At 54.1% G+C, this 57,500-nt stretch carries 41 protein-coding genes and 2 rRNA genes (1 of these 43 running past the window's edge); 30 read left to right on the top strand and 13 right to left on the bottom strand.

Annotated features, from left to right (window positions below; translation table 11 throughout):
- The 4 genes from ABQ298_01170 to ABQ298_01155 form a co-directional block, all read left to right on the top strand.
- Positions 1-380 (top strand): 23S ribosomal RNA (locus ABQ298_01170) (it extends 2,411 nt beyond the left edge of the window).
- A 244-nt stretch (positions 381-624) separates the two neighbouring features.
- A 5S ribosomal RNA gene (gene rrf, locus ABQ298_01165) occupies positions 625-740 on the top strand.
- A gap of 210 nt (positions 741-950) precedes the next feature.
- Positions 951-2,111, top strand: a complete 1,161-nt coding sequence (rlmN, locus tag ABQ298_01160) for a 23S rRNA (adenine(2503)-C(2))-methyltransferase RlmN (GenBank protein MEQ9822977.1) — start codon at positions 951-953, stop codon at positions 2,109-2,111.
- An 18-nt stretch (positions 2,112-2,129) separates the two neighbouring features.
- Entirely contained in the window at positions 2,130-2,996 is an 867-nt protein-coding gene (locus ABQ298_01155) for a YitT family protein (protein MEQ9822976.1), read from the top strand.
- Positions 2,997-2,998: 2 nt separating this feature from the next.
- Here ABQ298_01155 and ABQ298_01150 read toward each other — a convergent pair whose 3' ends face one another.
- Complete coding sequence (locus tag ABQ298_01150) at positions 2,999-5,713, bottom strand: phosphoenolpyruvate carboxylase (GenBank protein ID MEQ9822975.1); 2,715 nt, start codon at positions 5,711-5,713, stop codon at positions 2,999-3,001.
- 281 nt (positions 5,714-5,994) lie between these two features.
- On the opposite strand from ABQ298_01150, the gene ABQ298_01145 reads away from it, so the two are divergent.
- The 8 genes from ABQ298_01145 to ABQ298_01110 all read left to right on the top strand — a co-directional run bounded on the left by ABQ298_01145 (position 5,995) and on the right by ABQ298_01110 (position 12,864).
- Positions 5,995-6,279, top strand: coding sequence for a DUF4212 domain-containing protein (locus ABQ298_01145; protein ID MEQ9822974.1), 285 nt, complete (start codon positions 5,995-5,997; stop codon positions 6,277-6,279).
- A gap of 94 nt (positions 6,280-6,373) precedes the next feature.
- Positions 6,374-8,170, top strand: a complete 1,797-nt coding sequence (locus ABQ298_01140; protein ID MEQ9822973.1) for a sodium:solute symporter family protein — start codon at positions 6,374-6,376, stop codon at positions 8,168-8,170.
- A gap of 117 nt (positions 8,171-8,287) precedes the next feature.
- Entirely contained in the window at positions 8,288-9,790 is a 1,503-nt protein-coding gene (locus ABQ298_01135) for an IMP dehydrogenase (protein ID MEQ9822972.1), read from the top strand.
- 120 nt (positions 9,791-9,910) lie between these two features.
- Entirely contained in the window at positions 9,911-10,507 is a 597-nt protein-coding gene (locus ABQ298_01130) for a Spy/CpxP family protein refolding chaperone (GenBank protein MEQ9822971.1), read from the top strand.
- Positions 10,508-10,669: 162 nt separating this feature from the next.
- A complete protein-coding gene (locus ABQ298_01125) occupies positions 10,670-11,290 on the top strand; it encodes an RNA polymerase sigma factor (GenBank protein ID MEQ9822970.1) in 621 nt (206 codons plus the stop codon).
- Positions 11,253-11,591, top strand: coding sequence for a hypothetical protein (locus ABQ298_01120; protein ID MEQ9822969.1), 339 nt, complete (start codon positions 11,253-11,255; stop codon positions 11,589-11,591). Before ABQ298_01125 ends, ABQ298_01120 begins: the two co-directional genes overlap by 38 nt.
- Positions 11,588-12,145, top strand: a complete 558-nt coding sequence (locus ABQ298_01115) for a hypothetical protein (GenBank protein MEQ9822968.1) — start codon at positions 11,588-11,590, stop codon at positions 12,143-12,145. Before ABQ298_01120 ends, ABQ298_01115 begins: the two co-directional genes overlap by 4 nt.
- Before the next feature lie 89 nt (positions 12,146-12,234).
- A complete protein-coding gene (locus tag ABQ298_01110) occupies positions 12,235-12,864 on the top strand; it encodes a hemolysin III family protein (GenBank protein ID MEQ9822967.1) in 630 nt (209 codons plus the stop codon).
- 43 nt (positions 12,865-12,907) lie between these two features.
- Here the strand turns inward: ABQ298_01110 and ABQ298_01105 are convergent, their stop codons facing one another.
- Positions 12,908-13,102: a hypothetical protein gene (locus ABQ298_01105; protein ID MEQ9822966.1), complete on the bottom strand. Its 195-nt coding sequence runs from the start codon at positions 13,100-13,102 to the stop codon at positions 12,908-12,910.
- A 299-nt stretch (positions 13,103-13,401) separates the two neighbouring features.
- On the opposite strand from ABQ298_01105, the gene ABQ298_01100 reads away from it, so the two are divergent.
- The 3 genes from ABQ298_01100 to ABQ298_01090 all read left to right on the top strand — a co-directional run bounded on the left by ABQ298_01100 (position 13,402) and on the right by ABQ298_01090 (position 24,335).
- Positions 13,402-15,819 carry a hypothetical protein gene (locus ABQ298_01100; GenBank protein ID MEQ9822965.1) on the top strand — a complete coding sequence of 806 codons (2,418 nt, stop codon included), beginning with the start codon at positions 13,402-13,404 and terminating at the stop codon, positions 15,817-15,819.
- 146 nt (positions 15,820-15,965) lie between these two features.
- A complete protein-coding gene (locus ABQ298_01095) occupies positions 15,966-22,178 on the top strand; it encodes a VWA domain-containing protein (protein MEQ9822964.1) in 6,213 nt (2,070 codons plus the stop codon).
- 498 nt (positions 22,179-22,676) lie between these two features.
- Positions 22,677-24,335, top strand: a complete 1,659-nt coding sequence (locus ABQ298_01090) for a tetratricopeptide repeat protein (protein MEQ9822963.1) — start codon at positions 22,677-22,679, stop codon at positions 24,333-24,335.
- Here the strand turns inward: ABQ298_01090 and ABQ298_01085 are convergent.
- The 3 genes from ABQ298_01085 to ABQ298_01075 all read right to left on the bottom strand — a co-directional run bounded on the left by ABQ298_01085 (position 24,305) and on the right by ABQ298_01075 (position 27,752).
- On the bottom strand, positions 24,305-25,669 hold the full coding sequence (locus ABQ298_01085) for a VCBS repeat-containing protein (protein MEQ9822962.1): 1,365 nt from the start codon (positions 25,667-25,669) through the stop codon (positions 24,305-24,307). The two genes, ABQ298_01090 and ABQ298_01085, sit on opposite strands and share 31 nt — an antisense overlap.
- 184 nt (positions 25,670-25,853) lie before the next feature.
- A complete protein-coding gene (locus ABQ298_01080) occupies positions 25,854-27,164 on the bottom strand; it encodes an ankyrin repeat domain-containing protein (protein ID MEQ9822961.1) in 1,311 nt (436 codons plus the stop codon).
- 36 nt (positions 27,165-27,200) lie between these two features.
- Positions 27,201-27,752, bottom strand: coding sequence for a L,D-transpeptidase (locus ABQ298_01075; protein ID MEQ9822960.1), 552 nt, complete (start codon positions 27,750-27,752; stop codon positions 27,201-27,203).
- A 6-nt stretch (positions 27,753-27,758) separates the two neighbouring features.
- On the opposite strand from ABQ298_01075, the gene ABQ298_01070 reads away from it, so the two are divergent.
- The gene (locus tag ABQ298_01070) at positions 27,759-28,778 is read left to right on the top strand and encodes an aspartate-semialdehyde dehydrogenase (GenBank protein ID MEQ9822959.1); all 1,020 of its coding nucleotides are present in this window, start codon (positions 27,759-27,761) and stop codon (positions 28,776-28,778) included.
- A gap of 16 nt (positions 28,779-28,794) precedes the next feature.
- Positions 28,795-29,832 (top strand): glycosyltransferase, encoded by a 1,038-nt coding sequence (locus ABQ298_01065; GenBank protein ID MEQ9822958.1) that lies wholly within the window; start codon positions 28,795-28,797, stop codon positions 29,830-29,832.
- On the opposite strand, the gene ABQ298_01060 is transcribed toward ABQ298_01065, so the two are convergent.
- The 5 genes from ABQ298_01060 to ABQ298_01040 form a co-directional block, all read right to left on the bottom strand.
- On the bottom strand, positions 29,818-31,848 hold the full coding sequence (locus ABQ298_01060) for a hypothetical protein (protein ID MEQ9822957.1): 2,031 nt from the start codon (positions 31,846-31,848) through the stop codon (positions 29,818-29,820). The two genes, ABQ298_01065 and ABQ298_01060, sit on opposite strands and share 15 nt — an antisense overlap.
- 71 nt (positions 31,849-31,919) lie before the next feature.
- Complete coding sequence (locus tag ABQ298_01055; GenBank protein ID MEQ9822956.1) at positions 31,920-32,306, bottom strand: GtrA family protein; 387 nt, start codon at positions 32,304-32,306, stop codon at positions 31,920-31,922.
- Positions 32,307-32,319: 13 nt separating this feature from the next.
- Positions 32,320-33,192, bottom strand: a complete 873-nt coding sequence (locus ABQ298_01050) for a glycosyltransferase family 2 protein (GenBank protein ID MEQ9822955.1) — start codon at positions 33,190-33,192, stop codon at positions 32,320-32,322.
- Positions 33,193-33,599: 407 nt separating this feature from the next.
- Complete coding sequence (gene recR / locus ABQ298_01045) at positions 33,600-34,196, bottom strand: recombination mediator RecR (GenBank protein MEQ9822954.1); 597 nt, start codon at positions 34,194-34,196, stop codon at positions 33,600-33,602.
- A 35-nt stretch (positions 34,197-34,231) separates the two neighbouring features.
- Entirely contained in the window at positions 34,232-34,540 is a 309-nt protein-coding gene (locus tag ABQ298_01040) for a YbaB/EbfC family nucleoid-associated protein (GenBank protein ID MEQ9822953.1), read from the bottom strand.
- A 193-nt stretch (positions 34,541-34,733) separates the two neighbouring features.
- Between ABQ298_01040 and amt the strand changes: the two genes are divergently transcribed.
- Both amt and ABQ298_01030 read left to right on the top strand, forming a co-directional pair.
- Positions 34,734-36,833, top strand: coding sequence for an ammonium transporter (gene amt, locus ABQ298_01035; protein ID MEQ9822952.1), 2,100 nt, complete (start codon positions 34,734-34,736; stop codon positions 36,831-36,833).
- Between the two features lie 103 nt (positions 36,834-36,936).
- Positions 36,937-38,754, top strand: coding sequence for an ATP-binding protein (locus ABQ298_01030; protein ID MEQ9822951.1), 1,818 nt, complete (start codon positions 36,937-36,939; stop codon positions 38,752-38,754).
- A 114-nt stretch (positions 38,755-38,868) separates the two neighbouring features.
- Here ABQ298_01030 and ABQ298_01025 read toward each other — a convergent pair whose 3' ends face one another.
- Positions 38,869-39,114 (bottom strand): flagellar basal body rod C-terminal domain-containing protein, encoded by a 246-nt coding sequence (locus tag ABQ298_01025; GenBank protein ID MEQ9822950.1) that lies wholly within the window; start codon positions 39,112-39,114, stop codon positions 38,869-38,871.
- Between the two features lie 164 nt (positions 39,115-39,278).
- Between ABQ298_01025 and speA the strand changes: the two genes are divergently transcribed.
- Positions 39,279-41,213, top strand: a complete 1,935-nt coding sequence (gene speA / locus ABQ298_01020; protein MEQ9822949.1) for a biosynthetic arginine decarboxylase — start codon at positions 39,279-39,281, stop codon at positions 41,211-41,213.
- A 46-nt stretch (positions 41,214-41,259) separates the two neighbouring features.
- Here speA and ABQ298_01015 read toward each other — a convergent pair whose 3' ends face one another.
- Positions 41,260-42,318 carry a M20/M25/M40 family metallo-hydrolase gene (locus ABQ298_01015; GenBank protein MEQ9822948.1) on the bottom strand — a complete coding sequence of 353 codons (1,059 nt, stop codon included), beginning with the start codon at positions 42,316-42,318 and terminating at the stop codon, positions 41,260-41,262.
- Between ABQ298_01015 and ABQ298_01010 the strand changes: the two genes are divergently transcribed.
- The 6 genes from ABQ298_01010 to ABQ298_00985 all read left to right on the top strand — a co-directional run bounded on the left by ABQ298_01010 (position 42,317) and on the right by ABQ298_00985 (position 50,907).
- Entirely contained in the window at positions 42,317-42,484 is a 168-nt protein-coding gene (locus ABQ298_01010) for a hypothetical protein (protein ID MEQ9822947.1), read from the top strand. The genes ABQ298_01015 and ABQ298_01010 overlap by 2 nt on opposite strands.
- Positions 42,477-43,667: a hybrid sensor histidine kinase/response regulator gene (locus tag ABQ298_01005; GenBank protein MEQ9822946.1), complete on the top strand. Its 1,191-nt coding sequence runs from the start codon at positions 42,477-42,479 to the stop codon at positions 43,665-43,667. Before ABQ298_01010 ends, ABQ298_01005 begins: the two co-directional genes overlap by 8 nt.
- A 318-nt stretch (positions 43,668-43,985) precedes the next feature.
- Positions 43,986-45,011, top strand: a complete 1,026-nt coding sequence (locus ABQ298_01000; protein ID MEQ9822945.1) for a rod shape-determining protein — start codon at positions 43,986-43,988, stop codon at positions 45,009-45,011.
- Positions 45,012-45,078: 67 nt separating this feature from the next.
- Entirely contained in the window at positions 45,079-45,915 is an 837-nt protein-coding gene (gene mreC / locus ABQ298_00995) for a rod shape-determining protein MreC (GenBank protein MEQ9822944.1), read from the top strand.
- 72 nt (positions 45,916-45,987) lie between these two features.
- Positions 45,988-50,289 carry a hypothetical protein gene (locus ABQ298_00990; GenBank protein ID MEQ9822943.1) on the top strand — a complete coding sequence of 1,434 codons (4,302 nt, stop codon included), beginning with the start codon at positions 45,988-45,990 and terminating at the stop codon, positions 50,287-50,289.
- An 87-nt stretch (positions 50,290-50,376) separates the two neighbouring features.
- Entirely contained in the window at positions 50,377-50,907 is a 531-nt protein-coding gene (locus ABQ298_00985) for a hypothetical protein (GenBank protein ID MEQ9822942.1), read from the top strand.
- A gap of 201 nt (positions 50,908-51,108) precedes the next feature.
- Here the strand turns inward: ABQ298_00985 and acs are convergent, their stop codons facing one another.
- Positions 51,109-53,073 carry an acetate--CoA ligase gene (acs, locus tag ABQ298_00980; GenBank protein MEQ9822941.1) on the bottom strand — a complete coding sequence of 655 codons (1,965 nt, stop codon included), beginning with the start codon at positions 53,071-53,073 and terminating at the stop codon, positions 51,109-51,111.
- A gap of 192 nt (positions 53,074-53,265) precedes the next feature.
- Here acs and ABQ298_00975 point away from each other — a divergent pair, with 192 nt between their 5' ends.
- From ABQ298_00975 to ABQ298_00960, 4 genes are all read left to right on the top strand, one after another.
- A complete protein-coding gene (locus ABQ298_00975) occupies positions 53,266-54,174 on the top strand; it encodes a LysM peptidoglycan-binding domain-containing protein (GenBank protein MEQ9822940.1) in 909 nt (302 codons plus the stop codon).
- Positions 54,174-55,349 (top strand): aminotransferase class V-fold PLP-dependent enzyme, encoded by a 1,176-nt coding sequence (locus ABQ298_00970; GenBank protein ID MEQ9822939.1) that lies wholly within the window; start codon positions 54,174-54,176, stop codon positions 55,347-55,349. The genes ABQ298_00975 and ABQ298_00970 overlap by 1 nt, the downstream gene beginning before the upstream one ends.
- A gap of 10 nt (positions 55,350-55,359) precedes the next feature.
- Complete coding sequence (gene recF / locus ABQ298_00965; GenBank protein MEQ9822938.1) at positions 55,360-56,442, top strand: DNA replication and repair protein RecF; 1,083 nt, start codon at positions 55,360-55,362, stop codon at positions 56,440-56,442.
- Between the two features lie 68 nt (positions 56,443-56,510).
- Positions 56,511-56,990: a DUF5069 domain-containing protein gene (locus ABQ298_00960; GenBank protein ID MEQ9822937.1), complete on the top strand. Its 480-nt coding sequence runs from the start codon at positions 56,511-56,513 to the stop codon at positions 56,988-56,990.
- The last annotated feature ends 510 nt before the right edge of the window (positions 56,991-57,500 follow it).

Genomic DNA, 57,500 nt, shown 5'->3' with positions numbered 1-57,500 from the left:
CTCATCACATCCTGGGGCTGGAGAAGGTCCCAAGGGTTCGGCTGTTCGCCGATTAAAGTGGTACGCGAGCTGGGTTCAGAACGTCGTGAGACAGTTCGGTCCTCTATCCTCTGTGGGCGCAAGAGATTTGAGGGGTTCATTTTCTAGTACGAGAGGACCGAAAATGACGAGCCTCTGGTGTTCCGGTTATCACGTCAGTGGTAGCGCCGGGTAGCTAAGCTCGGACTAGATAAGCGCTGAAAGCATCTAAGCGCCAAGCTATTCCCAAGATAAGATCTCTATTAAGGATCCTGGTAGACTACCAGGTTGATAGGCTGGATGTGTAAGGGTAGCAATGCCCTATAGCTAACCAGTACTAATGATCCGTTAGGTTTGATCATTTATGTTTCCATTTTTCCAACTGCCGATAAGATCATCTCTGATGGCTTATCTGCCATTTTTTGACGTTAAACTGGATTTTGCGTAAATCAACGATACGACAAAACCCAGGCAATAACCAGATGCAAGCCAAGGCTTGCAGTTGAAGCCCACCCTTAAGCCCACGCAGTTCACACTGCTTAAACTTAAACTTGTCGCTTCAACTCATAACTCTCCAACCACAAGTCGTATCGGTTGCAGAAATACTCTGGTGAAGATAGACGAGGGGAAACACCCGTTCCCATACCGAACACGCCGGTTAAGCCCTCAGTCGCCAATGGTAGTGCGGTCTGATTCCGTGTGAGAGTAGGTTATTGCCAGTCTTATAAAGCCCTTAGTCGCCTAAAGCACTAAGGGCTTTTTTTGTGCACAATCAAAAACAACTCCTCATTGAGAACAAGAGCACCTTGCTCAACAAGGAAAGCACCAAGCCTAGAGGTTGATAATCAGTTGGAACCACAAAGAGCACAGAGAACCGCGTTGCTTTTTGCCGCAAGCTCGCATTGCATCAACGACGAGAGGAATCGCTGAACATGAAACCCTACGCACTGGATCAGACAGAGGCCGATTGGAAACAATGGGCGACGCAACACGGGCATGCACCCTTTGTTGCACGGCAAATTCGGGAATGGATTTTTGCGAAAGGGGAGTTGCAGCCAGAAGGCTTTACCAACATCTCAAAGGCGATTCGAGAATCATTGCAGGAACAGTTTGACTGGTCACTTCCGACGGTGGATACGGTTTTGAGTTCTGCCGATGGGAGTGAAAAGATCCTGTTTCGTGTGAGGGATGGTCTGTTTGCCGAATGTGTGCTAATGCCTTCCGATAAGCGAATTACCCTGTGTATCAGCAGTCAGGTGGGCTGCCGATGGGGATGCACTTTTTGTCAAACCGGGCGCATGGGACTGACGCGCAGCCTGAGCAGCGGGGAAATACTATCGCAAGTGATCCTTGCAAATCATCGGCTCGAAGAAAAAAAGGTGAGCAACGTTGTTTTCATGGGAATGGGCGAGCCGCTCGACAACTTTGAGGCGGTGGTTGAAGTTTGTCGTACCCTTACCGATGCAAAACTCTTTGCACTTTCGAAACACAGGGTGACGGTATCGACGGTGGGATTGGTCCCGGAGATCGAGCGTTTGGGGAAGGAAGTGGCGGTGAGTCTGGCGATTTCATTGCACAGTGCAGACAATGCACACCGTGCATCCATGATGCCCGTTGCACGACAATACCCACTCGATGTGCTGAAGCAGACCCTTTTGAATTACCCAATACAGACCCGGCACGGAATCACCTTTGAATACGTGATGATTCAGGGTGAAAATGATTCGATTCAGCATGCGAAGCAACTGGTGAAGTTTGTGCATGGATTGAAGGCAAAGGTGAATCTTATCCCGATGAATGCCCATCCGGGAAATCCGATGCAGGCCAGTGAAGAAATTCGCTTGAGGGAATTCCAGAAATACCTGAGTGATCGATCAATCCCTGCGCCAGTACGTTACAGCCGCGGCCAGGATGTCAGTGCTGCCTGTGGACAGCTTGCCATGAAGCGCCAGGAGGAACTGCATCTGGAACCGCATAAAGTTGCGCGCAGCCGGAAACGGGAAATCCGAGACAACCGGGAATCCGTATCGGCTGATGTAAACGTGTCATCCGACAGAACTGAATGCGATTCAGAAGAGCATTCCGTAAGTTGAGAGGAGAAAAAGCTCTGCATGAAACGTTCGCGTGCTGAGAAACCCGGAGTTCGGACCTGGAGCTATCTTCAGGTTGCTTTCGGGGTGTTTGTCATGGCGATTGCCTTTAACGGATTTTTCCGGCCCAACGCGCTGGCTCCGGGAGGTATTGCAGGTTTGGCAATCATTGTGGAGCACATCGGAGGGATCGCCCCCTATTGGGTCATTTGGACGTTTAATGCGATCGTTCTCACAATCAGTGGGTTGATACTGGGCCGCTCCGTCATTCAGCGCAGCTTGCTGGGTGCGTTTCTCCTACCCTTGTTTATCTATCTGACGAGTGCATGGATTCCTATGCTGACCGACGACCTCATCCTTGCATCGGTGTTTGGGGGAGTGATCACTGGGCTGGGTATCGGGATCGTCTTTCGGGGCAATGGAGCTTCGGGGGGATTTGGGTCGCTCGCTCTTCTGTTGAACCAGACGAGCGGGGTACCCATTGGGCGAGCCTTGTTGAGTCTGGATGCGAGCATATTGCTGCTGGGTTGCCTGGTGTTTCCTCTGGAAAAAGTCATGGGTGCCATGATTGCCGCATTTATCATCTCTCGGACCTCTCAGGCTCTCTTGTCGGGTCTCGACTCCTCCAAGTTTGTATTCATTATTTCATCACAGGCGGAGCAAATTCAGTCGGCGGTACTCACCGAACTCGACCTTGGTCTGACAAAACTTCAGGGCGAAGGTGGCTACACGCATGAACCCCGCACCATTCTCATGGTCGTGGCCCGTCCAGGAGACATGTTTCGACTGAAAAAACTGGTTGCCAGCTACGATGCAGATGCCTTTCTGATCTTGTCCAATGCGTCAGAAGTGCTGGGGCATGGATTCAAGCAGCACCTGCTACGCTGAGATCATCCGGTTGTTTTGAGTCCGCTCGCGACGGCGTTGATGTTTTGCAGCAATTGGGTCAGTATCGGGGATTCCGTTCGTTGCTTGGGTGGAAGTTTCCTCCATTGCCGCAACAACTCGATTTGTTGCATGTGCAGCGCATGCAGGCGATGGTCGCGTGCTTTGAGAGTGTAGTAGAGTCGAGGACGTCCCTGTGAAAATGGGCGAGACAGCAACTCGGTCAACATGGATTCGGACAAGCGGAGTTCATCCAGTATCTGTTGCATGAAGCGGTCACGAACCGACGCGTCTGTGACAAGATCGGCATAGTTTGACATCAGTGTTTCCGAACAGCTTGCGACTGTGGATTCCGCATTGTAGAGCAGGTATCTCAGGAATGGCCAATCCCTCCAGATTTGCCGCAGGTAATCAAACCCCTGTTCATTTTCCTGTTTCAGTGCGAGCAGTCCCGATCCGACTCCAAACCATCCGGGTAGGTAGAAGCGCGACTGATTCCAGCTGAAAACCCAGGGGATTGCCCGCAAGTCTTCGAGCGTGGCCATTCCGGTTCGACGGGCTGGGCGGGAACCGATTTTGCTCAATTCGATCACATCAATGGGAGTTGCTTCTCGATAAAAGGGCAGAAACGCTTCCCCTTCGATTAATGCGCGGTACTTCGCGAGACTGGCATCCCGTATCTGCATCATCGCAGGCGTGGCACGTTCAATGATGGCATCATGGGTTGCAAGCAGCTTTGCGCAGGAAACTCCTGCGACGAGCTGCTCAAAACTTTCGATGGCATGCTCGGTGGAATTGTACTTCTGAGCGATCACCTCTCCCTGTTCCGTGATGCGAAATCCGTGCTCAAGTCCCGGTTGGGGAAGCGCTTCAATGAAGCGGTGCATGGGACCCGACCCCCGACCGACAGTACCTCCTCGTCCATGGAAAAACCGAACGGGAATCCCAGACTGTGACGAGAGTTCGATCAGACGTTTCTGGGTATTATAGACAGTCCACTGGCTGGCCCAGATACCGCAATCCTTGTTGCTGTCACTGTAGCCGAGCATGATGGTTTGGGCGTGTGAGGAGGGGGCTGTTCGCTCAGGGGAAAGAGCGGAACCCAGGTAGGCAAGGGTGTTGCGGACAATGGGACTCTCCAGATAGGTCTGCATGATGGAAACACTCGCCTCGAGGTCAGCCATGGTTTCAAAAAGAGGAACAACCTCAATCTGATTGACATAATTGCCGTCGACGCGTTTGAGCAATCCAACCTCCTTGCAGAACAGAAACAGAGCCAGCAGGTCTGAGGCACTGCGAGTCATGCTGACGATAAAACTGCCGATTCCCCCCCTTCCAAAGCGGTCCAAGTGATCTTTGACGACCCGGAATGTATCGAGCACTTCGCAGGTGCTGTCACTGAGTTCTGCGGAAGGAAGCAGGAAGGGGCGGTTGTGAGAAAGTTCCTTCTGGATGAAATCGAGCTTTCGCGACTCAGGCCATTGTGCATAGTTTTCGGCCTCAGGAATACCCGCTTGAACCATTAGCTCGATGAGGGCTTTTTGGTAGGCCTGACTGTTCTGACGAATGTCGAGGTTTGCCGTGTGGAAACCATAGAAGGTGAGCTGACCGTAGATTGGATCGAGGAAACGTTGAATGAGGCGTTCCGCCCGAATCTCGCACCACGCTGATTCAATCATGCTGAGATCGCTACGGAAGTCATCCGGATTGTGGTAGCAGGGGTCACATTGCTGATCGATGGAATGTTGCAGTGCGCGTTCGATGTGTTCAAACGCGACACTCCAGGGTTCTTCGCTGTCGACGGGAAGGTTATTCTGACGGAGCCACTGTTCCAAGGCCTCCGGCACGGCTTGACGCTGGCGATGGAAGCGAACCTCGTGCCTTACGACTTGGACCTGCTGAATCAGCTCAATCACGGCGAGTTTGCGGAGCTCATGAAGGGTTTCACGGGTTACCTCTGCAGTGACCAGCGGGTGTCCGTCCCGGTCGCCACCGACCCAGGTGGCGATACGCAGACAGGGAGCTTTGGGAACTTCGGCTTCGGGAAAGACCTGATGCCATGCGTTTCGGAAGCTGAGGTCGAGTGCCTTTCGTGCCTTTGGGAAAATTTCGGTGAGGTAGTAGTCCAGATTGCGACGCTCCTGCTTCACCGTGGGTTTGGTGGTGAACAATTCGCCGCTGCGCCAGAGTAGCTCCAATACCTCAAGCACTTCACCATAGACGTCATGGCCTTCCGTCAGACGCATAATAAGGGAAGAAAGTTGACGGTGCAGGTGCAGGATGATCCATCGCTTTGCTTCAGTGGGGTGCTTGGTATAGACCACTTCCACAAAGCTGGATTGCACACGCGCAGCGATGTCAGCAGGTCGACACCCCTGTTGACGCAAGCGGTGCAGGTAGTTGAGCCAGAATCCGGATTCACCCAGACTGTCACTCTCCGTGTTGATCCGGCGTGCAACCTTGAGCGAAATTGCGTTTTCAACCAGATTCTGAATTTGAAAGCAGATGGACTGGACCTGTGCAAAAACGCCAGGGTCAACATCGTTTGGAACACAAAGATCCCCGGTGGCTTGTACGAGAGATGCGGCTTTTGCATCCCCCATTTGCAGAAGAACCTCGCTGAATGCGTTGAGTATGAGGTCGCGGATACGGTCAATTTCGGGTAGATTTTCCCGCATGCGAACGGAGAAACTGATTTCCTGGGATTTGTCGAATGCCATGATTGAATGCCGATGAGATCGATGAATGCTGATGCAGTCTGCCAAATTGGGCAACTTTCAACAAGTGCAGGCTCTTAGGCGATGCAAGTGGATTGTGATGTTTGTGGGCTGAAGAAATCAACCTGCAATTTGGGTGGTTCGCTTTGGGGGAAGGATTGGTGGTGTATTAAATTTTGGAATGGGAGAAATGATAAAATCTAATGAAACGGTTGACAAAGGTGGGGAATCTGCGCCTTTAGAAAGTCTGTTTCAAGCTTTACCCCAACAACAATTCATTCCCCATGGACCCTTTTCACTACTGGAGGGCAAACCTCAAGCTGGTCGGCATTCTACTGACCATCTGGTTTGCCGCATCATTTCTCGCGAGCATTGTGTTTTCTGACTGGCTGGACCAGTTTAAAATCGGTGGTTTTGGCCTCGGTTTTTTCATGGCTCAGCAAGGCTCGATCTATGTTTTTGTGATCCTCATTTTTGTGTATGCCGTTCTCATGAACCGGCTGGATCGACGCTATCACGTGGATCGGCTCGAAAATGAAATGACCGAAACAGATCGGGATGAAGGCTAAGCTCTTGCTCCGACTTCCTGTTTTTTACCTGCAGCAATGCATTCGGAATGATGTGTTCCGAAACTCCTATTTTCTCATTCCCCGATAATTCCCTATGGATAGCATTCAGACCTGGACCTTCGCCATTGTGGGCGTCACTTTTTTGATTTACATGGGCATCGCCTTCTGGACCCGTGTGCGCACTACCCACGAATTTTACGTGGCAGGAGGGAGCGTTTCCCCTTTGGCGAATGGGATGGCCACTGCAGCGGACTGGATGTCTGCCGCATCGTTTATCTCGATGGCGGGCATCATCTCGTTTGTGGGGAGAGATGGATCGGTGTATTTGATGGGATGGACCGGAGGTTATGTATTGCTCGCATTGTTGCTGGCTCCCTATTTGCGAAAGTTTGGACAGTTCACGGTTCCAGATTTTGTAGGAGAACGCTACTACTCCCGAACCGCACGATTGGTTGCCGTCATTTGTGCGATTTTTGTGTCTTTTACTTATGTGGCGGGGCAGATGCGCGGTGTGGGGGTTGTTTTTTCACGCTTCCTCAATGTGCCCATTGATACGGGCGTGCTCATCGGCATGGGTATTGTGTTTTCCTATGCGGTGATGGGAGGAATGAAGGGTATCACCTACACGCAGGTCGCACAGTACTGCATCCTCATCTTTGCCTACATGATCCCCGCGATTTTCATCTCGATCATGCTGACGGGGCATTGGATTCCCCAGCTCGGCTTTGGGGCGCAGCTCAGTGATGGCTCGGGATATCTGTTGGACCGACTCGACAATCTGCATCGTGAGCTTGGGTTTGCCGCTTATACCGAGGGTTCCAAATCCAATCTTGATGTGGCCTTCATCACGGGAGCGCTGATGGTGGGAACAGCGGGCTTACCTCATGTCATCATTCGGTTTTTTACGGTACCCAAGGTTGCGGATGCGCGCTGGTCTGCAGGGTATGCGCTCCTGTTTATCGCGATTCTTTACACAACAGCTCCGACGATTGCCGCTTTTGCAAGAACCAATCTGATTGGATCGATACATGAAACATCCTATAAGGAAGCACCGGCCTGGTTTCACAACTGGGAGACGACGGGCTTGGTTGCCTGGATGGACAAAAACGGAGATGGCCGAATCCAGTATGGCCCTGGGCAACCGTTTGTGGGCACTCCGGATTTCATTCGAAATGAGAATGCAGTGCTTCAAACTGGCAAATCGGGTGAGCGTGCTCTCAGTAATGCTCCCACCGAAAATGGAAACGAACTTTTTGTGGATCGGGACATCATGGTGCTGGCAAATCCCGAGATCGCGAGACTACCGGATTGGGTAGTCGCACTCGTCGCTGCGGGAGCGCTGGCCGCCGCGCTATCCACTGCAGCAGGTTTGTTACTGGTCATTTCAACTGCCATCTCCCACGATCTTCTCAAAAAATCCTTCAAGCCTGACATCTCGGAAAAAATGGAACTCACCTGTGCGCGCATTGCCGCAGGGGTGGCAGTCGTCATCGCAGGGTATTTTGGAATCAACCCTCCCGGGTTCGTGGCAGAAGTGGTTGCATTTGCCTTTGGACTGGCGGCTTCATCCTTTTTCCCCGTGATTCTGCTGGGTATTTTCACCAAACGCATGAATCGAGAGGGTGCGATTGCGGGCATGCTCAGCGGCATTGTGTTTACGAGCAGTTACATTCTCTATTTCAAATTCTTTCACCCCGAACTCAACAATGCAGCTCACTGGTTGTGGGGTATTTCCCCGGAAGGCATTGGATTTCTTGGAATGTTTGTAAACTTTGCGGTGGCAATTCCTGTTTGCCTGCTCACTGCCAAACCTCCGCAGGAGGTCATCGAACTGGTGGATAACATTCGCATTCCGGCTGGTGCGGAGCCAGGCAAGGAAATCGAGCTTTAAAAATGGAGAATATCATCTGGAAGCTGCAAAAGGTAATCCCGTGCAGGCTCAGGAAGCCCTTGTGATCGGATCTCATTTTTGAATTGCATCGATTTTGGAAAGTGCGAATGGTTTTCTATGGCAACCATTCTTCCTGACGAATCCCGTACGTTCTCCGAATACCTGTTGATTCCGCGATTGACTGGCAGGAATCATCTTCCGTCTGCAGTGTCACTTCAGGCACCTATCAGCCGCCGTCCCGATGGCCTCAAACTGAACATCCCCTTTGTTTCGGCAGCCATGCAGGCGGTGAGTGGGCCCGATATGGCTATCGCACTGGCACGGCGTGGCGGACTCGCTTTCATCTACTGCTCGCAACCTATTGAGTCCCAGGTGGAAATGGTTCGCAAGGCAAAGCTCCACAAGGCGGGTTTTGTGGAGAGCGATTCCAATCTCCAACCATGCAACACACTGCAGGATGCGTTAAACCTTCGAAAGAAAACCGGACACTCCACCATGCCGGTGACGGAAGACGGCAGCAGCAAGGGAAAGTTGCTGGGCATCCTCACCGAAAATGATTTCTGGGAATTCGAAGATGACCTGTCTGCGCCTGTGCGTGATTTCATGACTCCGCTGGAAGATTTGGTCTACGGCGAGGTGGGCATCTCTCTGCACGAGGCAAACCGATTGCTGCGCAAGAACAAGAAGGAGTGCCTTCCAGTCGTCGATGCACAGGGAAAACTGGTTTCGGTGGTTTTCAAGAAGGACTATGTGGCACACAAGAACTACCCGGACGAATTGCTCGATGCGGACAAGCGCCTTGTGGTGGGGGCTGCAGTCAACACACATGACTACCGCGAACGCATTCCAGCGCTCGTGCAGGCTGGAGTCGATGTGATCTGCTTTGATTCTTCGGATGGCTATACGGAATTTCAGTGTGAGGCGGCGCGATGGGCGCGTGAGCAGTATGGAGACCGCCTCATCATTGGAGGCGGCAATATTGTTTCAGCCGATGCGTTCGATTATCTGGTGACGGAAGCGCAGCTCGACTTCGTCAAGGTTGGCATTGGAGGTGGCTCCATCTGCATCACACGTGAACAGAAGGGAATTGGTCGTGGCCAGGCCTCAGCGCTCATGGAAGTGGTGGCCCGCCGGGATGCCTATTTCAAGGAGTCTGGCACCTACATTCCGGTTTGCTCCGATGGAGGGCTGGCACACGATACCCAGATCATCATCGCACTGGCAATGGGTGCGGATTTTGTCATGATGGGCCGGTATTTTGCGCGAACTGACGAGAGTCCGACTCCGCGCGTGTCGATGAATGGGCGCATGTTCAAGCCCTACTGGGGCGAAGGTTCCGCCCGCGCGGCGAGCTGGCAACGCTACAGTGAAGAAGGAGGCAATCGCATGAAATTTGAAGAGGGGGTCGATGCCTATGTTCCGATTGTGGGCTCTGTACATGAGGTGCTTGAGGTGACCCTTGCGAAGCTGCGATCCACCATGTGCAACTGCGGTTCACTAAGCATCCGTGAGTTCTGCGAAAAATCCATTCTCACCCGCGTTTCTGAGCAGAGTTTTCAGGAAGGGTCGGCTCACAACTTGACCATGGTTGACAGCAAGTACGACCAGAAAGATTCGTGAGTCCGTGCAGAATCGGCAGATTCATGTAACCCAGGGTGGGTAAACATGCGTTTCCATTGCAGAACACACGACTCCGACGCTGTGTCGCGAGTCTGAGAACTTCGCAATCAAGGAAACGACATGAAATACAAAACGATTCAATGGCTGCCCATCAGCCTCTGTGTTGTCGCAATGACAGCCACTCAACTGACTGCGCAACCCTTTGGAATGGGAGGAGGACGGGGAGATCGTCCCGCAAACTGTGCTTTCAGCCCAGACCGTGGACCGCGCTTTGGAGAACCCGGTGAGCGTGGGTTGAGGGAGCCTGGCATGGGTTTGCTGCGCATGTCCGCATGGCTGGAGCTTACGGATGCACAGGAGAGCAAAATCCTGGAACTCTCACAGCAGTTTCGCAGTGATCTCGAGCAACACCGAAGTTTGGCAGAAGCTGCCTGGGAAAAGATTGATGCCGTGCGCAGTGCTGAATCGTTTGATGAAGTTGCGCTGCGTGAGGCGCTTGAGTCACTTCAACCTATCCAGTTGGAAGGCATGGTGTTGCGGGAATCATACCGGCATGCCATCGAGGCGGTGTTGACCGATGATCAGAAAGCAAAACTGCAGGCTGCTGACTGGAGGCGTGGCAAGCGGGATGACTGGCGTTCGCAGGGTCGCGGTCCCCGTGCGGACAGTGCCGTTGGGCAACGACCGGATCGGCGCGGGTTTGGCCCATGGCTCTGAGTGCTCTGTTTCGACACCACGGTTCGTGGGGACGAGCGCAGACAGACCTTGTTTCAAAAACTGGAACATGGGTTTGATCCGAATGCAAATACTGGTTTGAATGCTTGCTGCATTCCTACCCAAAAAGCTTCAAGCTTCAGTCCCCACGCCTGTGATTGAGTCATGGCTTCCTGCTACTCAGAACTTTCAGAATCCAGTGATGAAGACCTGGTCAACCAGACGTTGGAGGGGTCGATGGCGGCATTTGATGAGATCGTGCGCAGATATCAGCAGACGCTTGCAGCCAGCCTGCATCACCTTTGCAGCAATCCGAGCGACCTTGAAGAATTGGTGCAGGAGACCTTTGTGCGCAGCTTCCGAAAGCTTCGGCTATGGAAGCCACAGGCTCCGCTTTTTGCATGGATTCGCCGCATCGGCTACAACCTTTGTTACGACTACCTTCGTCGTCAGAAACGCAATCCTCTCGCGATGCAGCGATTGGAAAGCACTGTGCCAAGTGCCGATCCTGCGGGCATGGATCGCCTCGTGGATGAGAGCATTCCGGCAGATGATGCAAACTGTCGCAACGACTTGATCCACTGGTTACTGCGTCAACTCAAACCCGACGAAGCGATGGTGGTCACGCTCTTGCATGTGCAACAGTGTAGTGTCACGGAGATTGTCGAACGTACCGGCTGGAGTCCGTCGAAGGTCAAGGTAAAGGCCCATCGTGCACGCAGGAAACTTCAACAGATATTTGAATCCCATGAAGAACTCAGACTACAGTACACCGCCCCGCTTTGAACAGTGGGTGCAGCAGGAGCGAAACCGGGCGGTTCCGCAGGTAAACGTGCGCGTGACGGTGCGCAGCGCATTGGAGGCTCAAACGAGCAACGCTGTCGCACAAGATGCGCTGGATGATCTCGTATCCTGGTTTTCCGGAGCGCGCGCATGGGTTGCAGGCACATTGACGGGTGCTTTGATTGTGGCAATGGGTCTGGTGATCTTCCAACAGATCGACTCCCTCCAAGAAGAGACCCGTGAACTGGAAACGGACCAAGTGAGTGCTTTTATCGAGAGCGGAGATTGGAGCGAACTGTTATGAGCAGCAAACGAATCTGGATCCTCGCCGCCATCCTTGGCGGCACCTTGTTGACAGGAGTGGGCATTGGCAGTGTCACGACACTGGTGCTGCTCAAACCGATGCGGCTTGTTGATCCCCCTCCGCCCCCGCCCCCGCCACCCGATCTGGCATCCGTGCAGATGCGCAAACCACCTGTTGCAGACTTCATGCTCGAGCGCATGGATCGGGAGCTTTCGCTTAATGCGGAACAGCGCACCGCAATTGCGGAAGAACTCTACCAGACCTCACGGATGTTCGACGAACTGCATTCTGCCACGGGCAACGAGATTCAGGAAATTCTCCAGCGTGCAGATCTTGCCATCAAGTCTCATCTGACAGAAGCACAGCGTGCCATCTTCGATGAAACCTTTACCAAGCGGCGTTTTGGAAATCGATTTCAGGGCGAACGTGGTCCGGGATGGCGGCACCGTGATGAGCGAAAAAAGGGTACCGTTCAGGAGCGTTGGCAGCGAGATCGTGATGAGGGTACTGAAGCACAGGAGTTGGAACCCACCGCCCCACCACCCCAGTCCTGAGCTTGGTTTCGCAGAGGTGCGTTCAACATTGCCTTCGGAGGCAGGAAGGTTATGCTATATGGGATATGACTTCCGGTGAAAAACAACCGATGGCGTATTCCCTTAACGAAGATGTGCTCAGTGCCGTCAGCCATGGCATCGGAGCAGTGTTGTCGGTTGTGGGATTGGTCATGCTGGTAACTCGGGGTGTTGCCAATTCGAATGAGTATCAAGTGATCTCAGGCAGTATTTTTGGAGCTTCCCTGATCTTTGCCTATCTGGCATCCACGCTCTACCACAGCCTGCGCTTGCAACGCGTCCGCTTGCTCTTCCGCAAGCTGGATCACAGTGCAATCTATGTGCTGATTGCGGGCAGCTACACAGGGCTGATGCTTGGCGTGGTTCGGGGAGGTTGGGGTTGGAGTTTTTTGGGGGTGGTTTGGGGAATTGCCGTAATCGGCGTTTTGCTCAAGGTGCTGCGCATGGGCAAATATCCCAAACTCTCGCTGGCGACCTACTTGATCATGGGTTGGTTGGCAGTGATTGGGATTTACCCGCTCTGGAAAGACTTGCCGTCCCAATCCTTTGTGCTGCTGATTGTTGGAGGAGTGATCTACAGCCTGGGTGCGATCCTTTACGCCATGAAACGCATTCCCTATACCCATGCGGTCTGGCACTTGTTTGTGCTCGGAGGCAGCATGGCGCACTTTGCCTGCATCTACACGGCCTATGGTGCCTGAGAGAACCGGACGGCTGGTTGCATGGAGGCAGTGTCGATGGATTCTACCAGGTGTAGTGCTTTCCGGTCAGTGTCGGTTGTTGCTGGGTCGTAACCCATTCGCCAAGCTGACGAACTCGCTTTGCTGCGAGCTTGAACGGCCTTCGTGATACTTCAGGCAAGGTGTAGTGTCGTATCGCACTGGAAGCCTGGGGTTTTGGCAGATAGCTCTGCCAGTCGATTGGGTGTGTAGATTCCATGGCGGGGTATTTCTGTGGTGTACGAAAAAATTTCTGCCTCGAACATCGGAATGTCTTCATCACACCTGAGCGACGGAAGAGGATTAACAGCATTTTGATTGTGGGAAAACCAATGAGCCGGAAAACAGGCTGCATCACTGATGCAATGCGCGAATCGATCTCAGCGATCCAGTTTAAGGAAGAAATCCAGATAGGTTCAATTGAATCCGACATTTGACAGTGAGTGAAAGCAGGAGATTTTGAATAAATCTGCCCAGATGGCGTCGTAAGAAATTCCATCAAAACAACAGTTATCTCCCATGTTCTCACAAAATCTGTTCAATAATCGCGTTATCAGAAGATTTTCGGCTTTCTTTAGCTTGTTCCTTCTTCCAGTCATGTGGGGGAATTGGGGCGTTTTGAATGCCCAGTCTCAACCCAACACCCGTCTAAATCTGGATTTGCAAAAGGTCCGGTCCATGTTTGAAGCAGTTCAGTCGACGTTAGATGGCATGGATACGACAATATTCGATGTTGAGGCCTATGCTTCGTCCCTGCCGGACAATCCTGTTGAAATTGCCTTATCCATCCAGGCATTAACCGACTGGGAACCCTATTCTGGCTTGCTCAAAGGGGCGGAAGGCACCCTTATCTCCAAAGCAGGCAACAGCTTGGATCGAGCGCTACTGTTGATGTACGTGCTGCGTTACAAAGGTTATCAAGCAAATCTTGCATATCAGGATGCCATTGACGGGGAGACGCAAAGCCTTTTGAAAGAAGCACTTACAGCAGAATTGCGCAGTGCAAAGCCCGATATTCCGTTGTTTGATGCAGAAGCAAATTTAAAACGGGTGATGGAGGCAGGTGCAAAGGAGCAACAAGCTTTTGAGGAATTTGCCACTCAAGTTGAGGCCATGTCAGTTTATTACGACGAGTTAAACCAGCTCGCCGACGAGAGTGCTGATCAGTTGAAAACTATCATTGGAAACGAAATGAATGCTGTTGCTCCGTCATTGATGGATGACTCAACGGCTGTCCATTTTTGGGTGCAATACACTGATGGACAAACTGAAAAGGATGTTTGCGTCGTGTTTGGGGATACCTTGCCACAGGCATTGCTTGCCGAAAATCCAAACCTATGCAAATCGGCTGCAGATCTTCCGCAGGAGTGGATTCACCAGGTAACGTTTCGCGTGGCTTTAGAGCAATCAAAGGAAGCAGTGTTGAAAACCGTTTCGGTGCTTGACCATACTCTGCCCGTATATCAAGTGACGAATCGGAAAATTGATTTTAGATTCAATCCGACTGACGGAGAGGATATGAGTGCTTTGATGCAAATGCCGGAATCCGTAGAGGCAGGGACGGATCTACTAAAATCAGTGATCGAATCTCCAGAAGGATGGATACCGTCCCTTAAAATTGCAGGCAACGATGAAACGATTTATCTCAATGGATTTGATCGCACTGGAGAAACATTTGATCCCGAAGATGGCAATCAATCGCCCACAGGAAAGAAGCTGAATGATGCTACAAGTTTGCTGGGTCAGTTAAGTTTTGGGGGAGCAGCTACAGCATCCGACCCGTCCATAATACGTTCCTTGTGGTATGAGATTGAGATTTCTGCTCCCGGGAAAGCAGTGACGGTTGAACGGCGCGCATTGTTCGATAACCCAGAACTCAAACCAACCGAAGACCCATCCAGTGCGATTTCCAAGCAACTTGCGTATGCCCTTACCCGTAGCGCAGAATTCCTTGTTCAAAGCGGAACGGTTTCCGGTGAATACGTGTTGTATAAACAGCTGGATTCGATGATGCAGCTCAAGTTGCCGATGGAATATGCCGTTGCCACGTATCAACGCAATCCTGAGGAGTTCTCTCCTGAAATCCTGCAGAAAATTGCTGAAAAAGTTCCTGAGTTCAGTGCGACCCTTTATGCGTATTTGGCACAACGTAGCCAAAATCTGGTCAGAGTCGGTGGTATGCTGTCTCACGCGAATGTGATTTCATTTGTAACGGATTTTCGTGAACAGCCTGAGAGTGTTGCGAAATATGCTGGTTTTGACGTGATCACCAATCGCGTCGAGATGTTGCCCGATGTTGATGATCATGTTGCAAGACAGCTTGAAGCAGGCGTGTTTGATACCTGTCTTGAGTATGCATTGATGCGGCAATTGGCAAAAGAAGAAAGCAGTGAGCAATTTGGAGCCATAAGCTCGTTCAGAAAGGCCATGGAACAAGGGTCGGATTGGGAGTATGTATCCTCTGTGGATCAATTAGAGCAAGTTGCAGAATCTCTTAGTGCTGAGACTCGACAAGCCTTAAAAGAACACCTCGATGCAGGCTATTCACTCGTGCTGAATCCGATTCAAACTGATGAGGTTGCTTCTTGGTGGCGGGTCGACCCCGATTCCGGTGAAACTCTTGGCATGGCCTACGGCCCTGTGGGACTCGGAGGGAGTGAATTCATGCAATACCTCCTCTTGATCAAGTTTGTCGGAGGAACTTTGATTAATGTCTTTTCCCTTGGTAAGTGCTTACTTGCGGCAGAAGCTGCTGGGAAAAGTGGAGTTGGCTGCACGATATGTGCGATATTTACGCAAGCTGCCATCTTTCTTAGTCTCGCTATTGGAGTTGGAAGTGAAGGACTCACGGGTGCCGCAGCTATAAGTGCAGCCAAAGCAGCGGGGCTTGCCGACCTGGCTGGATTGGGAGTTGCTGGGGGTTGTTTATTGACCTAGGGGAAGCTACCCATCGACCGTTCTCTTGGAACTCAGAAAATGGCTTCGTTCTTCGAATGGGTTGAGACTGCATCTGGCATGAATGCTGATCGAATCTCCTGCCTGCGTGAGTTCGTCCGTTTCAGATCACAAATCTCTCGAATTATATGAAAACGTTAACCTTTCGCCTGCACTATCTCTGCCTTGTATTGTCGCTGTTTTCCAATCTCTCGGTCGCAGCCCAATCCTCCCAAAACCGAGGCTACAAGGTGGAATTGCTTTCCACGCAGCAGCTTGAAGAGTATGCAGGTATTGCGGCCAAAGCAGAGCATCAATGGCTCGTGCTCGATTTTAGATTTACCAATGAAATGGATCCTTTCCTGGTGTTCGACTATGAGGTTGATGAAACGATTAACATTCTGAAACTTCAGGACCGCATGTTCCTCGTTTCTGGAACGGGTCGAATCTATCGACTGAACCCAAGTGTATTTGGCACGGATGGGCATTTTCTATCCAATCTTCAATTAGCAAATTCGGGTACGAGAGTGTCCGGAAGGCTTGCTTTTGAAATACTGGAAGAAGGCAATGATGCGCTGGAGTTGCACATCTACGATGAGAATTTTGCACCGTTGGTAATCCCATTGCAGGGTACCCTGCCAGATTCGCTGTTGCCGTCAGGCTCAGTGGTGCAGGAAAACTCGGCTGTGGCGCTTGCGGTGGGAGAACACGGACCCGTGTCGTTGCCCGGTGTGCAGCCACGACCGGGTATGCAGCATTATGCGGTGGATCTGTGGGGGCAATCCCGTTGGACCCGGAGCGTACCGGCCTATTATCTGACAGAGGGTGCTGCAGCTGATGCGATGGCACCCAATGATTTTTTCTTCGAGTATTTGCTCTCGACTAACCTGATCACCCTGATCGCGGAGGGAGGGTATGCCTATCCCCTGATTCCGGAGTGGAGTCTCGGCGTTGACACTCATCCTGCCTTCATCTCACGTCGATGGACGCGCAGTCGCCTCGTGTTTGAGATTCCGGAAAATGTGGGACATCTGGAACTGCATTGCCTGTTTGGAAAGATGGGCATTTCCAAGGATGCGAAACCCCGGAAAGGACTGCGGTTTTCTCTCAAGGAGTCCAGTCCCTTGCTTTCTGCTCCTGATGGTGTTCTGCAAATTCGTGACCCCAAGGGAACCAATGAACTCACGGTGGATTTGGCGCTGCTGCAAGACGCCTCACCTTGGGGCGTCGACACTGATGCCTGGCTTCCGCTTTGGGTCCAGTTTGAGAATACAGGTGCAGAGGCAGGCATGCTCAGCCCGGCTGGCCGGTTTTGGTTTGATGTAGAGGGCACCGAGTTCAATGGGGCTTCGCAACCAGAGAATAATGCCTACGCACCTCCCGAGAACCTGTTTCTCGACATTGGGTTTCCCCGGTCCATGCTGTTGCTCTTCCCCCGGGATTCACTCAAATCCGCATCCAAGCTGACGCTTGCGTATTCCGGGATCGGAATCTACCGCGAGTTTGCGGTGGATCTGGAAACGCTGACACTCGAAGTGCTCGAGGAGTCCGTGGGCGATGCTCCGGAAACAGCTGCGCAAATGCAGCCATTGAACACGGAGTCGACGAGTGCTGAGCCTTCCCTTCCATCTGCAACGCAGTCCGATGCTTCCACTGTGCCAGAGAGCGCACCAGTATCTTCACCAGTTTCCAACGAAACGGAGATGGCTCCCCCTCCACCCCCTGAGGTCCGTGTGACTCCACGTGTGGTCGAGCTGCCACCCGCTCCCTATCACGATCCGGCTACGCAGCAGGCGGCCGAGGTGTTGGCACAGTTGCGAACCGAAGCATTTCCGATCCCCGAGAAAGCAGAATATGCAACGTTCGAAGCGGATTTTGGTGCTGTGGCTTCAGAAGAATCCGAACCCAACGACAAATGGGAAACCGCCAGTGCGTTGCAACTGAACCAGACCGTTTCCGGCGTGATCGAATCGGAAGGTCATGACTACTGGCAGCTCACCATCCCTGATTCGATGGCGGAACCGTCCGTACGGATGGATCTGCTTGCCGCATTTGCCGCACCCGATGACAATTTTGGTGGAGCCTATGTGGCCATTCACGATGCGGATCGAAGGCAGATAGTGAGCTTGTGGGTGGAGGATCCATACCAGAGTGCATTGCGCAACCTTCGCCTTGAACCTGGAACTTACACCGTTTCGGTTCGCAACTATTCCAGTCAACCTGCTGCACCGTATCTCCTTCACATGCGGGAGGTCAGGAAAGCACAGCTTTGGGAAATGGAACCCAATGCAAGGAACGAGCGTGAGCTACGGGTGAGGTCCGGCACAGTCGTACATGGGATGCTGGGCAACCGGGATGAAGCCGATACTGTCATCTGGGAGCTGCTTCCCGAACAGGAGGGATCTCGATACGACATCCTGGTTGTTACCGACCAACCCGAGTTGCAGGTGTCCGTCAGTGTGTATGACGCAGATCGCAATCGTCTCTACGCCAAGGACGGCGCAGGTGAACTGGTGCTGGGAGATTTCAGTCCCAATGCAGGGGATCTGTTTCTCGTGCTCGAAAGCCGACACAGTGAACCCATTCACTACCGCTTGTTGATTCAGGAGCGGGATCGATTGCCTGAGCGATGGGAGCGTGAACCCAATGATGTGTTGGAGTCTGGCAACCTCGTGGTGGTTGAAACATTTGATGATCAGCAACCCGAACTGCTCGGTCGGCTTGAAGGCAGGTACGGCGATGCCTTTGCGATTCGGGTCACAGACCGCAATTCAGTGTATCATGTCACGCTTGCGGGTGCTGGAGACCTCAAGTTCTCGTATGTGGACAAGCGTCGAGGCACGCTTGCGTCGGCGTGGGGTTCGGATGGCGAAGCGGCCAGTCTTGTGGATTTGCGCCTTCCGTTGGGGTTGAACTATTTCATGATCGAACGTGTGGATGGAGACTATGCTGTGAATGTGCAACAGGTTCCGATTCCATCAGAGCATTACGAATGGGAACCCAACGATTCGGAATCCCAGGCGCAATGGATGCTGCCCGGCGTTCGCTACTCTGGCCGATTGCTGAGCAATCATGATCGCGATCATTTCCGAGTCGTTGTGCAACAGGCAATGCACTATCAGTTTTCCCTTCACGCTCCCGAGGACGGCAAGTTGAGTTTGCAGGTTTCGGGCAACGGAATCCCGGTGCAGTCCGTCGTGCAAAAGGATGGAGAAGTGACGCTCGAACAACGGATCTTTTTGTTGCCCGGGAGTTATGCGGTTCGCCTGGATGCGCGCGTGCCGTCTACCGGGTTCTATGAACTCATGGTGGAGGCTGATCCCGTTCCGGAAGGCTTGGAAAAAGCAAGAATCGATGGATTGCGTTTGCAAAATGAAACTCCCGAACTTCTGGCAGCTGCGTTTTCGGATCACTTTCAGGAGGTTCGGCAGCGTGTTTCTGTCAGCAATGAAGGCCCGGAACCCCTCGAACTCCATGTGCATGCCGTCAGTTCGAACTATCGCATCACCTCGGATGCTTCTCACCCAGAGCCATTGAATCTGAGTCCAGGGGAATCCCGGTTGATCGAAGTTCCCTGGGTTCTGGAACCGGATCTTCCCGGAAGCGAGCGCACCGAAGTGCAACTTGGGTTCTCCGCTGCGGGCCGCTACATGTCGACCTCGTCGGTGATTCAACCGTCGACCGAAACCCTGGCTACGGGAATTCTTCCAGAACGTCAAATGCTCCTGGACCGTCTCGCTGGCGGAATGAATCTCAATGCGCTGGATCTGGGGGCGCGATCTGTGCTCGAACCGGAATCTCTCTACCTTGGCACAACACTCCCTTCCGAATCCTATCTGAAATACCTGACCGATGGTGTGCTGGCCAACCGCAGTTTCTGGGGAGAGGTTGCTGTCATCGAAATGGCGGGAAATGGGCAGGTCGAGCTGGTTGGAACTTCGATTGACTTGCATGGCAGAGGGGACCTCTGGCAATCGGCGAAGGATTTCTCCATCGAGACGTCAATGGATGGGACGACCTTTACAGAGGTTTTCCGGGGCACCCTGGCCCCGCAGACTGGAGAGCAGGCGTTTTTGTTCGATCAACCCGTCAAGGCGCGATATTCGCGCTTGCGCTTGCATAGCACGCATTCCGGAAAATCGGGGGAGACGCCCCATGTCGGAGAGTGGCGCATGATTGCCGATCCAAAGGCAACGCTACCCGAATGGGAGTCGATCAACTTGCTCGATCCGTCGGTCGGAGGACATCGCATCCGCTCGGCCGAACGGGAATGGGTTTTCGGATTTCAGCACAATCGTGCGGCTCGCATTGACGCTCTGGTTTGGGAAAACAAGCAAGCCAGTTCGGGGACTTATGGCAATCCGCAGTCAGTCACCCTGGAAGTCAGTGAGGCTTCACCAGTTGGTCCATGGACGACGGTGGGCACCTTTGATCTGAGTGAGGCCGACCAAGCGGATTCGCTTCGGCTGCGCATCCCGCTGGATGGATCGCCATGGGTGCGATTTGCAAAAATTTCCTGGGAAAAAGCGGATGGAGCACGCTACACCAATGAGCCACACCAGCTTGAACTCATTGAAAAACCAGTGAGCGAGGAATATCGCAGTATTCTAGGTGAGTGGCAGGGACCCACGGATTTTGCATGGCGGGAGTACCGTGAAAAACAGCAAGGCCAGTCCACAGCAGTTAACTTGGAGCGCATCAAATCCAGCAGGGAATCCCCTTACGCACTGTCCCCCGATATCTGGGTGGACAGTGTTGCATGGATCAACCGTGGCTGGGAAGATTGGTATGAAATCGACCCGGTGAAGGTGAAAAAACAGCTCCAGTTCACCGTGGAGTCACGTCCCTTTCTCAAGATAGCAGTTGAGGTTCAGGATGCGCAGGGCAATGCGGTTGAGGTGGCTGAGCGCACGATTGGTGCGCATCGCAAGGAGTTTACCTTCCTCGCCGATCCAGGCATTCGCTATCGTGTGCATGTCTTTGAACCCAAGCGTTCGATTGTCTACCTCTGGGATGTGAGCGGCAGCATGGGTCGGTTTGTGCACAGCATCGAAAACGCAGTTCTCAAGTTCGCCGATGAGATCGACCCGGAAACGGAACAAGTGCAGCTGCTGCCCTTTGACGATCCCGCCAGGTTTCTCACCGACGGTTGGGTGAGTGATCGCTACGAACTGCAGATGCTCATTCGCAACTATGATCCACCGAGTTCCAGCTATGCGCACCTCAACTTGCTCGAGGCCACCAAGGCCATGAAAGATCAGATTGGTACGAAGGCTGCGATTGTGATCACGGACTGCGAATCTTCTCGCAATGTGAATAACGAGCTTTGGCGAGCGCTCGAAGAGGTCAAACCCGCAGTTTTTACCTTTCAAACCTCGGATCAAACATCGGGTTACCGGATTGAACAGGATGACATGCAGGACTGGGCATCGGTTGCAGGTGGGTTTTACCACAATACCCGGGCGACGCATGAGTTGGACAGTGCCTTTGAAAAAGTACAGGCATATCTGCGCAGACCAGCACCTTACCGCATCCAGTTGACGGCACCGGAGTTGAAACCTTCGACCATTCGGATTGAGGATGCGCGTGATCCAGATTCCATCCGCGACCCACAGAAGGATGGAGTGCTGCTGATCATTGATGCATCGGCGAGCATGCGTGAAAATCTTCCGGATGGACAGATGAAGGTGAATGCAGCGAAGACGGTCATCGAAAATCTGACTCAACACTATCTGCCGGATGGGATCCATTTTGGACTCCGCGTCTTTGGCCATCGAGGCGGAACGGACTGTGAGAGCGAGCTGATGATTCCTGTGACTCCACTGGATCGTGCGGCAACCAAGCAGAAACTGATGTTTGTGCGTTCCAGTTCGCTCGGCAATACTTCACTTGGCGAAGCCTTGGGCAAGGCTGCTGAGGATTTGGGGGAATTACCCGGACTCAAGCGTGTCGTGGTGCTCACAGACGGTGAGGAAACTTGTCATGGTGATCCCGCAGGGGAGATCGCCAAGCTTGCGGAGGCCGGACTCGATGTCACCGTAAACATCGTTGGATTTACCCTCGGGGATGAGGCGGTGAAGCAGAATTATGGGAACTGGGTGAAGGCAACGGGAGGCAAATATTACGATGCGCAAGATGCCACCGCGCTCGGAAAGGCACTTCAGGAGGCCATGACTCCCGTGGAGCTGCCAGAGTTTGAAATTTACGATGTGCATGGAGCAAAGGTTGCAGTCGGCAAGGTGGGTGATGGACCGATAGAGGTGGAATCGGGAGTGTACACCGTGAAAATTCTCGACCCGGATGCACCCCGAACCGAAACCGTAGAGGCCTTCGAAACAAACATCCGGTTGGATTACCGCTGAGTGCACCGCGACAGTCATCGCCAGGAAAAACCTGCGCGGTGGGCGCAAAACGTAGAGGGAGCTTCCAGCTCCCTTCCCTCGTGAATCGGAGGGTGTCCCTCCTGCATGCTTTCCCCTTCGCCACGAGGGAAAGGGAAAGTAACGCTGAACGCACGTTGCAATGCTGACGGTGCACGTGGCCGAAGGTGTCTGTACAGCCAGTAGCTTGGCTTTGCCGTTGACTCGATTTCGAGCCAAATCATCATGATGCTTTCGGTGTGTGCGCCGCGCAAGTTTGCGCACAGGCTGCTGATACCTGAACTTGCTCCCCATCCCATCGTTGCTGTGACCCCCCAGAAGGCTTCTTCCAAAACATCTCCAAACGCACCAACGACCTCTCCATCGTTCCCATGGAGATGGATGGGCATTGCCCTGGCGGTGACTGTGCTTCTAATGGTGGGATTGTGGGTATGGATCCGCTGGCAGAAGGTGAACATTCTGCACGATTCGATTCCCCCCATGCCTGAGATTTCAATGTACCCGCAGGCATTTGCGCAGGCACTGGAGAAAGCTCACGCGCTGGCCATATCGACGAACCCACAGACTGCTGCGAGTGGATTGGAAGAGCTGGGCCGACTGTTTCATGCCAATGCCTTTCTGCCGCAGGCGCGATCCTGCTGGATGGGGCTGATGGCTGTTCATGCGGACGATGCGCGCTGGCCGTATTTCATTGCGGACCTCAGCCGACTTGAGGGAGATGAGTCGGAGATGGTGCCGTGGGTCGAGCGCAGTTTGCAGCTTGATCCGGAATATGGACCCGCATGGCTGAAGCTGGGAAATCTGTATTTTGCGGCGGGGGAGCTGGACCGCGCACGGGAATGCTACGAGAGGCGGCTGGAATGGCTTCCTGACGATCCCTATGCGCAAGTCGCTCTCGCGCGCATTGCGATGCAGCAGGGGGATTCCCACGCGGCGATGCGGCGTTTGCAGCAACTCACATCGAACACATCGACCCTGCCAACTGCTCACTACCTGCTCGAGCGATTGCTGCGGGAACAGGGGGATGCTGAAGGCGCAGACCGCCAACAATGGCTGGGAACTGCAGCTGGCCGATTTCGGGAGGCACCGGACCCGCGGACTGATGCCCTGAGCAAATGGTGTTATGACGTCGAGCACCTGTTGATGCTCGGATCCATCGACTACCAGACTCACCATGGGGACAAGGGCAGGGCATTGTTTGAGCGGGCAATGCAGTTGAATCCTCAGCATCCTGAGCCATACGAGTCGCTCGGTCGCCTCTATTTGGATGAAGGCAAGCCGGAGCAAGCTCTGAAAATTCTCTCAAAAGGTGCTTCTCTGCCGCAGGCCCCTGCGAGTTTGTATTTCCGTTTGAGTGAGGCCTACCGACAGTTGAATCGGGCAAATGAAGCCCTGGAAGCTGCGAGAAACGGTCTGTTGCAGGAACCCAATGATCCCGATCTCCTGAAATCGGTGGGGTCTTCACTGGATGCTTTGGGGCGGTATGATGAAGCGATTGCAGCATTTGAGAGTGTGCTGTCGGATGGTATTCATGCAGCAGAGGCGCACCTGAATATCGGATTGGTTCACATCCATGCCGGACGGAAGAATGAGGCGTTGGAGCATCTAAAAAAGGCACTGGAACTGAGGCCCCAGTATCCGCTGGCACTTGCAGAATTGGGGGTATTGGAACTCGATGTGTGGAATCTGGACCAGGCGGAGGCATACATCCGTGCGTTTTATGACAACTACCCCGGGTCTGCCCGTGCTCGGGAGTTGATGGCGCAACTCGGCGTGCGCAAATCCATGCAGGCTGCTCGCACGGGCGACCTCGATGCGGCAGAGCAGTTTTGTCTGGAGGGCCTCGAAATTCACCCGGATTCGCCGGACCTGAACTCGGTGCTGGGGTTGCTCTATGCGCAACAGGAGCGTTTTGAGCAAGCAGTGATACGACTGGAGTCCGCGCGTCGGGTTCGCCCATCCGACTCTCGTATCGTGGTGAACCTGGCTCAGATCCACGCCAGATTGGGTCGATTTGATCAAGCCCGATGGGTACTCACCGAGGGCGAGCGGGTATTGATGGAACAGGGCAAGGTTAACGAGGCGCGTCAGGTGCAGCGGTTGCGGGATCAGCTGCCTGCAGCGGGCAGTCGCCGTTGAACGCGGGAATCAGGGAGTCCCTGTAGCCCCTTCTGTCGCCAGATCATGACCCGGCTCAGGTTGCCATAAGGTGGATAGGCGTGCAGTCCGCCCGTGACGATTTCGGGGATTCCATCCTGATCCAGATCAGCCGCTTTTGCAACAATGAGGTGCGTCGGAGTTGTGGCGAGCGGAACCGCAGTGAAATGCTGGTTGCCATCATTGATCCACGCCATCATGGAGACGGTTTTGGGGTCATGCCAATTGTTCACACTTGCCACCGCGATCAGGTCGAGAAAGGAGTCCCCGTTGAGGTCGACCGCCACCGGACTGTAGGCACCCGGGTAGTCCGAAACGCGGTGAAATTTGAAAAATCCCTGCCCCCGGTTTTCCAGCCATTGAATGCCATGCCACGGTCGTGGTCCCGGTTTGGCGTAGTCAAACCCATCACCGTTGGTGTAAATGATATCCAGATCCCCATCGCGGTCGAGGTCGACGAGTTGCAGCCCGCTACTGCCGTAGTCTTCGTTTGTGGAAGCCCAGATGATGCGGTTGTTGAAATTACCGGTACCATCATTCTCAAACAGGTGAATTTCTTCCCACTCCTGGGAAACCAGCGCGATGATGTCGAGATCGCCATCCTGATCGATGTCGGCGACTGGGGTGTGAACGGTTCCGGAGAGTGCGAGCAGTCCGTGACTCTTGAACTCCCAATTTCCCAGATTCTCCATCCAGCGAATTTCACCCTGGGAATAACCAAATTGTCCCACCACCAGATCGATGTCGCCATCGCCGTCAAAATCGCCTCCACGGATGTCGGTGACACGTGCGACGTTGGTGATCAAATCGTGTCGTCGAAATGTCTGATCTCCCAAATTCTCGAGAACCACCACAGTTCCGATTTTGTCGTTGTTGGGGCGGATCATGCCCATGCTGGCAACAAGCAGATCATCGTCTCCGTCGAGATCAATATCACAGGCCTCAATGTGAGCGGGTCCCTTGATGTCTTTGGCGAGGATGTACTCGGTGAACTGATTCCTGGGAAACTGGCGAATCCAGCTGACAGTGTCTGTTACCCCATCGCAGACCAGGATGTCGAGCAGCCCATCCTGATCAAGATCGTGGATTTGCAGATCGGGAATCCAGGGACGCCCAGTGACGGGAAATCCAACCGGTTCCCCATGGTAAGCGATGTCGAGGGAAAGAGTACTGCGAGGTGAGGGTACCGAAGCAGGCTCAACCTCGGTCGGGCTTTGTTTCAGCCTCAACAGGATAAAGAACAAATACAATACTGGGATTGCGAGAATCAGGATGAGCACGGAGAATGCCGCTACATGTCTGCGCGTTGGGGTCATGCCAGGGAGGGGTTATCGGAATGTCTTTTCTGTAAATGTGCAGGATTTGTTCTAAGCTGGAACGATCGGGATGTAAAGGATGAGCCACAAGCACAGTTCCAGTGGCCGAAGCACAGGTATCAGAGGTTTGCACGCGTGAGCGAATAGCCATCATCAAAACGCCGCTCACGCAAGGACCTGAGATTCATTCTGCACGGTTCCACTCGTCGAGCACCTTGAGGGCTTCGTGATTCCCGAATTCGATCGCAATATCCCGAGCACTTTTCCCGTTGGTCGAGCGATGGGACAAATTGACCCCGCTTTCCAGCAACAGCTGCACGGTGGTGGCATCGCCAGTCGCTGCAGCTTCGTGCAGGGCCGTGCCACCTGCAGCACTGAGTGCGGTCACGGTCGCGGGTTGTTCAAGCAGGATTTTCAGACACTCGACTTTGCGGTCGGCTGCGGCGTGGTGAAGAGGAGTCCATCCTACGCGGTCGCGCAGGGTAGCATCTGCGCCAGCATGCATCAGGAGAGTCACAATATGGGTGGAATTCCTGCGCACGGCCAGGTGCAGGGCACTTTCGTTGGAAGTGGTGAGGGCGTCAACGGAACAACCTGCTTGGATCAACACATCAACGATCTTCGGCTGTAGGCGGAGCACGGCCAGGTGCAGGGGGGTGTATCCTCCTCTGCCGGGGCGGTCGATCTGCAGTGGATCAACCTGGAGGTGCAGTTGCACGTCTTCGATGTCCCCCCGGGCAATGGCTTCTTCGATGGTAGCATAGCGCACGGTGGGGGAGGGTTCGCTTGGGGCATGGTTTGCGGATTTGTCGATCCCTGCCGTCCAGAGCAGAGCATTGAGCAGGAGGTCGCAAATTGCATCTTCATTCCAGCGCAAGGGTAGTGGCGCACCTATCAAGGCGAATGTGCGATCTCCCGAAGCGGAGCGGTAATACCAGCTTTCCATCTGATTCGAAAGAGTCTTGTCGGTGCTCAGGGGGTGCAGGGTTTTGTGCGAATCGGATGTTGCGATTCGCTTGCTCAACGCCTCGCTCAGTGAGGGGTCCGACTCGATTTCTGAAAGTGCATTGCCAAGCAGAGCGATGGAGATGCTGGAGTTTAACCATTGCTGAAGAATGGAAATCTGCTCTGGAGCAAGGGGTTGGTCCGGGTCGCTCCCGAAAAAAATGATGCTATTCCAGGATGCCCCTGCGATCTCCTGCTCGGCAGTTGGAATGACCGGGGACGTATGGATCTCAAACTGGGGGATGTGATCCTGCAGGCGTTGGATGAGCGATGGGACAAGGGCTGGAGATGAGTCTCCACTGGGTTGTTGCATCGCTTCGGGAAAAATCATGAGCATCATTTGGCCCGGAGGAGCGGGTGATGGTGCGGTTGGTTTTGAGTCCAGGAGGGGTGTGGACAACAGAAAAAGTGCCACCAGGGGCCATTTTGAAAATGAGGTTTGGGGGATGATGCGAACAAGGATGTTGCAGATGAGCAGGGGGGTGTTCATAGGGTCAAAAACAGAAATGGAGTAATGGGGGACTGGTCAGATTGCTTCGCGGTCGATGTAGACATTGGTTCCGACCGGAACCTGGTCATAAAATCGAATGATGTCTTCATTGCCCATCACAACACAACCACCGGAGGCAGGGCTTCCCAGGCGATCTTCGTGATTGGTGCCATGGATGTAGACGTAGCGGCGAAATGTATCAACGCCCTGTCCTGCGTTTTTGCCAGGCTCGAGTCCGCGCAACCAAAGGATGCGACTGGTGATCAGATTGCGCTCCTGGATCTCCTTGTCGAACTCCCAAAAGAATTTTCCGGTGGACACACGTGAGAAGAAGACAGTGCCAGCTTTGGCCTCGCTGCCGATTTTCTGTTCGATGCGGTGAAACCCATCTGGAGTGCCTGCAGAATCTTCAATACAGGACGGTGGCTGAATGGAGGTTGAAACCGGAAATTCCCGGCGAACCTGTTCGGAGTTACACAGAAAAAGCCGTTGCAGCGGGATGCTGACATAGACAAAGACCGGCGATGGCGGTATTGACAGTAGCTCGCGAATTCGGCTTAGTTCTTGGACTTTGGTCTCGACGTCCATATCATCATGAATAAGAAACGCTACAACATTGGGATTGTGGGTGCGACTGGCGCAGTCGGTCAAGAACTCATTCACCTCCTGCACGAGCGCGATTTCCCGTTTGGGGAAATCCGGCTGTACGCTTCGGCCCGCTCGAAAGGCAAAACCATCGCTTATGAGGGCAAGACATGGACGGTTGAAGATGCGGAGGAAAAACAGTTTGATGGGGTGGATATCTTCCTCTTCAGTGCGGGAGGAAGCATCACCAAGGCACTCGCTCCTGAGGCAGTGAAGGCGGGCGGCGTAGTCATCGACAACAGCTCGGCCTTTCGCATGGACCCCAACGTCCCGTTGGTGATCCCAGAAATCAATCCGGAAGCGGCTCGCCAGCATAATGGCATTATTGCAAATCCGAATTGTTCGACCGCTGTTGCCCTGATGGGACTGTGGCCGCTGCACCGGGAGTTTGGACTCAAGCGTGTGTTTGCAAGCACCTATCAGGCAGTTTCGGGAACGGGAGCCGCCGCAATTGTGGAATTGGAAACTCAGTTGCGCGCCTGGGCGAAGGGCGAAGCCCTCACGCACGAGGTGTACCCGCACCAGATCGCGTTCAATGCGATTCCGCACGTGGATGCCTTTCTGGAATCGGGCTACACGAAGGAAGAGATGAAGATGCTGTACGAATCGCGCAAGATCATGGGCATCGACAACCTGCGTGTCAGCTGCACCTGTGTGCGCATCCCGGTGATTCGTGCACACAGCATTGCCTTGCAGGCGGAGTTTGAACGACCCGTTGATGTCGAACGCGCCCGCCAAGTGGTGGCTGGATTTGAAGGTGCCGAACTTTGTGACGATCCGGCAGCTTTCCAATATCCGATGCCGTTGGACTATGCCGGCAAGGTGAAGTGCGGGGTCGGACGCATTCGCAAAGACAGTGCGCTGGACAACGGACTTGCGCTTTGGGTTTCGGGAGACCAACTCTGGAAGGGAGCTGCCCTGAACGCGGTCCAGATCGCGGAGTTGATTGTGAAGCAAAACGAGTCCTGAGTGGAGCTGCCACGGAGTGCGCCGATCCCTTCCGGTTCCCAAGGTTTCCATCATCCTGCCTGCCTACAACGCGGGCAAGTATATTGGAGAAGCGTTGGACTCGATCCGGGGGCAGAGCCTTCGGGAGTGGGAGTTGATTGTTGTCGACGATGGATCGACGGATGACACCGCGTCCATCGTGCAGGCGCATGCAGCTGAGGACGGGCGCATCCGCTTGATCCGTTCGGCGCATGCAGGCATCGTGGCGGCACTGAACCGCGGTGTTGCATTGGCGCGGGCAGCGATCATCGCGCGAATGGACAGTGATGACCGTAGCCTGCCCCGGCGATTGGAGTTGCAGGTGCAGCTTCTTGAGCAAGCGCCGGAGTTGGGTGTAGTGAGCTGCAAGGCCCACCTGTTTGGGGAGACTCAACAGTCTGGTGGTTTGCAGCGATACCTGGATTGGGTGAATGACATGGAAGGACCGGAGCAGATCGCATCGGGTCGCTTTGTGGATGCCCCTGTTCTTCATCCTGCGGTTTGTTTTCGCAGGGATTTGCTCAAGCGTCATGGCGCTTATCGTGAGGGTGATTTCCCTGAAGATTATGAACTATGGCTGCGCTGGTTGGAGGCTGGTGTGCGATTTTCCCAGGTGCCGGAATTCCTGTTCGAGTGGAGGGATCATGCTCACAAGCTCACGCGCACGCATGAGCGATACCGGGAACAGACACTCTGGCAACTGAAAGGCCAACATCTGCACCAGTGGTGTTGCACGCATCTGGAGCATGGCAGGGAACTGTGGATTTGGGGAGCTGGAAGGCGGACGCGCTCACGGTTGCAGTATTTGAGTTCGCTGCAACAGGTGTTTCCGCTTTGCGCCTACATCGATGTGGATCCGCGCAAGATCGGTCAGCGGATTGAAGGTATTCCGGTATTGGCACCGGATGCACTGGCTGCGAATCCCAGTGCCTTTGTGCTGGGCATGGTGGGTTCGGTCGGAGCGCGCGACCTGATCCGCTCGATGCTCGAATCGACAGGCAGGCGCGAAGGGGAAGATTTTTTATTCCTTGCGTGAAGTGCTCCGGGTCGATCCGGATCGCAATGTATTTCGACAGGTGTGAATTCCCCAGCTCAAGCCAGCAGACAGGAGAGTGACTTGAATCAAAAGGGTTCCTGGATAGATGTAGCGAAACGCGATCCAAGGGCAGGCCAGCAGGTAGGAGGCGGTATAGGCAAGGGGTATGAGCGAAAGCACCAGAAAAAGATTGGTTAATGCAATAGCATTGCCCTTCATCCGCGCTTTCAGCAGAACTATAAAACCCGCGAAAGCCAGACCCTGCCAGAGTAGATGAACCCCCGAAATCCATCGCAGAACTGGGTGCGAGATCACTTCCCACGACAGTTTTCGAAAAGAGAGATGCAGGTGAGCTGCGTAGCGGTTTCGTTTGAGGCCAAAATCGTTTTGAGCGATTTCGAACGGGAACCATTCAGTACTATTTAGCGGATTGATGAGTTCACAAAAATTGCGAAGCTTGACGTAGCTCAGTAGCAATGGGTGTGATCGCATAGCGCGAAAGTATGCTCGGTTGAGTTTGGGATTGGGTGCGGCTTTTACCAAATCTGATTTGGCATAGGCGTTGTCTCCAAAGCGCATATAACGGTAGGCAGCCCAATGAAAGTGTTTTTGCCAACCTGGCTTGAGGTGTTGAGCCACATAGGGAAACTCGCTTTCCAATTCAGGTCGAAGATAGAGTATGCCAGCCAGTTCAAGTGCCATGACCGACCCTTTTGGGTTCGCATCGCGAATGACAAAGTGCCGGGACAGCATGGATTGGGTAATAGTGGGTGCCAGGAGAACGAAGACGATGCACCCCAGTCGAATCCATAGCTTACAGGGGTTGCTTACGATCCAGATCAGGCCCAGATAGAGCGGCAGCATCACGATGGCGTTGCCGCGCACCAGTAAACTGAACATCAACAGCAGGGTGAGGATCAGAAGGAGTATGAACTGAAGCACTGGCGATTGATGACGGACTCGCAGGCGCAACAAAGCGATGGAAAGAGATGTGATCCAGAGAAGGCAGATACTGAACGTAACGTCCTTCCATAGTGTGGTGAGGAATCCGGTAAAGGGTGTAAAGGGGGAAAACAGAAATACAAAAATCAGGAGGGAAATCGAAAGCAAGCTGAGGTCATATCTACAAATTATAGTTTTTTTCCTGATGACAGCATAAACCTCCCGGACCAACGAAAATACTCCCAACATACCCAGAAGGGTTTGCGCGAGAATTACTAGTGCGGGGGTGATTCCTATTGCGGAGAAAGCGCGCAGAAGGATGGCAAGGATCGCTGGATGCCAGTTGTAGTAATGGTTGACGGATGCTTCGTAGAGATGACTGATCGAATCGGGGCTGAAACTCCCGGGGTAAACGATACCCCAGAGGGCAAGGGAAAGCAGGATAGGGAGCATCCAATTCCCCAGTAATACAAATCCGAGCATTGAGATTCCAAAGACCGCAATCGAAAGCGAAAGGATGCGGGTTGGATGAAATCGCATCTCAGAAGTGAGCAGTGAGTTCAGGAGATTGAGATCCAACTGGAGTAGAGCGTGAGGATCGTCCGAAACGGATTTGATTCGGATGCCTGAGAGATTCTCTTCAATGGAAGCAATGCCGTGCAGGGGGTTAAGTTGCCATCCTTTTGTTGTTGTGGTGGAGAGCGATTCTCCCAGACCGTTCGTGATCCGAATGGAGTAGATTGTTCCGATGCCGGGTCGATCAAGCGGATCGAGCCGAAGTTGGCGAATTTCCTGATTGGGCAGCCTGAAGCTACCGGTTGAGCGCAGATTGGGAATGCGAACATCAAAGGAATCCGACTCGGATGCGGAAAAACCTGTTCCCGTGTCCCAGAATAGCTCCCACCGACCCGGCTCACTTGCTTCCATGTCGATTTCAAGGGTAATGCAGGTGAGCAGTTTTTCGTATCGATTCAGGAGGTGGTGCGTGAGAGTGGCTGCTGCGAGTGAGACCAATGCGGTAAGCAAAAAAAAGCAAAGCAAGGTAGAAGAACAGTTCTTTGGTGAGGCGGTCATGAAGGCAGGATGCGTGATGTCAGCGAGTAACGGTTCAAGTCAGTGCTGTCGGCCAAATGGTCATAGAACGATCAGTCTGTCGTATGACGTTTAAAAACCCCTTTGTGATAGACGATGTATTTGATGAAAAAAACCAGAATCGTTGCGATGGAGATGGAGATGAAATAGGCTTCATGGAAGAAGCGAGTGAACAGGAGGACAAGAAGGTAATCGATTAGCAGAAAAAGTGAGATCGCAACACAGTAGCGCATTGCGGAGTTCAGTAAATGACTGTTGTTCTCTCTAAAAACGAACGTATAGTTGATGAAGAAGTTGAATGCGGAGACCAGAATGAGGGTCAACGGGTAGGAATATTGGATCGGAATATCGCTCAGCAGGTTCGTGATCAGCAATTTCAATGCGAGGGAAACTAACCCTCCGATACCAAAGAGGAAAACTCGTTTGAGCAGTGCCAGCATTGTGTTGAGATCCCTATCGTCTTCGCGAGTAGCTGATCATTGCATCAGCTATGAATCCGTTAAGCATCAATTGAAAAGATGCTAGAAAGATCAGTCCTGCCCCAATGCCCAAATGCCCCTGTTGAGTGTAGTCGATACCGAGCTTGATCCCAGATAGAAGCATCAGGAACAGACTGATTGGCAGGAATACATGCAAGGGTTTAAAGTAGGTGAGCATCCGTGCGATTAATACCAGAAAGCTGATGAAATCCAATACACTGATCTTACTCTTGCCCATGCGCTTCGCGTAGGGAATCGGAATGAATTCGACATCCCGGTCATCATTCATCGCTGCTACGGTGATTGTGGTTGTGAGGGAAAATCCGTTGGGATAAAGATGATAGTACTCCATGCCCAGCTCTTTCTTAAACAGACGCATTCCTGAGTTGAGATCAGGGATGGATTTTCCAGTAACACGGCTTGCGAGAAACTTGAGGATACCTTTGGCGATGCGTTTAGTCAGTGGTACCGCTCCTTGTTCGGGAATGCGAAGGCCAATCAGCATTTCGTTTTCATCCGCTCGACTCAGGAATTGACCCACGTCGCGATTCGGATACGTGCCATCTGCATCCGTGATCAAGATCCAATCTCCCTGTGCATGCAACATCCCTTCCTTGATCGCTCCGCCATACCCCCGATTGGTTCGGTAGCGAATGAGACAGCAGCGATCTTGCGTCGCAATGGATTGGTAGTCGAATGCAGGATCACTCCCATCGTTCACAACGATGATTTCAAATGCGTCGTGGTTTGCAGCGGCGAAGCCTTGCTTTAACTCGCGGATGGTGTTGTGCACCACTTCGAGTGGTTCGTTGTAGACGGGAATGATACAGCTGACTTGGGAGTTCATGCATACTCGGAGGGTTTCGGGAGTATTCTGACCGAAAGTGAAACATGGCAAACTCAAAAAACGAGTCGTTGGAAAATCGGAGCTTTGCTATAAGTGTGTAGCATCTGCAACCAATGGTGTTGGTCGGTCAGTACGCGCCCTGTGGGAGTGGTGCACCAGATGTTCAGAGATACTTCAAGTCAGATCACATTGGCGACGGTCAGCATGGTCAGGGTGACTTTGATGAGACCAAAAACAACGACAATGAGGATGATCCAGAAAAGGGGTTTTTGAGTCAGGTTTTTCATGATGGGGAATGATGTTGGGGTTAACCTAACTGCATTCCGGTTTGCCTCAAGTCGACAGGGAAAAGAATGGGTGCAGGAACATCGGAGCAAGGATGTTGTCACGGAAGAGTTTGGCAGAGATCATTGGAATCCCTTGCGGGACTCCAGTGCATTGCGCAGGGTCGTGACATCTGCATAGGGAATATCCCCTCCACTGGGCAGACCGAAACCAATGCGCGAGACGGTCAGGTCCGAGTCCTGCAGCCATTGCTCCTGGATATAGTGACAGGTCGCCTCGCCTTCGATGTCGTTGGGCAGGGCAAAGAGCACCTCCCGAATGGTGCCTTCGGCAAAGCGTGGTTCGAGGCTTGCGAGGTTGAGGTGTTCGGGACCGATGCCCTTGATGGGGGACAGTTTACCGTTGAGCACGTGGTAGCGACCGCGCCAGGCACCGGATTTTTCAAGTGCGAGCAGATCCGAAACGGACTCCACGATGCAGAGTTGGCCGGATTCCCGAGCGGGGTCACTGCAAATGTCGCAGATGTTGTGTTCTGACAAATTGCCGCAGATGTCGCAGCGCCGGATCTTCTGTTCTGCCAACTTGAGAGATTCCACCAACATGGGGATTTTCTCCCGGCGCTCTGCAAGCAAGTGAATGGCGATGCGCTCAGCCGAGCGATTTCCCAGTCCGGGCAGTTTTTTGATGGCCTGAATCAGGCTCTCAAGCGCGCTTGCCACGGGTGTTATGCGATGTGACAGAAAGTCATTTGGGATCAGAACAGCCCCGGCATGGACATGCCGCCGGAGAGTTCGCTCATGGCTTCCTCATAGGTTGCCTTGGCCTTCTGGTTTGCCTCCTGCAGTGCTGCCAGTAGGGTTTCTTCGACAAACTCCGCATCCTCCTTGAGGAATTCGGGGTCGAGCTTGAGGCTTTTGAGTTCACTCTGTCCGGTGATGACGATTTTGATCGCACCACCACCGCTGGTGACCTCCAGTTCCTTCTGCGCAAGTTCTTCCTGCAGTGCTTCCATCTTCTTCTGCATCTTCTGCGCTTGTTTAAGCAATTTTCCAACTCCTGCCATAATGGGCAAGGTTTGCGAATTTCATGCGGAGAATCGAGCAAAATCCCATGCAAAAAGAACGGAAATGAGCAATGCTGCAACGTGTTGGAACGAGTGCCCGAGTCCACTGGCTCGAAAATTTGTATGAGAAGAATTCCGCACCGCAGTGCTGGGGCGAATGAAATCCATCCTGTAATCCTGTTCGCTCGCCCGCATGCAAGAGGGGGTAAAACATACGGCACCAAGCAGTTTGCCTGTGGGGAAGGACGCGACGAATCTAGAGAAGATCAACGGGTTTCCGGTGTCGCGATCCTGCATTTGTGAACAAAGATGTCATCAATTTCGGAGATTTGCAGGAAACCTGCTTATGCTCGGGAGTCTCTTTCGAAAATTGCTGACCATGTCTTTTGAATTTTCTCCCATTGATCACGTTTGGGTTCTTTTGTGTGCGGGGTTGGTCTTCTTGATGCAAGCTGGGTTTTTGTGTCTGGAGACGGGCGTCACTCGCACCAAGAACAGCATCAACGTTGCGGTTAAAAATATCTCGGATTTTGGGGTCTCGGTTTTTGTGTTCTGGATGCTCGGTTTTGGGTTGATGTTTGGACCTACCCTGGGCGGTGGAATCGGTGGATCTCTGTTTTTCCCTGATTTTACTCAGAGCGATCCGTGGTTGGGGACCTTTTTTATTTTTCAGGCAACATTCTGTGGTACGGCTGTCACGATTGTTTCGGGTGCGGTTGCCGAACGCATGCGGTTTTCCGTTTACCTGTGGTTGACTCTTTTTGTGGCGCTAGTGATTTACCCGATGTTTGGCCATTGGGCGTGGGGAGGTGCCTTGGTTGGAGAACCCGGCTGGCTGGCAAAGCTGGGGTTCATTGATTTTGCGGGGTCGACAGTGGTCCACAGTGTCGGGGGATGGGTTGCCTTGGTCGCAATTGCCATGATCGGCCCTCGTCAGGGGCGATTTCTTGAAGATGGCAAACCCCGAGCGATTCATGGACAAAACCTTCCGTTGGCGATTCTGGGGAGCCTACTGCTGTGTTTTGGATGGATCGGGTTCAACGGAGGTAGCGCACTGGAGATGAATGGCAGCGTCCCCCACATCTTGGCCAATACTTTTCTTGGAGGGATTACCGGTTTACTGAGCATGATGTTTGTGGGTTGGAAATGGGATGGATATACCAACCCGACCTATCCGATGAACGGATTGATCGCAGGCCTGGTTTCGATCACGGCAAGCTGCCACATGATTGCCAGTTGGCAGGCCGTTGTCATCGGAGGCGTTGCGGGCTTGATTGCGTTTGCCTTGGAAAAGGCGCTGTTACGGGTCAAATTTGACGACGTTGTCGGTGCTTTTCCGGTTCATGCGGGCGCAGGTGTTTGGGGAACCCTGGCGGTTGGATTTTTTGGGGATTTGTCACTGGTGGAGAATGCAAACACACGCTTGGAACAAATTGGGATTCAGGGCTTGGGAGTTGTGGTTTGTTTTCTGGTTGTAGTCATCCCGACTTTTCTTTTTCTCAAGTTCCTCAGCCTGTGGGGCGGGCTTCGCGTGGATTTCAAATCGGAACATGACGGTTTGAACGTCAGCGAACACAACGCGACAACCGAATACCTTGATCTGCTCAGGGACATGGAGGAACAAGCCACTTCTTCGGACCTTAACAAGCGTGTAAGGGTTGAGCCATTTACAGAAGTGGGGCAAATCGCATCGAAGTACAATGAGGTTCTGCAAAGTCTTCAGGTGACGATTGCCCGGGATGAGATGATTGTTAGAGATACACGGGACGCAATCGTGAGCTGCCGGGAGGACGGACGAATCTTGAGCGTGAATCCGGGGGCGGAGATGATGTTTGAACTTACTGAAGCAGAGTTGCTTCGCAGGAATGTGCTGGAATTCCTCGAATGCCCCTCGCAGAGCGAATTATTGAAAAGGCTGGCTATGGATTCCGGAATCACCCTTTCCGCGCATCTGGTGAGTCACCGAAAAAATCGTTTGTATGTTGAGATTGAGGGTAGCACCCGCCTTGTCTCGCACCATGTGGTGATCACGCTGCATATCCGAAACGTGACTGAGACGCTGAATTACCGCAAGGAGCTGACTGCCGCCAAAGAAAAGGCTGAGGCTGCCCGGGATGAGTTGCAGCTAAAAGTAAATGAAGTCGAAGCTTTTAATAAGATCGCTGTGGACCGCGAACTCAGGATGATCGAATTGAAGAAAAAGATCAACCAGCTCTGTGCTGAACTCGGACGAGAGCCTCCCTATTTGAATGGTCAGCATGGGGAAGTTGCGAAGCAAGGGTCTGAGAAGTGAAATGCCTGCTGGAGTGACAGTGCTTGCTTCCATGCTTCGGCGATTGCGATCAAAATGCTTTTCTCCCAAAGGTTTTCGTCGTCGAAAACGGGAGCGAAACGATTTGAATCCAGAACTGGAATACCTGAATGCGGTGCTTCGAAATGAACTTGAAGCTTCGCAGCGTGAAAATGCATTGCTCAGAACTCAGCTGCTGGACTCTCGTGTGAAATGCAGTGCGGCAGAAGACCAGGCGCAGGAATATTTGAGTCGCCTGGGGCAACAATCGGAGATGCGACAGGCGATGTTCAATATTCTCGATGATGCACACTTTGCGAGAAAACAGGCTGAAAACATGAGCCGGGTGAAGGGGGAGTTCCTCGCAAACATGAGTCACGAGATTCGAACTCCCCTGAACGGTATTTTGGGAATGATTGAATTGCTGCTGGGGACCGATCTCGACATCGAGCAACGGGAACTGGCGGGCACTGCGTTTGCGTCCTCCGAAGCCCTTTTGGGGATCGTCAACGATATTCTCGATTTTTCAAAGCTCGAGGCGGGCGCAGTCGAACTGGATCTCCACGATTTTGATTTATTGAAGTTGCTGGATCAGGTCGTCGCAACTTTTTCACCCAAAGCGGTTGAAAAATCGCTTGGCTTGCACTGCAGCGTTGGGCTGGATGTTCCAACCCTGTTGATTGGCGATTCTTTCCGCATTCGCCAGGTGATTTCCAACCTGCTGAACAACTCGATTCGGTTCACCGAATCCGGCTCCATCGATATTGATGTGAGTTTGATCGCCAAGGATGATGAGAATGTGGTCATTAAGTTTGCGATCACTGACAGTGGAATCGGGATCCCCAAAGACAAACAGCCACAGCTTTTTAAGGCATTTTCCCAGGTCGATGGCTCCACTACCCGAAAATTTGGTGGAACTGGTTTGGGTCTGGCAATCAGCAAAAATCTGGTGGGTGCGATGTCGGGTGAGATCGGTTTTGAGAGTGAAGTGGGTCAAGGCTCAACCTTCAGTTTTGAACTCCCGCTTCGCAAGCAGGAGAAGGGCAGCTTTATGGCATTCAGCATGCCCCGGGAACTGATGGATCTGGATATCTGGGTGGTTGAGGATGATGAAAAACTGCGTGAGAACCTTGGACAACACTTGAAAAGCTGGGGCTGTATTCATGTCAGGTCGATGAGTTCTCTTGCGTTCAGAACCCTGTGTGACGCTCAGACTGAGCAGCAACCACCTGAGATCATTTTAGCGGATTCCGGCATTAAGGGAGAACACAAGCGCTACTTCATTGAAGAAATTCCCGATCATTTTTCCAAATGGAAGGGCCGGTTGCTGGGCATGTGCAACTATGGTGAAGAAAGTGAATGGAAAAAGAGACTCGGATCATCGGTAGACGGCATGATATCCGTTCCCATTCGACAGGAGGTATTGCTCAACCGGCTCAAGGAAGTGCGCGATTCGATGTCTTGTGCGAAGGGACTCGAACTCCCTGCCGCTCAAAAAACTCCTCACATTGAGGGACAAACGGGTGGGGCACGGATCAAGGTGCTGGTCGCTGAAGACAATCGCGTGAATCAAAAAGTGGTGACGCGCATACTCCAAAAAATTGGCTGTGAAGTCCTATGCGTTGAGAATGGATTGCTCGCGGTTGAAGCGCTGTGTGGAGATAATCCCCATGGGTTTGATCTTGTGATCATGGATTATCAAATGCCAGTGATGAATGGTTTTGCGGCTGCCCAACAGATCCGCAAGCTCCAGGGGGAGGTTTCCCAAATCCCGATCATCGCCTTGACCGCCAATGCGGTGCAGTTCAACCGTGAACAAGCTGCCGCATGCGGGATGCAGGATTGTTTATTCAAACCTGTGAAATTCGATGTGCTTCGAGAGGTCGTTCTGCGCGCATTCAATTCATCTATGATGGACTCCTGATCCCTGTGAAAAGAGCAAATGGAAGTTGAAGGCGGGTGCTTGAACCCATACACGTCACAACCCTACAGGGTGGCAAACACCCATGTGGTCTTGGGATGGCCCCACACGATTCGCCTACGCGACCGTGTTCAGCAGGGTTCCGACAGTTTCGTCCATGACCTTGAGCACCTTGGCATTGGCTTCGAACGAGTATTGTGCACCCATCAATTCGACAAAAGAACGTGGATCGAGTTCGCCGTCGGCGATGCGAATTGAAGCATCATTGGCTTTCCCAAGGGCGCGTTTCATCCCGTTCAGCGGGATTTCCATGCGCTGCTGGTAGGTTTGGGCATTGCCAGTGTAGGTCGAAATCGGACTCATGTGCTGGTTCAAATATCGGCCCGTTGCAGGCACGGTTGAATCGCTTTTACCTGCTTCTTACAGCAATTTTCTGAATTCAGGACGCTCTGTTCGGGTGAAGCTTGCGAAAACACTTTACGTGAAGAGGTGGAAATTCATCATGAGCGGTTTATATTGCATCCCACATGAGCACCTACGAACGCATCGAATCTTCCGAAGAATCCTGGATGGACAACGTTGACAGTTGGACCATCCGCGATTCCGAATCGCTCTACGGCATCAAGCGATGGGGACAGGGCCTTTTTTCTGTCGATGAAGATGGATACCTGCTTGCGCATCCGGCGGGCGATGATCGTTCCATCCGTATCAGTGATCTGATCGGTGAAACGAAGGCCCCAGTGCTCATCCGTTTTCACGATACCCTGCGTCGCCAGGCCCATCGGCTCAAGCGAGCCTTCGCCAAGGCGATTCGGGAAGAGGAATACCGCGGCTCCTATTTTGCCGCTTTTCCACTCAAGGTGAACCCCTACAAGGAAGTGCTGCGCACGCTGTTCAGCGATTGGGATGAACACGATCACCCGATGAGTTTTGAGGTGGGCAGCAAGCCGGAGTTGCTGATTGCGCTGAGCCTGCACCGGGGCAAGCGATTCATTCTTTGCAACGGGTTCAAGGACAGGGGTTACATCGATCTTGCCATTCGTGCATCCAAGCTCGGCAAGCCGGTCTTCCTGATTGTTGAGCGCCTGTCTGAGATGAAATACATCGTCGAGCAGTCCAAGGTGCATGGACACATGCCGATGCTGGGGGTTCGTGTGAAACTCTACAGTTATGGCGAGGGAAAGTGGGCGTCCTCGTCCGGTGAGAACTCCAAGTTTGGCCTCAATACCATGGAGGTGATGAAGCTCTGTACTCTGCTCAAGAAGGAGGGCATGAGCGAACAGCTCAAACTGCTGCACTTTCACACAGGCTCTCAGATCCCCGATATCCGCACCATCAAGCGTGCACTGGTGGAGGCTTCGCAGATCTATTGCCAGCTCAGCTTCATGGGCTTCCCGATGGGATACATGGACGTCGGAGGTGGATTGGCGATCGATTACGATGGCAGCCGGACGCGGGAGTGGAGTTCGATGAACTACACCATGGAGCAGTACGCTCGTGACGTGGTCTTCAACATCAAGGAGATTTGTGATCATCACAAAGTGAAGGAGCCGAACATTCTGTCTGAGAGTGGACGGGCAATTGCGGGTCCACATGCGTTCCTGATCTTTGAGGCGATGTCGAGTGTATCCAAGTCGCTGGAGCTGCTGCACGGGTTCGTCAGCCACTCGTCCCCGCGTATCATTCGCGACATGCAGGAGATACTCGACAACTCTGCAAGCTACAACCGTCTGGAGCGTCTCTACGACGCGCGACAGAAACGGGAAGAAGCATTTGCGCTCTTCAACCTCGGTTACCTCGATCTTGAGACCCGTGCGGCGGTGGAGTCCCTGTTCTGGCGCATCTGCATGGATATTCATGGCACGCTCGACGAGAGCAAGTTCACACCAGAGGAACTCTGGTCCCTGGACCGGTCTCTCTGCGAGCAGTTCATTTGCAACTTTTCCATCTTCCAGTCCCTGCCCGATCACTGGGCATTGGACCAACGCTTCCCCATCGTTCCCCTGCAGCGGCTGGATGAGGAACCCACGGTGAATGCCCGTATCGTGGACATCACCTGTGACAGCGATGGCGAGATCAAGGACTATCTCGGCGATGATGAGCACAACCAGACCATGCTGCTCCACAAGCAAAAGGAGGGGAAACCCTACTACATTGGCGTGGCTTTTACCGGGGCCTATCAGGATGTGTTGAACACCTCCCACAACCTCTTTGACCGGACCAACGAGATGCAGGTGTGGCTCGATGATGAAGACGAAAAAGGTTTCCGGGCGATGGCAAACAACGATGCGTCCAGCGTGCATGACGTCCTGCGTAATGCACAGTTTGAAAGTGCGGAATTGGTCGACCTCATGAACCAGTCATTGGATTCTTTCGAATCCCTCGACCGTGAACTGCGTTCCGCTTTCATCGAGGAATACCAGCGCCAGATTAAGCAGACGACCTATCTTGAACCTTCCTGATCGCAGGGCGTTTGCTCCCGTTCAGGCGCTCTCTTGACCTCTTCACTTACCGTGGCAGGATTCCTTCGTAGGTCGCCGCATCCAGCTCCCGGATGAGGGTTTCGGCAAGCTTGCAAGTGGCGGCATAATCGTCGAGATCGATCATGCTCTGGTGGCTGTGAATGTAGCGTGCGGGAACTCCGAGCACGAGGGTTGGAATGCCGTGTGCGGCAAGGTGATATCGTCCCGCATTCGTTCCTCCCGAGCGACGTACCGCCAGCTGAAACGGGATTGCGTGTTGCTCAGCAATGCAGATCGCCCAGTCCACAAGGCGGGAGTTTGCGAGATGAGTCGGGTCGTAACAGCGAATTTGAACTCCTTTACCTAGAACTCCTTGGGATGTTGGGTTCAGCATGCCCGGTGCATCGTCGGCGGGAGTTCCTTCAAGCACGATCATCAAATCGACCGGGTGGGATGCGCTGAGCACCGTTGCGCCTCGAAGCCCGCCTTCTTCCTGTACGGCGCCGATAAACGAAAGGTTTGCGTTCAGGTTGCGGGTGCGCTGTGCGGTCTCGATGCAAACGGCGCAGCCCACGCGGTTGTCAAAGGCCTTTCCGATCAGGCGTTTGGGATGCCGGGTCGCTTGCACCTGAACATCCGGACAAACGGGTGAACCCGGACGAATGCCCCATTCGCGCACCGTGGCCTCCGAATCTGCTCCGATATCAATGAAGAGATCCTCCATGCCCGGCGAAGCGGAACCCTCTTTCTGAAAATGGGGTGGCAGACTGCCGAAGGTTCCGGGAATTTTGCCTTTGCTCCCCATCACGACCACCCGCTGAGCGGGCAGTGTGGCTACCGACCAGCCGCCAAGACCTAAAATCCTTAGGTATCCGTCGGGCGTGATGCTTTGCACCATGAAGCCGACTTCATCCATGTGCGCATCGATTCCGATGTGGGGTCGTCCGGAATGCACCCTGCGCAGCAGGAAGTTGCCGATGCGGTCCACCGTAATCGCTCCCGAACCCTCGAGTTCGCGACGGAAAATGGCGCGAACTTCATCTTCGCTCCCGGGAACGGCGTGCGCGTTGGAAAGTTGAGTCAGCAATTCAATGGATTTGCTCATGATCGTTGCAGGATTCTTGCATCCAGCCGCATCGCTGACAAGTCGCAAGTGGGGAAAGCGTGTGGAGCTGGCAGTTCCTGGAATCCGTGCATTTGCATCGGTCGGCATTGTGCTTAAGAATGCACTGACCCGTCCGAATACCATAAATACCCTGCATCATGAGTGAATCCCAACCCATTTGTCATACCATCCTCGCCGTTGATGATGCCCCTACCAATTTATCCGTTCTGGTGGACCACCTCTCCAGCGATACCTGCCGTGTCCTGACTGCCGAGAGTGCTAAAAGTGCGCTCAACCGTTTGGATCACGTTGTCCCCGATCTCATTCTGCTGGATGTGATGATGCCAGAAATGGACGGATTTGCCCTGTGTCGACAGCTCAAGCGTCATCCGGTATTTAAGGACATTCCAGTGATTTTTCTCACGGCGAAGAGTGAGGGTGAGGACGTGGTACAGGGGTTTGAGTCCGGTGGAGTTGACTACGTGACCAAGCCCTTTCGCAAGGCCGAGCTGAACATGCGCATTCGCACTCACCTTGAGCTGAAACTCGCCCGCCAGAAGATCCGGGATTACGTGCACACCCTTGAGGACCGCAATCATCGTCTTTCCGAAATGCTGGATGAAAAGAACGAGTTCATTGGTGTCGCAACCCACGATTTGAAGAATCCGTTGTCCGTGTTGACCCTCGCTATGGATCTGTTTCGCATCAAAACCCGCGGTCATGCGATACCAGAGATTAATCCCCTGCTCGAGCAAATCGATCAGACGGTCAAACGCATGAGTGCACTGGTTACCCAATTGCTTGAAATCAATCGCCTTGAGGTCGGGCGGTTTGAGATGAATCTGGTGGATAGCGTGCTGGGGCCGCTTTGCAGTGAGATCGTCGAACAGAATCGTCTGTTGGCAGCGCGGAAATCCATCCGTATCGAATTTGAGGAGCACAGTGAATCACCTGTGGTGGGTCGGGTTGATGGCGGAGGGTTTTGCCAGATGGTGGACAATTTGCTCTCCAATGCTGTCAAATACTCCCCTCCAGGAACGCAGATCCGCTGTCGACTTGAGATTGTGGGTACTCGGGAGACGTTGCCGGATCTGATCTTGATCGACCGGAAGATTCGCTTTGTGGTCGAGGATGAGGGACCGGGCATCGTGAAGGAGGAGTATGCCAAGGTTTTCCAGAAATTTGCCCGCACCTCCAACATGCCGACTGACGGGGAAAGCGCTTCGGGGTTGGGGCTTTCGATTGCGAAGCGGCTCGCACGAGAGATGAAGGGAGACATCGGTTTTGTATCGCAGCCGGGCAAGGGGTCGGTGTTTTATTTCGAATTGCCCTATCGCAGCCAAAGTTAGCGTGGGGCATTGTCAGGCTGGATCGTTGCCATGCATGCGAATCCGTTGCATACCGTAAACCTTCACTTTTGCCTTTGCCCTTCCAGAATGAAAACCCCAACCCACCCAGGGTGGAGACAGGTTTCGCACCGCTCTTGTCCAGAATCGACACCCCCGGGTCACATGTCGCTGGCGTGAAGTGAGGGTTTCGTTGGATCGGAAACAGTTTGCATTCAGGAATTTAGCAGACTTGGAATTCCATTTAGATTTTGACTTCGATGGGGGGCTGGGCCTATACATGTCGATCAGCGCACTCTTAGTATCGACAAAGCAGCAATTGTGTTTGGTTTATTCTCCAAAGATATCGGTATCGACCTGGGCACTGCCAACACCCTCATTTATGTGAAAGACAAAGGGATTGTGGTGCGCGAACCGAGTGTGGTTGCGATTGATGTCTTCACGCGGAAGGTGCATCAGGTAGGAGAAGAGGCCAAGCGCATGCTGGGCCGAACCCCGGGAAACCTGCGTGCCGTGCGTCCTCTCAAGGATGGCGTCATTTCGGATTTTGAGGCCTGCGAAGAAATGCTGCGACGCTTCATCCGCAAGGTCGACAGTCGCTACAGTCTGGGTGGACCTCGCGTGGTGATTGCCGTGCCTTCGGGTATCACCAAAGTCGAGCGTCGCGCGGTCGAGGAAAGTGCTTACAATGCGGGCGCACGCAGTGTTATCCTGCTTGAGGAACCTTTTGTGGCAGCGATCGGTGTGGGGCTTCCCATCGAGGAGGCGGCGGCTAACATGATCGTGGATGTCGGTGGAGGGACCACCGAAATCGCAATTATTTCCCTCTCGGGAATCGTGCTGAAAAAAAGCATTCGCGTCGGTGGCGATGAGATGGATGATGCCATCATCAACTACCTCAAGCAGGCTTACACGCTCAATATCGGGCATCGCACGGCAGAGGAGATCAAGATCCGGATCGGCTCCGCCTATCGGCTTGACCGGGAACTGAAAATGGAGGTGCGGGGACAGGATTCGGTAGCGGGTTTGCCCAAGATGATTCGTGTCACCTCACAGGAGATTCGAGAGGCACTCTCCTCCACCGTGCAGGAAATTGCATCCATGATTCGCAAAGCACTCGAAACCTGTCCACCTGAACTTTCCTCAGATCTCGTGGATCGCGGGTTTTTCATGGCGGGAGGGGGTGCATTGTTGCGCGGGATTGACGCGTATCTGAGTGAGGCAACAGGGCTTCCGGTGTTGGTAGCGGAGGATCCGCTCACTGCAGTTGCGAATGGTGCAGGCATCGCGCTTGAAAATGTGGAGTTGTTGCTTGAGTACAAAAAAGCAACAGAGAACATGATGTAACTGCAATTGCTGGCATGAATCTGGGACGGCTCAGCCCGATCCGTGTCATTTCCCCGTTCAATCCATCATGAAATCCCAGTCCTTCGCCAAAAAACACCGAGCGTCATACTGGGCATTGCTGGCATTGCTCGCCTGGATCTTGGCACCCGTGTTTGTAAAATCCATCCTCTACCACGGTATGGAATTGTTTCATGCTCCCGCACTGACAGTCGCAGGCACAGTAGGGGAATTGCAGGACTACGCGGCACTGCGGCTTCATTCCAAAAATCGACTCATCGACGCGAATCGCCGCTTGTCACGGGAGCTGGCGCGCGCACGACTGGAGCAGGGACAAAGCCATGCCACCCGGCACTATCTGAATCGTCTCGAACGCCTGTTGTCACTCGAACCCGTTGTCGATTTTCGGTCAGAATATGCCCGCATTGTGCGGCGCGAAGTTTCGGCCTGGTTTGAAGGATTTGTTCTGGATAAGGGGCATCGGCATGGTGTGACACCCGGTCTTGCAGTTGTATCCGGGGACGGACTCGTGGGGCGAGTGAGTGAAGTCAGCGAGGGTCATTGCCGAGTGTTGCTGGTGAGCAGTCCGTCCTTTCGCGTGACAGTGCATACCGCCAACGATGTTCGACCGATTGCGTTTACCGGAGCCGGACAGCGTGCATGGGATTCACTCGAAGGAAAAGTGCAACACGTTCCACAGGATGTGGTTGCGGATGCGCAGCAGCGTCGGCCTCTGTACACCTCCGGATTGGGGGATGGCTTGCCGGAGGGACTGTATTTGGGAGACCTCGTATCGGTGGAACCTGAAATGGAAGGGCTTTTCCAGCGCGGCGAAGTACAGCTGCCGGAATCCCTGCGTTCGTTGCGGGAGGTTGCGATTCTTATCCCGTTGGAACAGCGGAACTAGCAGGATTGTTGACATGTTATTCACAAGCTCTCGAACCTTGACTATTGGCGCGTATTTTTGTAGCAGTTGAGTATGAAATTGGATGATCTGCGCTCCTGGTTGATAGAAAATGAAGTGGAGGACAGCTGGTGGATCTCCGTCGATGGAGATGTCCGAAACGACACCGCTACTCTGGACGAGGCAGCCGCGATCAAAACCGAAAACCCCGAATCTGAGGTCATGGTTCTGCCGGTGAGCTATACTGCAGAGGAAGATCCACCTTGGCAGGAACTCGAAATCGATGGACATGAGGGCGACGATGAGCTGATTGGTGCACCTCCGGGGGAAAAGGAACCCGAGAGTGCTGCGGCCTCTGATTCTCTCAACACTGCTGTGGAGGCATTCTTGAATGGAGACCCGGATGCGCTCACCGACAGCGAGCGGGAAGCTGAAGCGATAGCGAAGGCGTCGCAATCCTCCGATGCGGCCTCTGGGGATGCTCAGAGTGAGCCTGAATCTGCGCCGGAAGCAGATTCGGAAGTGCCCGATGTTGCTGCGGAAGACCGCAGTGATGCACTGCCATCCGAGAGTGATGCCGATGAGACAATTGCGATCACGGAGGAGGATTCCGATCAACCTGCAGCGGACGAGTTGCGTGATTCGGTTGAGCAGGCATCTGCACCGGAGTCGGAGTCATCCGTTAGCGGTGATACTTCTGCGGATGCTGTTATGGAAGCGGAAGCTCAGGCTGATAACGAAGAAACCGGGTCGGAGGAGGAAGTCCTTGGTTCAGAGCCTGAGTCTGTTTCCGATCCAGTTGAACCCGAACCGCTTTCCGAACTCGACTCTGGCGAATCCGATACCGAAGTAGAATCACCGACGGAGGCCGAGTCCGAAGGGGAGGTCGATGCACCAGCTGCCCTTTCGCAGGATGTGCCTGACGAATCTGCGGTTTCGGAGGAAGTCGTGTTGGCGGGAAGTGTAACCGATGAAATTGCAGACGAGGTGGATTTGCATACCGAACTGCCCGGCCAGGCTGGCAGCGCTTCACAGGATGAATTTCAGTCTTGGGTGGATCAGCGCATTGAGGCAAGGATGCAGCGTTTCCGGTCTGAGTTGCACGATGCCAATCCGTCCGTGCATGATGACGTGATCGAGTCCATTCTGAAGCGTGCGGAAATGACCGCGCGCACGGTGGCAGAACAGGTTGCGAATGACCTGCAGGATCGTTTTGGCGAAGGGGCTTCGGGTGAACTTTCCGGTCGCTTCACTGACGATGTGCTCGAACTGATGCTTCGCAACAGCATCGACAGCATGACGAGGGAAGTGGTGCAGAAGAATGCCCGCGAAATTGCCGAACCCAAAGCGCGGGAGGTGGCAGAGACGATTGCCCGTAAGGTGGCCCACCCGGTGGCCTCACTGGCGGCGGAGTCTGTTGCCAACGAAATCGCCCGCATTTCTGCCAAGAAAGCAGCTGAGGAAACCGCCCGCGAGGTGGCAATGGGGGCTGCTGAGCGCTGGGCAGAACGCACGGCCCGTGAGGTGGCAGAATCCCGTCTGCGTGAGTTGGCTTCCCAAATTGCCAGCGATGTTGCAGACAAGGTCGCGCGGGAGGTTTCACATCAGGTTGCGACCGAAAAGGCGGAGATTGAAGCGGCCAAGACCGCCAAGGTCGTCAGCCAGGAAGTCGCGACACAGGTGGCGCGCAGCACGGCGATCAAAAACGCCATTGAAGTTTCTGAGGAAGTATCGCGCAAGCACGCCATACAGGTGGTGGGTGAGGTCGCCAGCCGCATTGCGCGGGAGGTCGCAGATGAAACCGCGCGTACCATCGCAAGTGACACTGCAACCACAACCATCGAAGCAATCGCGCGGGAGACCGGACAGAAGGAGGCTTATCTCAAGGCCGGGCCTGCTGCCATCCGTGTAGCAGAAACCGTTGCGGAAATTGTTTCAAAGGAGACAGCGCGGGATGTGGCGGAGCGCATCGCCTATCGCAAGGCCGAAGAGGTTGCGGAAAGTACTGCGGTCCCGATTGCGCGGGAGATGGCAGTGCAGCACGCCAAAGAATTTGCCGAGCAGCATGCACGCGAGCAAGCGGGCAGCATCGCCCGTGAAGTTGCGCGTGAGGTTGCCGAGCGCAGTGCCGCACAGGTCACGCGGGAGGTAGCGACGGAGATCACCCGTATCATTGCAAAACCGATTGCAGAAGAGGTGGTGTCTGAGGCCGCACGAAACAGCGCGGGCGAACTCGCCCGTGAGCTGACACCAGAGCTTGCTCGTGAGGCGGTTGAGCAGGTAGCCCGCGAGGTTGCAGAGTCCGAATCCCTTCAGGTGATTCGCTCCGTGGCGGACGAGGTTGCCAATCGTGTGGCGCACGAGGCTGCAGTGGAAACTGCCAATGCCATTGCTGCGGAGGTCAGCGAACGCATTGCCTCGGATATTGCAGCCGGGGTGGCGCGAACGGTTGCCGAGCGTGTTGCCGAGCAGCGGGCGAACGATGTGGCGCAGGAAACTGCGGTCGAACAGGCACGCCAGACCGCACAGCATGTTGCCGAGCAGCAGGCCAATTCTGTTGCCAGCGATGTCGCAAGGCAGTTGGCTTCTGAGATTGCAGCCCCAATCGCACGGGAGGTGAGCGACTCTGTTGCTCGTGAGGTTGCCGGAACAATGGCGCGTGAAACAGTTCCCGGTGTGGTGCAGTCCGAGGTCCGTCAAACTGTTGCTTCGCTCGTGCCTGAGGTGGCACGGGAGAAAACTCAGGCCGAGGTCGAGGCGGTTGCCCGCCCAATCATCGAACAATTGGCCGAACCGCTCTTGCGGGAGTTGACGACACAGTCGGTGCAATCGTTTGCCCCAGAGGCGCTGGAGCGTCATCTGAGAGAACATGCGGAGGCGTTTGTGCGACAAAATGCCGATGCCGTTGCGCGTCCGGTCCTCGAATCCATCGCAAGTGGAATGGGCGCGGATTTGGTTGCGGAACTGGCCCGCGAACTGGGTGAACGCCAGGCGCAGGAAACCGCGCGGCAAATTGCCACGGAGGTGAGCGATCCCATTGCGCGTGCCGTGAGTGAACAGGTGGCTCGTGAACTTACAGAGACCCTGGTACGGGAAAGTGTACCGTTTATCGCTTCTCAGCATGCCGAACAGGTGGTTCAATCGGTTGCGGAACCGATCGCGACTCAAATTGCCAAGGAAACAGCGCAAACCACAGGTGAGCGCATCGCCAGGGAAGTTGCCGAGCAGGTCGCTCGCGAATCCGCAGCTTCGGTTGCGCCTGCAGTCTGCGCTGAATTTGCTGAGGATACCGCCCGAGAGATTGCACACTCCCAAGCCCCCGGCATGGTCAGGCAGGTGGCGGAGCAATATACGCGCGAGCAGGTGCAGTTGTTGCTCGATCATCGCTTTGCGGAGCTGCTGCGTGAAGTATCCGAACCCCAGATTCGAAAGCTTGTCGAGCGCGAGGGTCGAAACGTGATCAGCGACCGCTCCCGCGAGGTGGCGGAATCTGTTGCGCGCGAGGTCGCCGGAGAAATTGCACGGGAGCAGACTGAGCGCATCGTCGCAGAGACCGCCCGCGAGGTAACAACTGAATTGAGCCGGGCAAAGGCCGAAGATGTCGCCCAGCGTGTTGCGGAAGACGTGACCGCTGACATCGCTGCAGATCAGGCCATGCGCGTGGCGCAGTCCGTGGCTGAAAAAATTGCAGGGGACGTGGCTCGCAGCACTTCTGAGCAGATCGCCAACTCGATCGCCAGCCAGATTGCTGAGAGTGCAGCCCAGTCGGTCAGTACGGCGACTGCGGAGCGCGTTGCCCGCGAGATTGCAGAGCAAGTTGCTCCTGGTATTGTCGAACGTGTTGCACAGACTGTTGCCCGTGAGGTGTCCAGCGAGGCTGCACGCGAGCGCGCAGACGGAATTGCTGAGCAGTTGACCAAGGATGTGTTGTCGGATCTGATCCGTGAGCGCGCGTTGGCCGTGATTGAAGGTGAGTCTTCAGATCTCATTCGTGAGACCATTCGCGAGAATGCGGTTCCGGTGATCAGTCAAATGACCAGTCGTGTGTTGCCGGATATGGTTCGCGATATTGCAGGGGAGGAGACCCGGCGTGTCGCTGCCGAGCATGCGGAGCGCATTGCGGCCAGCGTGGCCCGTCAGTCGGCAAAGGAAATCAGCGAGACCACCGCCCGGCAAGCGGCTCGCGAGTATTCCCAGCAGATTGCTGCGCCCACCGCGCGCGAGGTTTCCCGTGAAGTTGCAAATCAGATCGCAGAGGATGTGGTGCAGCGTGTCATGGAGGCGAAGGTCAATGATCGCATTGATGCGTATTTTGCGTCTCTGGACGCGCGCATCGAATCGATGTTGAATGCACGGAGCCAAAATGGCAGCGGCTGAAACAGGTTTGGCAGCTTTGCGGGCATGGTGCAGTCAATACACGGTGTGGACTTGCCCTCTTGCGCATCCATAGACAGGCATTGATTCATGGGGAAGCTTCGACATGGCCTGACCTACGCGGTCATTTATGGGCTGATCTGGTTCACTGCCTCACAGATCAATGCTTTTGCCAGTTATGTGGCGCTCTATGTGCCCGTCTGGTGGGTTTTTGTGTTTTTTCCGGCCATGCAGCATTCCCGAAGAGCGGGATTGCTGATCACGTTGCTGTCAGGACTTTTTTTCGAATCCCAATACGTACCGCTGCGTGGCATTATGCTGCCAGTCATGCTGGGGATGTTTGCCCTGTTGTTGTATTGGCGCAGCCGATCACCGGACTCCGGGAATCGCGTTCCTTATGTTTTGGCTTCACTGACTCACTGGATGTTGGTCCTATTTCCGTCCCTGCTGCTCTGGTATTTTGAACGCATCCCTGCCTCTGAAGGATTTTGGAATCGCGTGCTGATCGAGGGCGTCTGCGGACAGTTCCTGCTGCTGTTATTGCTGCCGCTGTTGTCGCTGCTGTGGTTCCGAATGGAGGGGTACCGCACGGGTGAAGACCTTTCGGGCACGGTATCCTGAGCGTCCCGGTGCGTCGAACTCCTTCCTGTCGCCGAATTCGGGAGTATTCGGACGCGTTTGCCTTCCTGTAGCCGAATTCGGAAGAATTCGGATGCGTTTGTGTGGCAAGTGTGCTTGAACACGCAGGATGTCCATGTTCTCCCGAACAGGGCAACGTGTTGCGTGGAGTCGTCCCAGAATCAGGTGGGACGTTTCCCCGGATCAGTTTTCGCTGTAGTGGCGTTTGAGACTTTCCACGACGGACGGATCGGCGAGCGTGGTGACATTGCCCAGTGCTCGGCCTTCGGCGATATCGCGCAGCAGTCGGCGCATGATCTTGCCGGAGCGCGTCTTTGGCAGGTCAGCTGCGAAAATAATGCGCTCGGGTACTGCAAATTTGCCAATGTCCTGAATCACCAGATCGTTCAACTCCCGTTCGATGGCTTCGTTGGGGTCGACGCCCGACTTCAGTGTGACAAACGCAACCAGGCACTGACCCTTGATCTCGTGGGGTGTTCCGATGACGGCGGCTTCCACCACATTGGAGTGACCGACAAAAATGCTTTCGAGTTCGGCGGTACCAATGCGGTGACCCGATACGTTGACGACATCGTCCACTCGACCTAGAATCCATAGGTATCCATCGGCATCTCGACGGGCGCCATCCCCTGGGAAATAGTATTTTCCATCCCATTTGCACCAGTAGGTATCGCGGTAGCGCTGCTCATCTCCCCAGATCCCGCGCATGATGCCTGGCCAGGAGTTTTTGATGCACAGCAAGCCAGCATTTACCGTATTGCCGTCGTCGTCAACGATGTCCGCATCGACCCCAAATACCGGAAAAGAGGCACTCCCCGGCTTGGTTGGGGTGGCTCCCGGGATGGGTGAAATCATGATGCCGCCGGTTTCGGTCTGCCACCAGGTATCGACGATGGGACAGCGGCTTGCGCCGATGACTTCATGGTACCACATCCACGCCTCAGGATTGATGGGTTCACCGACTGAACCGAGCAGACGCAAGCTCGAGAGGTCATATTTACGGGGCCAGGACTCGCCCCATTTCATGAATGCACGGATCGCGGTGGGTGCGGTGTAGAAAATGGTCACGGCATATTTTTCGATGATATCCCAGAAACGACCGGGATCTGGCCAGTTGGGAGCACCCTCATACATGACAACGGTGGCACCGTTGAGCAGCGGACCGTAAAGGATGTAGGAATGTCCGGTGATCCAGCCGATGTCTGCAGAGCACCAGTAGACATCCTCTGCCCGCAGGTCAAAGACGGTGCGCATGGTGTGAAATGCGTAGGTCATGTATCCACCCGTGGTGTGAATGATGCCCTTGGGTTTCCCTGTGGTGCCACTGGTGTAGAGCAAAAACAGCACATCCTCTGCATCCATTGCTTCGGGTTCACAATGAATGGGTTGCTCCTGGATGATGCGATGGTACCACTTGTCACGTCCCTCCTTGACGCGGCAGGGGAAGGGATCGCCATGTCCTCGTTTGACGATGATCACGTCGGTTACTGAATCGCAGTCGGCGATGGCCTCGTCCACAATGGATTTGAGGTTGAGGATTTGACCGCGACGCCACCCCCCGTCAGCGGTGATCACCAGCTTGGCACCGCAGTCGATGACGCGATCCCGAATGGAGTTGGACGAAAACCCCGCAAAGATCACCGTATGAATGATGCCCAGCTTTGCGCAGGCCAGCGTGGTAATGGCCAGCTCAGGAATCATTGGCAGGTAGATTGCCGCGCGGTCCCCTTTTTTCAGACCAAGCTTTTTCAATGCATTCGCACAGCGATTGACCTCACGATAGAGATCCCAGTAGGTCAGCACGCGCGCGTCTCCTTCACCTGGCTCTCCTTCCCAGATGATGGCGGCTTTGTTGTGATTTCCCAGTTTGACCTGGCGGTCCACACAGTTGTAGGCAACATTGGTGGTTCCACCTTCAAACCATTTGAAAAAAGGCTTTTCGCTCTCATTGATCACCTGTTTCCAGGGAGTGAACCAGTGCAACTCCCGCGCAATGGCATCCCAGTAGGATTCCGGATTTGCCAGACTGCGCTGATATTCGCTCTGGTAGGCCTCCATATTTGCATGCCGCGCAGAAGCGCTGAACTCGGGTGCAGGCGGAAACACTCTCGCCTCGTGGGAGATGGACTCAAAACTGGATTCAGTCATGGGGATGGGGTGGGTTTTTCAGAAATAAAGAGACTTCGGAACCACCCCGAAGGGACGACTACTGTTGTGATGGCACCCCTTCGGAACGGAACCAAGTGCACTGTTGAGTGCATGCGGATGCGCCCGAAAATCAAATGCTTATGCCCTCGGGCCGGGGGATTAGTTGATTCGTTAAGTGAGGGAGTGTGTTGTATGAGCAAAGCTTATCCGTTGACCCTCGACGGGGAAGTGCTTGAATCGCTGATAATGCTCAAGCGAATCGCAGTTTTATGTCTGCTTTACCCATCCCTGTGCTTCCTCTGGGTCTCCTGCACTCCGACCGGACCGGACTCCTTCATTGAAGTGGACAGTGCCGAGTACCAGGCGGCGAAGCAGAAGATGCGTGAAGGCGATGTGGAGGCCGCATTGGAACTGTTTCATCGCGTGATTGACAAATACCCGTATGCGCCTGAGTCCCATTTGGAAACCGGAGTGATCTACCTGCGCTATGAGGATGAACCCGTGCTCGCCATCTATCATTTCCACCGGTATCTGGAATTGAATCCGGACAGCCGCGAGGCCCCCTTGGTACAGGAGCTGATCGTGAGCGCCAAAAAACAATTTGCCACTTCACTGCCCGGAAATCCTTTCAAGGATGCTGTCAGCCGCATGGAATTACTCGAAACCATTGCCGCGCTCAAGCGCCAGGTGGAAACGCTGAATGCGGAAATGCTTGAGCTGCAGCGCACCAATACCAGCCTGCGTGAGCGCTTGAGCGGAACCCAGGATACCATGCGCGAGATTCTCAGCAGTCCGGCAACCCCGGCTGCGCAGTCCGAACCCAGCACGACTGCGGACGCAGCCGACGCTGTCGAAACCCGGGAACTGGTCGTGGATTCCCAGACGCGACAGGCTGCGCAGCAGCAGCTGCCACAGACGGATGCACGAGACGGCATTCCGGAGAGCTATGAGGTGCGTCCGGGGGATTCCCTCTATGCGATCAGCCTGCGGTTTTATGGCAGCTCGGACTACATTCAGGCGATCTTTCAGGCCAATCGCAGCGTGCTCCACAGTGTCAATGACCTTCGCCCTGGGCAAGTGCTTCGACTTCCTGATCGCTGATGCGCTATTTCGACCACAATGCGACCACCCCGCTCTGTGAGGCTGCAAGAGATGCCTGGCTCGACGCCAGCCGCATGCACTGGGCAAATGCATCTGCCAGCTATCGCATGGCTGCGCAGGTTCGTGCCGTCCTGAGCCGTGCCCGTGAACGCATGGCGGAGTGCCTGGCAGTGAAACCGGACAGCCTGGTCTTTTGCTCGGGTGCGACCGAGGCCTGCAACCTATGGCTACGCTCCACCTTGGAACAGCTCGCTCCGGAGCAGTGCCTGCTGGTTTCGGAACTGGAACATTCCTGCGTGGTCGAACCTGCTACCACCCTTGTACCTGAGCGCATTCGCTGGTTTCGCCCTTCCTCGCGTACCGACCTCATCGAGCAGCTCGAAGCGCTCACTGCGACTCATGCCCACATTGCAGGAGTGGTGATGATGGCGGCCAATAATGTGACAGGGGAAGTTTTTGATTGGCACCGGGCAGCGACCTGGTGCAGGGAACGTGGGCTTGCTTACTTCTGTGATGCGACTCAATTCCTTGGTAAATTGCCACTGTCGGGCTGGAGCGATGTGCATGCCTTTTGCGGAAGTGCACACAAATTCGGTGGTCCCAAAGGAGTCGGATTTCTCAAGCAATCCGGTCGCTTCGGTCGAATCTGCGGACAACTGGGCGGAGGACAGGAAGCGGGCATCCGTGCGGGAACCGAGGATGTGCCGGGCATTCTCGCCATGCAGGCTGCGCTGGAAGTGCACACGGAGTGGGCCAGTGATGTCTCTGCCATCCGGCAGCGAATCCTTTGGCGGCAGCAGTTTCAGGATGCTCTGGCCAAGGCGATCCCGGGGGTTCGCTTTCTGATTCCGGTGGAATCGTCGCTCTGGAACACCGTGAGTGTTATTCTTCCGCAGGATGATGCGACTCGCTGGATCGAAGGACTCGACCGTTTGGGCGTTGCGGCTGCGGCGGGTTCGGCCTGTTCCACAGGCAATGCCAGCGTATCCCGTGTGCTGCTCGCCATGGGGGTGGACGAAGCAGAGGCCAGGAGACACCTGCGGTTCAGCGCTGGCTGGCAGACCACAGAGCAGGACTGGCAGGAGCTGTTGCGTGCCCTGACACAACTTTGGAGAGAGGGCGATGAGCATCGGAGGCAGGGCGGAAGCCGCGTGATCTCGATCGATGATCTGTGATGGGTGAGCCATGAACATTTCCCACATCAGTCTCGAACACTACCGCAATATTGCACTGGCCCGTCTGGAATTTGACGTGAACCGTCCGACCTTTCTGCTCGGGTCCAATGGGCAGGGTAAGTCCAACCTGCTTGAGGCACTCTCCCTGCTCACGGCTGTGCGTTCTTTTCGCACTCATGAACTTGGACCACTCATCATGAATCGGAAACGCCAGGCGCGTGTGATTTACGAAGTTCATTCCGAGCGGGATTCGGTTCCGGTGCAGGTCGAATTGCAGCTCAGTTCCCGAACGCGCAACGTGCGCCTTGATGAAACTCCGGTTGAGCGCATGGCCGATTTTGTCGGACAATTTCCGAGCGTGGTGTTTGCTTCAGATGACACCCAACTGATCAAACTCAGTCCACAGGCCCGTCGCCGGTTCTTCGATCTCCTTTTTTCGGTGCTCGACAGGGAATACCTCCGCGGACTGCAGGCCTATCATCGCACATTAAAGGAGCGCAACCATTCGCTGAAGTCTGGAATGGATCGAACGGTTGTCGTCGCCTTTGATCGCATACTCGCCAAATGGGGTTTTTTCCTCATGACCCGTCGTCGCGAGTGGATGCAGCGCTTTGCCCCGTGCTTCGAGCGAAACTATGCCACACTTGCGGACAGTGAGGCTGGTGAAGTGAGCTATCGACCCTCGTTGGAACTCGATTCGGAAGAACGGTATCTCGAGCGTCTGGCAAGTGGCTTTGAGCGGGATCGAGTGACCGGGTCGACGCAGATCGGACCGCATCGTGATGATTACTCTTTTGAGGTGCAGGAATTTGGCGCGAAAACTCATGGATCCGATGGGCAACAGCGCAGTGTTGCGCTGGCACTCAAGTTGGCTCAGATCGAAATCATTGAGACGGTGCTGGCGCGCAAGCCAGTGATCCTGCTCGATGACATTCTGGGTGAACTCGATGATGCGCGTAAAGAACGGTTCTGGAGTATTTTTGCGCGGGGTTGTCAGGTATTTGCCAGTGGCACGAGCCTGCCCCGACACCCGTCGGACCTCGATTGGCAGGTCATGCACGTGGAGGCGGGTACCTTTGCATTGCGCGACTGATTTTTCGGAACCACCCCTTGCCTCCGGTGCGCTGCAACCGTGCATTGCAATTTCGCCTGCATGCGTGCATGAATGCTGCCATGGACTATCGCGATCAATTTGCCGGAACGGATCAGGGGCCAACGGGTGGCATTCTGAAGGACCTACCGTCCCCCTATCAACCGCATGCGAACGGGCTGCTGCATCTGCCGCGCTTTCTCGCCAAAATTCGCAAACATCTCAATGGCGAACTGCCAAAGAGCTATCAGCGCAATTTCACCAAGGGCTTTGACCGCTTCCTGTGCCTGCATCTCGGCGTGGAACCGGATCAGGTGATCGAACTCGTTCGCAGCTGCACGGATGCCGAAGAGCTGGACCGTGAGTTGGCGAAGTGCTTGCCCGATGACCTGCGTGTACATGTGTGGAATCGCAAGATGGTGCAGATGGGCATGAGCGAAATGGGGCGGGAGAAGGTGAATGAAGTCAAGGCCGAGATGGGCGTCGCCGACCGGGAGGATCTGCTCAGTTTTGCGGATCTGATCGACTATGACGAGGGCAGGATTGATTAGGATTTCCCTTCGTCTGCATCCTGAATGCTTCTTGTCCGTCGTGCTGATGCGCCGAGAGAGCATCCGGAAGTATCAGCAAGTATCACCAGCTGTAGCCGAATTCGGAAGAATTCGGAAGCGTTGGAGTGGCAGGGTGCTGCGAACGTGCACGAGGTCCGAATTCTATCCCGACGCATCGGGATTACGGAGGGAAGAAGGAACGCGACTACGGAAGAAGGAACGCGGGTATGGAGGACTCAGAGGGAAAATCCGGAATCATTGGCAAATGTCGTACCAATGCGTCGGGGACGCATTCGAAAGCATTGGCCGTAGGCGAATTCGGAAGAATTCGGAAGCGTTGGAGTGGCAAGGTGCTGCGAACGTGCACGAGGTCCGAATTCTCTCCCGACGCATCGGGACTACGGAGGGAAGAAGGAACGCGGCTACGGAAGAAGGAACGCGGGTATGGAGGACTCAGAGGGAAAATCCGGAATCATTGGCAAATGTCGTACCAATGCGTCGGGGACGCAT

This window comes from Puniceicoccaceae bacterium, from assembly GCA_040224245.1.
Classification (GTDB): Bacteria; Verrucomicrobiota; Verrucomicrobiia; order Opitutales; family JAFGAQ01; genus JAKSBQ01.
The sequence above is the reverse complement of the archived record's forward strand: the minus strand, read 5'-3'. Positions and strand labels throughout refer to the sequence as shown.

Coding starts and splice junctions, on each gene's coding strand:
- ABQ298_01025 (MEQ9822950.1), bottom strand. CDS start 39,114: ATGAGTCCGATTTCGACCTACACTGGCAATGCCCAAACCTACCAGCAG.
- ABQ298_01040 (MEQ9822953.1), bottom strand. CDS start 34,540: ATGGCAGGAGTTGGAAAATTGCTTAAACAAGCGCAGAAGATGCAGAAG.
- ABQ298_01070 (MEQ9822959.1), top strand. CDS start 27,759: ATGAATAAGAAACGCTACAACATTGGGATTGTGGGTGCGACTGGCGCA.
- ABQ298_01055 (MEQ9822956.1), bottom strand. CDS start 32,306: ATGCTGGCACTGCTCAAACGAGTTTTCCTCTTTGGTATCGGAGGGTTA.
- ABQ298_01150 (MEQ9822975.1), bottom strand. CDS start 5,713: ATGGCATTCGACAAATCCCAGGAAATCAGTTTCTCCGTTCGCATGCGG.
- ABQ298_01080 (MEQ9822961.1), bottom strand. CDS start 27,164: ATGAACACCCCCCTGCTCATCTGCAACATCCTTGTTCGCATCATCCCC.
- ABQ298_01085 (MEQ9822962.1), bottom strand. CDS start 25,669: ATGACCCCAACGCGCAGACATGTAGCGGCATTCTCCGTGCTCATCCTG.
- ABQ298_01100 (MEQ9822965.1), top strand. CDS start 13,402: ATGTTCTCACAAAATCTGTTCAATAATCGCGTTATCAGAAGATTTTCG.
- ABQ298_01130 (MEQ9822971.1), top strand. CDS start 9,911: ATGAAATACAAAACGATTCAATGGCTGCCCATCAGCCTCTGTGTTGTC.
- ABQ298_01015 (MEQ9822948.1), bottom strand. CDS start 42,318: ATGAGCAAATCCATTGAATTGCTGACTCAACTTTCCAACGCGCACGCC.
- ABQ298_01060 (MEQ9822957.1), bottom strand. CDS start 31,848: ATGACCGCCTCACCAAAGAACTGTTCTTCTACCTTGCTTTGCTTTTTT.
- ABQ298_00970 (MEQ9822939.1), top strand. CDS start 54,174: ATGCGCTATTTCGACCACAATGCGACCACCCCGCTCTGTGAGGCTGCA.
- ABQ298_01110 (MEQ9822967.1), top strand. CDS start 12,235: ATGGCGTATTCCCTTAACGAAGATGTGCTCAGTGCCGTCAGCCATGGC.
- speA (MEQ9822949.1), top strand. CDS start 39,279: ATGAGCACCTACGAACGCATCGAATCTTCCGAAGAATCCTGGATGGAC.
- ABQ298_01135 (MEQ9822972.1), top strand. CDS start 8,288: ATGGCAACCATTCTTCCTGACGAATCCCGTACGTTCTCCGAATACCTG.
- ABQ298_00985 (MEQ9822942.1), top strand. CDS start 50,377: ATGGGGAAGCTTCGACATGGCCTGACCTACGCGGTCATTTATGGGCTG.
- mreC (MEQ9822944.1), top strand. CDS start 45,079: ATGAAATCCCAGTCCTTCGCCAAAAAACACCGAGCGTCATACTGGGCA.
- ABQ298_01075 (MEQ9822960.1), bottom strand. CDS start 27,752: ATGGACGTCGAGACCAAAGTCCAAGAACTAAGCCGAATTCGCGAGCTA.
- ABQ298_01095 (MEQ9822964.1), top strand. CDS start 15,966: ATGAAAACGTTAACCTTTCGCCTGCACTATCTCTGCCTTGTATTGTCG.
- ABQ298_01140 (MEQ9822973.1), top strand. CDS start 6,374: ATGGATAGCATTCAGACCTGGACCTTCGCCATTGTGGGCGTCACTTTT.
- ABQ298_00975 (MEQ9822940.1), top strand. CDS start 53,266: ATGAGCAAAGCTTATCCGTTGACCCTCGACGGGGAAGTGCTTGAATCG.
- rlmN (MEQ9822977.1), top strand. CDS start 951: ATGAAACCCTACGCACTGGATCAGACAGAGGCCGATTGGAAACAATGG.
- ABQ298_01010 (MEQ9822947.1), top strand. CDS start 42,317: ATGATCGTTGCAGGATTCTTGCATCCAGCCGCATCGCTGACAAGTCGC.
- recF (MEQ9822938.1), top strand. CDS start 55,360: ATGAACATTTCCCACATCAGTCTCGAACACTACCGCAATATTGCACTG.
- ABQ298_01105 (MEQ9822966.1), bottom strand. CDS start 13,102: ATGGAATCTACACACCCAATCGACTGGCAGAGCTATCTGCCAAAACCC.
- ABQ298_01005 (MEQ9822946.1), top strand. CDS start 42,477: ATGAGTGAATCCCAACCCATTTGTCATACCATCCTCGCCGTTGATGAT.
- ABQ298_01125 (MEQ9822970.1), top strand. CDS start 10,670: ATGGCTTCCTGCTACTCAGAACTTTCAGAATCCAGTGATGAAGACCTG.
- ABQ298_00990 (MEQ9822943.1), top strand. CDS start 45,988: ATGAAATTGGATGATCTGCGCTCCTGGTTGATAGAAAATGAAGTGGAG.
- ABQ298_01050 (MEQ9822955.1), bottom strand. CDS start 33,192: ATGAACTCCCAAGTCAGCTGTATCATTCCCGTCTACAACGAACCACTC.
- ABQ298_00960 (MEQ9822937.1), top strand. CDS start 56,511: ATGAATGCTGCCATGGACTATCGCGATCAATTTGCCGGAACGGATCAG.
- ABQ298_01090 (MEQ9822963.1), top strand. CDS start 22,677: ATGCCTGAGATTTCAATGTACCCGCAGGCATTTGCGCAGGCACTGGAG.
- amt (MEQ9822952.1), top strand. CDS start 34,734: ATGCAAGAGGGGGTAAAACATACGGCACCAAGCAGTTTGCCTGTGGGG.
- ABQ298_01115 (MEQ9822968.1), top strand. CDS start 11,588: ATGAGCAGCAAACGAATCTGGATCCTCGCCGCCATCCTTGGCGGCACC.
- ABQ298_01120 (MEQ9822969.1), top strand. CDS start 11,253: ATGAAGAACTCAGACTACAGTACACCGCCCCGCTTTGAACAGTGGGTG.
- ABQ298_01155 (MEQ9822976.1), top strand. CDS start 2,130: ATGAAACGTTCGCGTGCTGAGAAACCCGGAGTTCGGACCTGGAGCTAT.
- ABQ298_01145 (MEQ9822974.1), top strand. CDS start 5,995: ATGGACCCTTTTCACTACTGGAGGGCAAACCTCAAGCTGGTCGGCATT.
- acs (MEQ9822941.1), bottom strand. CDS start 53,073: ATGACTGAATCCAGTTTTGAGTCCATCTCCCACGAGGCGAGAGTGTTT.